Raw genomic sequence first — 51,661 nt, forward strand, 5'->3', positions numbered from 1 at the left:
GGGGGGGGGGGCGGCCCCCCCCCCCGGGGGGGGGGGGGGGGGGCCCCCCCCCCCCCCCCCGGGGGGGGGGGGGGTTCCGGGGGGCCGGGGGGCCCCCCCCCCCGCCCAACGCGGCGAAGCCGCGTTACGGGCCCCGGGGCTCGCCCCGGAGGAAACGGTGAAAGGGCGGGACAGGGGCTCCCTCCCTCGGCGGGTCCGGATACCCTGGAGGGCGATTCCCTCCCGCCCCCGACCCCGAGGACCGACGAGCGCCGTGTTCGACACCCTTTCCGATCGCCTCGCAGCGACCTTCAAGAACCTCCGAGGCAAGGGGCGCCTCAGCGAGGCGGACATCGACGCCACCGCTCGCGAGATCCGCATCGCCCTGCTGGAAGCGGACGTGGCCCTGCCGGTCGTCCGCGCCTTCATCAAGCAGGTGAAGGAGAGGGCCACGGGCGAAGAGGTCTCGCGCGCCCTCAACCCGGCGCAGCAGGTCGTCAAGATCGTCAACGACGAGCTCGTCGGCATCCTCGGCGGCGAGACCCGCCGCCTCCGCTTCGCCAAGACCGCCCCGACCGTCATCATGCTCGCCGGTCTCCAGGGTGCCGGTAAGACGACCCTCGCCGGAAAGCTCGGTCTCTGGCTGAAGAAGCAGGGGCACAGCCCGCTGCTCGTCGCCTGTGACCTCCAGCGCCCCAACGCCGTCAACCAGCTGAGCGTCGTCGCCGAGCGCGCCGGCGTCGCGGTCTACGCGCCGCAGCCGGGCAACGGCGTCGGCGACCCGGTCCAGGTCGCCAAGGACTCGATCGAGTACGCCAAGTCCAAGGTCCACGACATCGTCATCGTGGACACCGCCGGCCGCCTCGGCATCGACACCGAGATGATGCAGCAGGCCGCGGACATCAAGGCCGTCGTCACCCCGGACGAGACGCTGTTCGTCGTCGACGCCATGATCGGCCAGGACGCCGTCAACACCGCCGAGGCGTTCCGCGACGGCGTCGGCTTCGACGGCGTCGTGCTCTCGAAGCTCGACGGCGACGCCCGCGGCGGTGCCGCGCTCTCCATCGCGCACGTCACCGGCAAGCAGGTCATGTTCGCCTCCAACGGCGAGAAGCTGGACGACTTCGACGCGTTCCACCCGGACCGCATGGCGTCCCGCATCCTCGACATGGGCGACATGCTCACCCTGATCGAGAAGGCCGAGCAGACCTTCAGCCAGGCCGAGGCCGAGAAGATGGCGGCCAAACTGGCGAAGGGCCCCAAGGAGTTCACGCTCGACGACTTCCTGGCGCAGATGGAGCAGGTCCGGAAGATGGGCAGCATCTCCAAGCTGCTCGGCATGCTGCCCGGCATGGGGCAGATCAAGGACCAGATCAACAACCTCGACGAGCGCGACGTCGACCGCACCGCCGCGATCATCAAGTCGATGACCCCGGCCGAGCGCCAGGACCCGACGATCATCAACGGCTCGCGCCGGGCCCGCATCGCCAAGGGTTCGGGCGTGGACGTCAGCGTCGTCAAGCAGTTGGTCGAGCGGTTCTTCGACGCCCGCAAGATGATGTCGCGCATGGCCCAGGGCGGCGGCATGCCGGGAATGCCGGGCCTGCCCGGCATGGGCGGCGGCGCGGGCAAGAAGAAGAAGCAGCAGAAGCAGGGCAAGGGCAAGCGGCAGAGCGGCAACCCGATGAAGCGCAAGGCCGAGGAGGCGGCGGCCGCCGCCCGCCGCGAGGAGGCCGCGGCCAACCCGCTGGGCCTGCCCTCGGGTGATGACGCGAAGAAGTTCGAACTCCCCGACGAATTCAAGAAGTTCATGGGCTGAGACCCGTGGAAGGAAAGCCCCCGGCCCGCGGTCGGGGGCTTTTCGCTGTCCGACGCTACGTCACCCGGGCGACGAGATAGCGGAACACATTCGGCATCCACACCGTTCCGTCCCCGCGCAGATAGGGGTGGACGGCCTCGGTGAGTTCCTTGGACACCTGCTCCTGGTCGGTGGTGCGCGCCGCCGCGTCGAACGCCCCCGTGGACAGCAGGCCGCGGACCGCGCTGGCCAGATCGGCGTAGCCGTACGGGCAGGCCACCCGCCCCGAGCCGTCCGGCCGCAGGCCCGCCAGCCGGGCCAGGTCCTCCAGGTCGTCCCGCCCGTTGGGGCGCCAGTGGGCGGCGGTGGACATGGGATCGGCGAGCCGCGCCGCGACCCGCAGGGCGCCGGAGGCCGCGCAGCGCTCCGGCGGCCCCCAGCCGGCCAGGACGACGGGCGCTCCGCGCCGGGCCCGGGCGGCGGCCCGGGCGAGGGCGGCCGCCATGTCGCGCGTGGTGCCGTCCGCGCAGTAGAGCGGGTCGAAGGCGGTGACCAGGGTGAACGGCCGGTCGTCGGGGTCCGCGACGTCGTCGGGGCCGGTGCCGAGGCGGGCCGTCGCGGCGGCCGGGTGCGCCGCCAGCCGCTCCCGGGCGAGGTCGAGCCGGCGCTCGTCGGTGTCGACCCCGCTGACGCGGGCGCCGCGGGCGGCCGCCATCAGCAGGGCGAGGCCGGAGCCACAGCCCAGGCTCAGCAGCCGGGTGCCGGCGTCGACTTCGAGCCGCTCGTAGACCGCTTCGTAGAGCGGAACGAGCATGCGTTCCTGGATTTCCGCCCAGTCGCGGGCCCGCGACCGGGGCGGCGACGGGGACGGCCGCTGCCGTCGCACGAGCGTAGGTGTCATCGCATGCGCCCCAATCCGCCGAAATTCGGTGTCCTGGCCGAAGTGCCGCCCCCCACGTGCTGTCGTGCGCGCTGCCGAAACATCCCCCGGAGCCAGGGAACCCCGCATCCGCCCACGAGTCCAGGGGCCAGGCGCAGATACGTTCCCGTCCGCCCGCGATGGCATGTGCCGCCGCACACCGCATGAGATGGATACCCAGCCGCAAACCCTGAACGGGCCGGGAAGGCGGGGTTGCGCCAAGGACGATTCACACTCGGCGGGGCGGGGCCCGTACCATTCGCACCATGGCAAAGGCTCCCATTCTCACTCCGCAGGCGGAAGACTTCCCGCGCTGGTACCAGGACCTGATCAACAAGGCCGAACTGGCCGACAACGGCCCGGTGCGCGGCACCATGGTCATCCGCCCGTACGGGTACGGGCTGTGGGAGCGCATGCAGCAGGAGATGGACGCCCGGATCAAGGACGCGGGCGCCTCCAACGCGTACTTCCCGCTCTTCATCCCGCAGTCGTACCTGACGCGGGAGGCGGAGCACGTCGAGGGCTTCGCCCCCGAGCTCGCGGTCGTCACCCACGGTGGTGGCAAGGAGCTGGAGGAGCCGGTCGTCGTCCGGCCGACCTCCGAGACCATCATCAACGAGTACTTCTCCAAGTGGGTGCAGAGCTACCGCGACCTGCCCCTGCTGATCAACCAGTGGGCCAACGTGGTGCGTTGGGAGATGCGTCCGCGCGTCTTCCTGCGGACCAGCGAGTTCCTCTGGCAGGAGGGCCACACGGCGCACGCCACCTACGAGGACGCGCGCGACTACGCCGCGCGCATCCACCGCGACGTGTACTACGACTTCATGGTCAACGTCCTGGGCATCGACGTGGTGCTCGGCCGCAAGACGCCCAAGGAGCGCTTCGCGGGCGCGATCAACACCCTCACCCTCGAGGGCATGATGGGCGACGGCAAGGCGCTGCAGCTGGGCACCAGCCACGAGCTGGGCCAGAACTTCGCCAAGGCGTTCAACACCTCCTACCTGTCGAAGGACGGCAAGCAGGAGCTGGTCTGGCAGACCTCCTGGGGCGTCTCGACCCGCATGGTCGGCGGCCTGATCATGTCGCACGGCGACGACAAGGGCCTGCGCGTCCCGCCGCGCCTCGCGCCGGTCCAGGCCGTCGTCCTGGCGATCAAGGGCGACGAGGCCGTGCTCGCCAAGGTCCGGGAGATCGGCGACGTGCTCAAGGCCGCGGGCGTCCGCGTCCAGGTCGACGACCGCACCGACACCCCGTTCGGCCGCCGCGCGGTGGACTGGGAGCTCAAGGGCGTTCCGGTGCGCATCGAGATCGGCCCGCGCGACCTGGAGAACGGCACCGCGATGCTCGCCCGCCGCATCCCCGGCGGCAAGGAGCCGGTGCGCATCGACGAGCTGGCCGCGCTGCTCCCCAAGGTCCTGGAGGAGGACCAGGAGCTGCTGCTGCGCCAGACCCGCGAGCGCCGCGAGTCCCGCACCTCGGACGTGACCACGCCGGCGCAGGCCGCCGAGGCCGCGCTCGCCGGCGGCTGGGCGCGCATCCCGTGGGCGACGCTGGGCGCCGAGGGCGAGGCGAAGCTGGCCGAGCAGGCGGTGACGGTGCGCTGCCTGGTCACCGAGGACGGCGGAGTGCCGGACGCGGACGACGAGCCGGGCGCGATCGCGATCGTCGGCCGCTCGTACTGAGGCGGGACGGGCCCGGGGGTGCCCCGGGCCCGTTGCTGACCCATGAGTCAGGTTCGCCCCGGGTTGCCGGCGGCTGCTCGCATAGCGAGGGATACTGACTGGTACGTGCAAAATATTTGGGATGGCCCGGTATCGGAACACCGGGCCGTCCCCACTCGTTGTCACGACGTGAGCACGACACCACCTGTTCTCGCCGCAGAGCTGGCGCAGGCGTGGGCCGACATTCAGCGGTTCCACCCCGAGCTGCCGGATCTCGCCGCGCCCGAATCGTTGATCGGGGAGTCGTCGTCCGCGTGCGGCGCCGAGCTCTCCTTCGAAAGGCTGCTGCACGAGGCAGTGCACGGCATCGCGGCCGCCCGCGGTGTCCGGGACACCTCACGCGCCGGCCGCTACCACAATCGCCGGTTCCTGGCGATCGCCGAGGAACTGGGGCTCGACCACAGCGACGAGCCGCATCCCAGCAGCGGCTTCTCCCTGGTCGTGCTCACCCCGGAGGCGCGCAAGCGCTACCGTCCGACGATCGACAGACTCCAGCGCGCGCTCAAGGCGCACACGGTGGCCACCGCGGCCGACACCTCGCGCTCCTTCCGCGGCCCGGCCGCGCGGCACGGGTCCTCGGGCGGCGGGGTGCGGGTGAAGGCCGTGTGCGAGTGCGGGCGCAACGTCCGCGTCGTGCCGTCCGTGCTCGCCCAGGCGCCGATCATGTGCGGCGGCTGCGGCCAGCCGTTCCGCATCCCCGAGGCGATGTCCGTGGGGTGATCGAACCCGGGTCGGCGCGGTCCGGAGCGTGTGGCACAATAGGGGGCTGTACTCGACAGTCGCACAGGACCCCTCTCTCCTCCGGCTGACGCGTCCATCGGGCACCCCGAGTACCGCAACCCCACGTGGCATCCCGTTGTGCCCCACCACGTCAAGACCAGGAGACACCACTCCAGTGGCAGTCAAGATCAAGCTGAAGCGTCTGGGCAAGATCCGTTCGCCTCACTACCGCATCGTCGTCGCCGACTCCCGCACCCGCCGTGACGGCCGGGCCATCGAGGAGATCGGTCTGTACCACCCGGTGCAGAACCCCTCGCGCATCGAGGTCAACTCCGAGCGCGCGCAGTACTGGCTGAGCGTCGGCGCCCAGCCGACCGAGCCCGTCATGGCCATCCTGAAGGTCACCGGCGACTGGCAGAAGTTCAAGGGCCTGCCCGCCCCGGCCCCGATGCTCGTGGCCGAGCCGAAGGACAAGCGCGCCGCGTTCGAGGCGTTCACCAAGGCCCTCGAGGCCAACGAGGCGAAGGGTGAGGCCATCACCCCGAAGGCCAAGAAGTCGGAGAAGAAGGACGAGGCCGCCGAGGCTGCCGGGTCCGCCGAGTCGACCGAGGCCTGAGCATGCTTGAGGAGGCCCTTGAGCACTTGGTCAAGGGCATCGTCGACAACCCCGACGAGGTGCAGGTTGCCTCGCGCAACCTGCGCCGCGGGCGCGTGCTGGAAGTCCGGGTCCACCCGGACGACCTCGGCAAGGTGATCGGCCGCAACGGCCGCACCGCCCGCGCGCTGCGCACCGTCGTGGGCGCCATCGGCGGCCGTGGCATCCGGGTCGACCTCGTCGACGTGGACCAGGTCCGCTGACGAGCGGCAGAGCACCGGCACGGGCCGGGAAGGGTTCTCCTTCCCGGCCCGTTGTCGTCTGTACAGAGACAGTGAGAAGGAACGAATCGTGCAGCTCGTAGTGGGCAGGATCGGCCGGGCCCATGGCATCAAGGGTGAGGTCACCGTTGAGGTGCGGACGGACGAGCCCGAGCTGAGGCTGGGGCCCGGGGCCGTGCTGATGACGGATCCCGCGGGCCGGGGACCGCTGACCGTCGAGAGCGGCCGGGTGCACAGCGGGCGCCTGCTGCTGCGGTTCACCGGCGTCGCCGACCGCAACGCGGCCGAGGCGCTGCGCAACACCGTCCTGATCGCCGACGTGGACCCGGACGAGACGCCCGAGGACCCCGAGGAGTTCTACGACCACCAGCTGGTCGACCTGGACGTCGTCACCCTCGACGGCAAGTCCGTCGGACGGATCTCCGAGATCGCCCACCTGCCGTCCCAGGACCTGTTCATCGTGGAGCGGCCCGACGGCGGCGAGGTGATGATCCCCTTCGTCGAGGAGATCGTCACGGAGATCGACCTGGACGCACAGCGCGCGGTGATCGACCCGCCGCCCGGACTGCTCGACGCCGAGCGGGCCGAGGTCGCCGGGAGCCGCGACGAACAGGGCGGCAACTGATGCGCCTCGACGTCGTCACCATCTTCCCCGAGTACCTCGAACCGCTGAACGTCTCGCTCGTCGGCAAGGCCCGCGCCCGCGGGCAGCTCGACGTGCGCGTCCACGACCTGCGGAACTGGACGCACGACAAGCACAACACCGTCGACGACACCCCCTACGGCGGCGGCCCCGGCATGGTCATGAAGCCCGGCCCCTGGGGCGAGGCGCTCGATACGGTCATCGCCTCGGGCGAGGGCGAGCCCGTGATCGTCGTGCCGACCCCGAGCGGCAAGCCGTTCACCCAGGAGCTGGCCGTCGAGCTGTCCGCCAAGCCGTGGCTGGTCTTCACCCCGGCCCGCTACGAGGGCATCGACCGCCGGGTCATCGAGGAGTATGGCGAGCGGCTCGACGTCCGCGAGGTCTCGATCGGCGACTACGTGCTCGCCGGCGGCGAGGCGCCCGTCCTCGTCATGGTCGAGGCCATCGCCCGGCTGCTGCCCGGCGTGCTGGGCAACGCCGAGTCGCACCGCGACGACTCCTTCGCGCCGGGCGCCATGGCCGACCTGCTGGAGGGGCCCGTCTACACCAAGCCGCCCGAGTGGCGCGGCCGGGGCATCCCGGACGTGCTGCTCAGCGGCCACCACGGCAAGATCGCCCGGTGGCGCAGGGACCAGGCCTTCGAGCGCACGGACCGGAACCGGCCCGACCTGATCGAGCGCGCCGACCCGTCCTCCTTCGACAAGAAGGACCGCGAAATGCTCTCGATCCTGGGCTGGGCCCCGGGGCCGGACGGCCGATTTGGGCGTACCGGTCCGGCCGTGGAAGAATGAGCCGTTGTCCTGCGCCCGGCGCGCGCCCCTGCCACAGGGGGACCGACGTCCGCCGGGGGTGATGGGACATCCACCGATTTCCGTACGATTTCCGTCGATGACCTGTGGCATCGGCGAGGAAGGGACTCCCATGTCCTCTCTGCTCGACAACGTCAACGCCGCGTCGCTGCGCACCGACCTCCCGGCCTTCCGCCCGGGTGACACCGTCAACGTTCACGTCCGCGTGATCGAGGGCAACCGCTCCCGCATCCAGCAGTTCAAGGGTGTCGTCATCCGCCGCCAGGGCGCGGGCGTCAGCGAGACCTTCACGGTCCGCAAGGTCTCGTTCTCCGTCGGCGTCGAGCGCACCTTCCCGGTCCACAGCCCGATCTTCGAGAAGATCGAGCTCGTGACCCGCGGTGACGTCCGTCGCGCCAAGCTGTACTACCTCCGTGACCTGCGCGGCAAGGCCGCGAAGATCAAGGAGAAGCGCGACAACTGAAGTTCCGTCCGGCGTTCCGGCCGGGCCGGATAGGCTCTCGGCCCGATGGACACCGACGTACAGCTTCCGGAGCGCGACCGCTCGCCCGACCCCGTACCGGGGGAGGAGCGAGGGTCGCGCTCCTCGCGTTTTCCGCGTCTTCTGGGTTTCCCGCACCGGGCGTGGCGCTGGATCCGCGGCGGGGGACCGCTGCGCCGGGCGGGGACGCTGCTGGCCGCCTGGCTGGTCTGCGTGCTGCTGGTCAGCAGCTATGTGGTGCAGCCCTTTGTGATCCCGTCCGGCTCGATGGAGAACACGCTCCGGATCGGGGACCGGGTGCTGGTCAACAAGCTCGCCTACGGCTCCGGGGAGCAGCCGCGCCGCGGCGACGTGATCGTCTTCGACGGCACCGGCTCGTTCGTCCAGGACCCGCCGGCCGAGAACGCGGGGACCGCGCTGGTGCGCAAACTCGCCTCGTCCGTCGGCCTGATGGAGCCGGGGCCCACCCACTACGTCAAGCGCGTGGTGGGGGTCGGCGGTGACCGGGTGGTCTGCTGCGACCGCCGGGGGCGGCTCGCGGTCAACGGGCGGACCGTGACGGAGGATTACCTCTTCCCCGGGGACGCGGCGTCGCGGGTGCCCTTCGTCGCCGTGGTGCCCGAGGGGCGGCTGTGGGTGATGGGCGACCACCGCGGCGCGTCCAGCGACTCCCGCGACCACCTGGGGGAGCCCGGCGGCGGCATGGTCCCGGTGGACCGGGTCGTCGGCCGGGTGGACTGGATCGCCTGGCCGGTCGGCCGCTGGACCTCGCTGAAGCGGCCGGACGCCTTCGCGGACGTACCGGAGCCGCGGCCGGACGCCGCGCACGGCGGGGGGCCGAGTGGGGCACCGTAGCCGGGGCCGGCGGCGGGCGGGTTCCTCCGGCGGCGGGCCGGGCGTACCGCCGCCCGCCGGGCCGGGGGGACGGGCGGCCCGGCGGCGGGCCGACCGGCGGATCCGGCGGCGCCGGCGCCGGTCGGTGCTGAAGGAGGCGCCGGTGCTGCTGGGCGTGGCGCTGCTGATCGCCCTGGTGCTCAAGACCTTCCTCGTCCAGGCGTTCGTCATCCCGTCGGGATCGATGGAGCGGACGATCCGGGTGGGGGACCGGGTGCTGGTCGACAAGCTCACCCCGTGGTTCGGGGCCCGGCCGCACCGCGGTGACGTGGTGGTCTTCAAGGACCCGGGGAACTGGCTCGCGGACGAGGGGCCGGAGGCCGGGACGGAGCCGGCGGCGGTCCGGGAGGGCCGCCGGGCGCTGGCCTTCGTCGGTCTGCTGCCGTCCGCGGACGAACGCGACCTGATCAAGCGGGTGGCCGGGGTCGGCGGGGACCGGGTCGCGTGCTGCGACCGGGGCGGCAGGGTCACGGTCAACGGACGGCCGCTCGACGAGCCGTACGTCCATCCCGGGAATCCGCCCTCCGAGCTGCCGTTCGACGTCCGGGTGCCCGCCGGGCGGCTCTTCGTCCTGGGCGACCACCGCTCCGACTCGGCGGACTCGCGCTACCACCTGACCGACCCGGGGCACGGGACCGTCCCGGAGGAGCTGGTCGTCGGGCGGGCGATGGTGATCGCCTGGCCGGTGGGGCACTGGCGGGGGCTGACGGAGCCGGCCGCGTACGCGGCGGCCGGTGACGGACGATCCGGGGCAAAGCGGGGCACTCGTGGAGCAGGAGGAAGGATCCCGACCCCTGAGGAACTCCCGGTCGTTATGGAAGTGGCGGGCCTGCGCGGACGAGCGACAGGCGACAGCGCGGAGTGAGGAGTGGATGTGGGGGATGTGGCGGTCGGCGCCCGGTCCGGCCACGGAGAACCCGAGAAGCGCCCGGAGGGGGCCGGCGAGCCGGCCGCGGGCGGAGCGCCGGACGGACCCGTCTCTCCCGCGCCCCAGGAGTCCCCGGGCGGGACGCCGCCGGCCCCCGGCCCGGACCCGGCCCGTGCCGGAGCGCGGACCAGGAAGGCCGAGGAGCCCAAGAAGCAACGATCCTTCTGGAAGGAGCTGCCGATCCTCGTCGGCGTGGCCCTCGTCCTCGCCCTGGTCATCAAGACCTTCCTCGTCCAGGCGTTCTCCATCCCCTCCGAGTCCATGCAGGACACCCTGCAGAAGGGCGACCGGGTGCTGGTGGACAAGCTCACCCCGTGGTTCGGCTCCGAGCCCGAGCGCGGCGAGGTGGTCGTCTTCCACGACCCGGGCGACTGGCTGAAGGGGGCCCCGGCCGAGGAGTCCGGGCCGGTGTCGGGCGGCGTCCAGAAGGTGCTCAGCTTCATCGGCCTGATGCCCTCCGCCGAGGAGAAGGACCTGATCAAGCGGGTCATCGCGGTCGGCGGGGACACCGTGGAGTGCAAGGGCGGCACCAGCCCCGTCGTCGTCAACGGCAAGGCGCTCGACGAGCCGTACATCTTCCCCGGCGACACCCCGTGCAGCGACAAGCCCTTCGGCCCGGTCAAGATCCCCAAGGGGCGGCTGTGGGTGATGGGCGACCACCGGCAGAACTCGCTGGACTCGCGCTGGCACCAGGACGTCGACCAGGGCACGGTCGCCGTGGACGACGTCGTCGGCCGCGCGATCGTCGTCGCCTGGCCGGTGAACCGCTGGGCCACCCTGCCGGTGCCCGGCACCTTCGACCAGCCCGGGATCAACGCCGCGGCCGCCGCGGCCCCGCCGGTGCTGGGCCTGGCGGGCGCGGTCCCGCTCGTGCTGTGGCGCCGCCGCCGGCTGCTCGCGGCGCAGGCGTCCGCGGTGGGCCGGGGACGGGCCTCCGTACAGGGCTGACGCGGGTCAGTACCCCCGGGTAGGGTGCGACCGGGGTGTCCCGCGGCACCCGGACCGATCGGCTACGCGGTGGGGGACGGGCATGGGCGGAGCGCGACGCCGGGACGGCGGCCGCACGGGCAGGGTGCTGTCCGGGGCGGCTGTGGCCGTCGGCCTTGTGCTTTTCCTCGGCGGATTCCTGTGGGCGGCGCTCGCCTACCGGCCCTACACCGTGCCCACCGACTCGATGACGCCCACCATCGCCCGGGGCGCCCGGGTGCTCGCCGAGCGCGTCGACGGCGCCGAGGTGCACCGTGGTGACGTGGTCGTCTTCCGGAACGAGGTCTGGGGCGATGTCCCGATGATCAAGCGGGTGGTGGGCGTCGGCGGGGACACCGTCGCCTGCTGCGACCGGCGAGGACGGATCACGGTCAACGGCCGCCCGGTCGAGGAACCGTATCTTCAGGGCGCCGGCCCGGCCTCGCCCACCGGCTTCTCCGCCACCGTGCCGGGGGACCGGCTTTTTCTCCTCGGCGACCACCGCGCCGGCTCCGCGGACTCCCGCTCCCACCTCACCGAGGACCAGGGCGCGGTGCCGCGCGGCGCGGTGAGCGCCCGGGTGGAGGCCGTGGCCTGGCCCGCGAACGCCTGGGGCATGCTCGGCCGCCCGGGCTCCTTCGACGCCCTGCCCGGCGGCACCTCGCGGCCCGGCCCGCTCAAGTGGCTGGTGGCCTCCGTCGTCGCGGGCGCGGCGCTCGTCCTGGGCGGTGCGGCGTACGGGCCGCTGGCCCGGCTGCTGACACGGCGACAGGGGCGACAGGGCGGGGCGGTGGTCCCGCATGGCTGAGACGGGCGAGGTGAACCCGCTGCGCAGGGCGGCCCGGGTGGTCCTGCTCGACGACCGCGACCGCGTCCTGCTCCTGCACGGCTACGAGCCCGACGACCCGTCCTACACCTGGTGGTTCACCCCGGGCGGGGGACTGGAGGGCGATGAGGACTGGGAGGAGGCGGCACGCCGGGAACTCGCCGAGGAGACCGGTATCACACAGATCGAACTGGGTCCGCTGCTGTGGCGGCGCACCTGCTCCTTCCCCTTCGACGGACGCCAGTGGGACCAGGAGGAGTACTACTTCCTGGCCCGCACCCGCCAGACCGGCGTCTGGACCGGCGGGGAGACGGAGCTGGAGCGGCGCAGTGTCACAGGGCTGAGGTGGTGGAGCTGCGGGGAACTCCTGGCCACCCATGAGACGGTGTATCCGACCAGGCTCGCCGAGCTGCTGCGCACGCTGCTCGACGAGGGTCCCCCGCCAGTGCCGGTCCGCCTGGAGACGGAACGCGCCTGACGCACAATGGGGGGACGCACGGCTGAAGGGGAACATGCCATGAGCGCCGAGGACCTCGAGAAGTACGAGACCGAGATGGAGCTCAAGCTCTACCGGGAGTACCGCGACGTCGTCGGACTGTTCACATATGTGATCGAGACCGAGCGGCGGTTCTACCTCACCAACGACTACGAGATGCAGGTGCACTCGGTGCAGGGGGAGGTCTTCTTCGAGGTCTCGATGGCCGATGCCTGGGTCTGGGACATGTACCGGCCGGCGCGGTTCGTCAAGCAGGTCCGGGTGCTGACGTTCAAGGACGTCAACATCGAGGAGCTGAACAAGACCGATCTCGACCTTCCGGGTGGCTGAGTTCTCCACAACCGGCGAGTAGTCCACAGATCCGGGCCAAGATCCAAAACTTTCCCCGGGACGCGTCACAGTCGGTGCCGGAGGTGGTGCCGGATGAACGCGCGACGGGCGCTCGGGCGCTATGGGGAGGACCTGGCGGTACGCCGGCTGGCCGAGGCCGGGATGACGGTGCTGGCCCGCAACTGGCGGTGTCGCGAGGGCGAGATCGACGTCGTGGCGCTGGACGGCGACGCGCTGGTGGTCTGCGAGGTGAAGGCCCGCAGGGCCGGGCCGGGCGGACAGCCGGGGCCGTACGAGCATCCGATGGCCGCCGTCACGCCCGGCAAGGCCGAACGGCTGCGCCGGCTCGCCGCCCGCTGGCTGGAGCGGCACGGCGGGCCGCCCCCGGGCGGGGTCCGCATCGACGTGGTGGGCGTGCTCCTGCCCGGCCGGGGCGCGCCCGAGGTCCAGCACGTCAGGGGGGTGGCGTGATGGGCTTCGCCCGCACCTGCTCGGTGGCCCTGGTGGGGGTCGAGGGCGTGGTCGTCGAGGTCCAGGCCGATCTGGAGCCGGGCGTCGCCGCATTCACGCTGGTGGGTCTGCCGGACAAGAGCTTGTCGGAAAGCCGGGACCGGGTCCGTGCCGCGATCGTCAACTCCGGTGCGGAATGGCCCCAGAAGAAGCTCACCGTGGGGCTGAGCCCGGCCTCCGTCCCCAAGGGCGGCAGCGGCTTCGACCTCGCCGTCGCCTGTGCGGTCCTCAGCGCCGCGGAGCGCGTCGACCCGCGTGCGATCGCCGATCTGATGATGGTCGGGGAGCTGGGGCTGGACGGCCGGGTCCGCCCGGTCCGCGGCATCCTGCCCGCCGTGCTCGCGGCGGCCGACGCGGGATACCGGCAGGTCGTGGTTCCGGAGTGCAGCGCGGCGGAGGCGAAGCTCGTCCCCGGCGTCTCGGTGCTCGGCGTCCGCAGCCTGCGCCAGCTGATCGCGGTCCTCACGGACGAGCCCGTGCCGGAGGAGGAGCCGGTGGAGGCGGGCCGGCCCGATCCGCTGCTGGCCGGGCTGACCGTGCCCGGCGTCGGGGCGGGGCTTTCGTACGACGGCCATGCGCCGGATCTCGCCGAGGTCGCCGGCCAGCGCCGGGCCCGCCGGGCGCTGGAGGTCGCCGCCGCGGGACGGCACCACGTCTTCCTGCTCGGCCCGCCCGGGGCCGGCAAGACGCTGCTCGCCGAGCGGCTCCCCGGGCTGCTGCCGTCGCTCACCTCCGAGGAGTCCTTGGAGGTCACGGCCGTGCACTCGGTCGCCGGGACGCTGCCCGCCGGGCAGCCGCTGATCGACCGGCCGCCCTACTGCGCGCCCCACCACTCGGCCTCCATGGCCGCACTCATCGGCGGCGGTTCGGGCCTCCCGAGGCCGGGGGCCGTCTCGTTGGCCCATCGTGGAGTGCTTTTTCTGGATGAAGCACCGGAGTGTTCGCCGCGCGTTCTGGACGCCCTGCGCCAGCCCCTGGAGTCGGGGCAGGTGGTCGTGGCCCGCACCGGCGGGGTGATGCGGCTGCCCGCCAGGTTCCTGCTGGCGCTGGCCGCGAACCCCTGCCCGTGCGGCCGGCACGGCATCGGCGGCGACGGCTGCGAGTGCCCGCCGAGCACGGTGCGGCGCTACCAGGCCCGGCTCTCCGGCCCGTTGCTGGACCGGGTGGACCTGAGGGTGACCGTCGAGCCCGTGGCCCGGACCGAGCTGACCGCGGCCACCGGGCCCGCGGAGTCCACCGCGGAGGTCGCCGTCCGGGTCCGGGCCGCCCGCGAGCGGGCCGCCGCCCGTCTCGCGGACACCCCCTGGCGCACCAACAGCGACGTCCCCGGCCACGAACTGCGCACCCGCTGGCGCCCGGAGCCCGAGGCCCTCGCCGAGGCCGAACGCGACATGGAACGCGGCCTGCTGACGGCCCGCGGCCTTGACCGCGTCCTCCGCGTCGCCTGGACCCTGGCCGACCTTTCCGGCCGGGCCCGGCCGGGCGCCGAGGAGGTGCGCCACGCACTGGAGTTGCGCACGGGGGTGCGCAGGGGAGCTGTTGTGGCGGGGGCGTTGCTGTGAGGGGGGCGGGGGAGAGGCGGGCCCGGTGCGGTGCCCGGGCGGTGGGGGTGACGGGCGGGGCATGGGCGCGGCGGTCCGGCTCGGGGCCGGGGCGCGGGGGCGCGCGGGGCGGCATGGTTCCGGCCGGGTCCGATGCCTGGGGGGCGTCATGAGCGGGTGCGGGCCGGTGCCGGAGGAGGAGCGGCTGGCCCGGGCGGCCCTCACGCGGCTGACCGAGCCGGGGGACGAGCGGGTGGGGCGCTGGGTACGGGAGTTGGGGGCTGCCCGGCTCGTGCGCGGGCTCACGGGGGCGGGGCCGCCGCCCAAGGGGGCCCGTGCCGAGCGGCTCGCCGGGTGCAGGGCCCGGGCCGCGTCCCTGGACCCGGAGCGCGACCTCGCCACCGCCGCCCGGCTCGGCGCCCGGTTCGTCTGCCCCGGCGAGCCCGAGTGGCCGGGCCAGCTCGACGACCTGGGCGACGCCCGGCCGGTGGGGCTGTGGGTGCGCGGCCCGGCGGACCTGCGGCTGTGGGCGCTGCGGTCCGTCGCCGTGGTGGGCGCCCGGGCCTGTACGGACTACGGCTCGCACGTCGCGGCCATCCTCGGCGCCGGGCTCGCCGAGCGCGGCTGGGTCGTCGTCTCCGGCGCGGCGTTCGGAGTTGACGGCGCGGCCCACCGGGGGGCGCTGGCCGCCGGCGGGGCGACGATGGCGGTCCTGGCCTGCGGGGTGGACGTGCCCTACCCGCGCGGGCACGCGGAGTTGATCGCGCGGATCGCCGAACAGGGGGTTGTGCTGGCCGAGTTGCCGCCGGGCGGGCACCCGACGCGGAGCCGGTTCGTCCTGCGGAACCGCGTCATCGCCGCCCTGACGCGCGGCACGGTGGTCGTGGAGGCCGAGTACCGCAGCGGTTCGCTCGTCACGGCCCGCCGGGCGCGGGCCCTCGGCCGGCACACCATGGGCGTCCCCGGGCCGGTCACCTCGGGCCTCTCGGCGGGCGTGCACGAACTCCTGCGCGAGGGCGCCTGTCTGGTGACCGACGCCGACGAGGTCGCCGAACTGGTGGGCGAGATGGGCGAGCTGGCGCCCGAGCGCCGCGGGCCGGCCGTGCCCCGGGACCTGCTCGCGCCGGAGGCGGCCGCCGTGCTGGAAGCCGTCCCCGGCCCGGGCGGCGACATCGGGCGCATCGCCCTCAACGCCGGTCTGAGCAGGGACAGAACGCTCGGCAGGCTCTACGAACTGCACGGCCTCGGCTTCGTCGCGCGCCGGGGCGACCACTGGCGCCCTCTCGCCCCGGCGTCAACATCCGTCACCCCCAAGCCCCTCGGACGGCGCCCCACCGTGCGGCGAGGCGGTGCTTGACCTGGGGCGATCGGGTGAAAGGGTTAAGGCCATGACCGCGGAGGCCACCGGGCCCCGCGCGGGGGCGCCCCCATCGCCGGGCCCTGTACGGTCCCAGGACCCGGCAGCCGTCCGAGAGCACGAGCCGGCGGATCACGGCCGTGCGGACCGTAGGAATCCCGTCGCACACCGCGGTGCACCCGTCTCGCTACGCTACGGGATTCCGGCCCGCGGAGTGATCCTGTCGCACCTGATCCACGTCACAGCAGAACGGCTCAAGACGACGAATGCCCCAGCAACCCTCCGGATCGGACCGCGCGCCGGTACCCCCCGCGGCGCGCGGCGCATCCCGTCCGCCCGCGCCCGCGACGCTCGACGAACTGTGGCGCTCGTACAAGGCGTCGGGTGACGAAAGGCTGCGGGAGCAGCTGATCCTCCACTACTCGCCGTTGGTGAAGTACGTGGCGGGCCGGGTCAGTGTGGGGCTGCCGCCCAACGTCGAGCAGGCGGACTTCGTCTCCTCCGGGATCTTCGGACTGATCGACGCCATCGAGAAGTTCGACCCCGGGCGCTCCATCAAGTTCGAGACCTACGCGATCACCCGCATCCGCGGCGCGATGATCGACGAACTGCGGGCGCTGGACTGGATCCCGCGGTCCGTCCGGCAGAAGGCGCGGGCCGTCGAACGGGCCTACGCGTCGCTGGAGGCCACACTGCACCGCACGCCCTCCGAGGCGGAGGTGGCGGCCGAGATGGACATCGGGCTCGACGAACTCCACGCCGTCTTCAGCCAGTTGTCGCTGGCCAACGTGGTGGCCCTGGAAGAGCTGCTGCACGTCGGCGGCGAGGGCGGCGACCGGCTGAGCCTGATGGACACGCTGGAGGACACCGCGGCGGACGACCCGGTGGAGGTGGCCGAGGACCACGAACTGCGCCGGCTGCTCGCCCGGGCCATCAACACCCTCCCGGAGCGGGAGAAGACCGTCGTGACCCTCTACTACTACGAGGGCCTCACCCTCGCCGAGATCGGACAGGTGCTCGGCGTCACCGAGAGCCGCGTCAGCCAGATCCACACCAAGTCGGTGCTTCAGTTGCGGGCGAAACTGGCGGACGTGGGGCGCTGAGCAGCACCGGCCGGGTCGCTGAATCGTCCCTCCAGCGTCGTCCCGCCCCGCGCGGGTCCGTAAAGTGGGAGCGTGCCCAGGATTCGAGCGGCCTCAGTGGCCGAGCACCGGACGATGCAGCGCGGCGCCTTGCTGGACGCCGCCCGCTCCCTGCTGTCCGAGGGCGGGACGGAGGCGCTGACCTTCCCCGCCCTCGCCGAGCGCACCGGCCTGGCGCGGTCCTCCGTCTACGAGTACTTCCGTTCGCGCGCGGCCGTCGTCGAGGAACTGTGCGCGGTCGACTTCCCGGTCTGGGCGGCGGAGGTCGAGGACGCCATGAACCGGGCGGAGACGCCCGAGGCGAAGATCGAGGCGTACGTGCGACGGCAGCTGGCGCTCGTCGGCGACCGCCGGCACCGGGCCGTCGTCGCGATCTCGGCCGGCGAGCTCGACACGGGCGCCCGCGAGAAGATCCGGGCCGCGCACGGGGGGCTGGTCGCCCTGCTGGGCGAGGCGCTGGTGGCCCTCGGCCACGAGGAGCCGCGGCTGGTCGCGATGATGCTCCAGGGTGTCGTGGACGCGGCGGTGCGGCGGATCGAGCTGGGTGTGGAGGAGCCGGAGCGGGTCGCGGAGGCGGCGGTGGGGATGGCTTTGGGGGGCGTGCGGGGGTGAGGGGGTGGGGGTGTTTTTGCCCCCGGCCCGCCCTTTCACCGTTTCTTCCGGGGCAAGCCCCGGGCCCGGCACCGCGCTTCGCGCGGTGAGCGGGGGCTCCCGCCCCCTGCACCCCTTTTCGCGGCTGCGCCCTGGGCCCCCGACGCGGCTGCGCCCCGGACCCGCAACGCGGCTGCGCCCCGGGCCCGCGAAACGCGGCTCCGCCCGGGGCCCTGTGACGCGGCTGCAGCCCGGCCCTCCAAAATGCTGCAGCCTGACCTCCAAAAGCTGCGGCCTGACCTCCAAAACACGGCTCGCCCCGGCCGCCCAACGCGGCTGCGACTTGGACGCTCAATGCGGCCCGCTCGGCCCTCCAACGCGGCTGTGACCTGGACTTCCAATACGGCTCGCCCCCCGGCCCGCTACGTGGCTCCGCCCTGGCCCTGCGACGTGCTCCGCCCTGGCCCTGCGGCGCGGCTGCGATTTGGCCTCCCAAGCGGCTTGCCCAGCTCCCCATCGCGGCTCCGCCGCGTTCGTCCTCAAGTGCCGTGCGGGCTGGATTTCGCGCCCGGGCGCATGACTCAGCCCGTCCGGCGCTTGAGGACCTCCGCCCGGAGGGCGGACAGGGGTCCGGGGTCTCCCCCGGGAAACGGTGAAAGGGCGGGCCGGGGGAGGACCCACCAGCGGCAGCAGCCGGGACGGCCGGTGTCGGAGCAGGCGCAGCGGGTCCAGGTACTCCCGTCCCCGCAGCAGGCCCCAGTGCAGGCATCCCTCCGGGCAGTGGTGCGGCCCCGGCTCCAGCTCGCCCAGCAACGCACCCGCCGCCACCGTCTCGCCCCGGCGCACGCCGGCCCGTACCGGCTCGTACGTCGTGCGCAGCGGCGGATCCCCCGTCCCCGTGAGCTCCACGGTCACCACCCCGCGCCCCGCGATCGTCCCCACGAAGGAGACCGTGCCCGGCGCGGCCGCCCGGACCGGCGCCCCTGGCCCCGCGGCCAGGTCGACGCCGCGATGGCCCCGGGCCCACCGCACCGGTGGCGGCTCCCAGCCCCGCACCACCCGCGGCCGGCCGCCGTCCGTCCCCGTGACCGGCCAGGTCCGGCCGGGCGCGGGTGCCGGGCCCGCCGCCGCCGGCCACCCGCACCACAGGGCCAGCACGGCGCACACCACGATCACCACTCGTCGTCGCATGACGACCACCGTGGCCGACTCCCGCGTCCCGTGCGGATCTTGGTCCCGATCTGTGGATTACTCGCCGGTTGTGGACAAGGCCGTCACCCGGCCCTTCCCCGGTCCCGTACACTTCTCTTGGCGACCCGGGTGACCGGGTCGACTTCGCACGCCCCGCCACCGGCGCGTCAGACCCTTCCCGGGCAGCGCGGTGGCCGTGTCTCTCGGTCCGTGAGCGGCTCCTTCACCGGGGCGGTCCGCGGCGGACGCGCCGGGGCGTCAGGAGCGGCGGCCGCCCGGTCGCCGTGGAACCGAGTATCACAAGGAGCGCGGCCATGGCCGTCGTCACGATGCGGGAGCTGCTGGAGAGCGGCGTCCACTTCGGTCACCAGACCCGTCGTTGGAACCCGAAGATGAAGCGTTTCATCTTCACCGAGCGCAACGGCATCTACATCATCGACCTGCTCCAGTCGCTGTCGTACATCGACCGCGCCTACGAGTTCGTCAAGGAGACCGTCGCGCACGGCGGCTCCATCATGTTCGTCGGTACGAAGAAGCAGGCCCAGGAGGCCATCGCCGAGCAGGCGACCCGTGTCGGCATGCCCTACGTCAACCAGCGCTGGCTGGGCGGCATGCTCACCAACTTCTCGACCGTCTACAAGCGCCTGCAGCGCCTGAAGGAGCTCGAGCTCATCGACTTCGAGGATGTGGCCGCCTCCGGCCTCACCAAGAAGGAGCTCCTGGTCCTCTCCCGCGAGAAGGCCAAGCTGGAGAAGACCCTCGGCGGCATCCGCGAGATGCAGAAGGTCCCCAGCGCCGTCTGGATCGTGGACACCAAGAAGGAGCACATCGCCGTCGGTGAGGCGCGCAAGCTCCGCATCCCGGTCGTCGCGATCCTCGACACCAACTGCGACCCGGACGAGGTCGACTACAAGATCCCGGGCAACGACGACGCGATCCGCTCCGTCACCCTGCTCACCCGCGTCATCGCCGACGCCGTCGCCGAGGGCCTGATGTCCCGCTCCGGCGTGGCCGAGGCCGGCAAGGGCGACAAGGCCGCCGGCGAGCCGCTGGCCGAGTGGGAGCGCGACCTCCTCGAGGGCGAGAAGAAGGCGGACGAGGCTGCTCCGGCCGCCCCCGCCGCCGAGGCCGAGAAGCCGGCCGCCGAGGCCGAGAAGCCGGCCGCTGACGCCGAGCAGGCCTGATCCCAGGCCGTACCGACGGCGGGGTCGGGAGATCCTGATCCCGCCGTCGCCCGGTGGATCCACGGCCGGGTCCCGTCCGCTGGACGGGAGCCGGCCGTCGTGGTGACCTCAAGACGGACCAGCCCTGCCGGGTGCCGAGCGGCACGGCAGGGCGTAGTGCACAAGAAGGATTTCAACGATGGCGAACTTCACCGCCGCTGACGTCAAGGCTCTCCGTGAGAAGACCGGCGCCGGCATGATGGACTGCAAGAAGGCGCTCGACGAGGCCAATGGTGACCTCGAGAAGGCCATCGAGATCGTCCGCGTCAAGGGCCTCAAGGGCGTCGCCAAGCGCGAGAGCCGCACCACCGAGAACGGTGCCGTCGCCTCCGTCATCGCCGGCGACAACACCTCCGGTGTCATCGTCGAGCTGAAGTGCGAGACCGACTTCGTCGCCAAGGGCGAGAAGTTCGTGGCCGTCGCCGACGCCCTGGCCGCCCACATCGCCAAGTCCGCCCCGGCGGACCTGGAGGCCCTGCTCGCCTCCGAGATCGAGGCCGGCAAGACCGTCCAGGCGTTCATCGACGAGGCCAACGCCACCCTGGGCGAGAAGATCGTCGTGGACCGCTTCGCGTACTTCGCCGGCGGCTTCGTCTCCGTGTACATGCACCGCACCGCCGCGGACCTGCCCCCGCAGGTCGGCGTCCTGGTCGAGCTGGACAAGGAGAACGCCGAGGTCGCCAAGGACGTCGCGCAGCACATCGCCGCGTTCGCGCCGAAGTTCCTCTCCCGCGACGAGATCCCGGCCGAGGTCGTCGAGAACGAGCGCCGCATCGCCGAGGAGACCGCCCGAGCCGAGGGCAAGCCCGAGGCCGCGCTGCCGAAGATCGTCGAGGGCCGCGTCACCGGCTTCTTCAAGGAGTCGGTCCTGCTGGACCAGGCGTTCGCCAAGGACAACAAGAAGTCCGTCCAGAAGGTCCTGGACGAGGCCGGTGTCACGCTGAAGCGCTTCTCGCGCATCCGCGTCGGCGCCTGAGCCGCCCGGCAGGGCAGCGAACGACCGGCGACCCGCTAGGGTCGTACGCAGCCGACCGTCCACCGGCCGGCCGCTGATGTGACGAGGAGGCCATTGCCGCAGAGGGAACCGAAAGGACCCAACCGGCAGTGGCCTTCTTCGTATGTGCACGAGGAGAATTCCAATGAATCAGGGTGCGGACGCGCGCGAGGCCGCCGACGACACGAGCGCCGACCACGGGAAAACCCGCCGGTTCCTGCTGAAACTGTCAGGTGAGGCCTTCGCCGGTGGCGGAGGACTCGGTGTCGACCCCGATGTCGTGCACGCCATCGCCCGCGAGATCGCGGCCGTGGTCCGCGAGGGCTACGAGATCGCCGTGGTCATCGGCGGCGGCAACTTCTTCCGCGGCGCCGAGCTCCAGCAGCGCGGCATGGACCGGGCCCGCTCGGACTACATGGGCATGCTCGGCACCGTGATGAACTCCCTCGCCCTCCAGGACTTCCTGGTCAAGGAAGGCGTGGAGACCCGGGTCCAGACCGGCATCACCATGGGCCAGGTCGCCGAGCCGTTCATCCCGCTGCGCGCCGTGCGCCACCTGGAGAAGGGCCGCGTCGTGATCTTCGGCGCGGGTATGGGCATGCCCTACTTCTCCACCGACACCACCGCCGCCCAGCGCGCCCTGGAGATCCACGCCGAGGCGATCCTCATGGGCAAGAACGGCGTGGACGGGGTCTACGACTCGGACCCGAAGAAGAACCCGAACGCGGTCAAGTTCGACGCGCTCGAGTACGGCGAGGTGCTCTCCCGCGGCCTCAAGGTCGCCGACGCCACCGCCATCAGCCTGTGCATGGACAACAAGCTGCCGATCCTGGTGTTCGAGCTGCTCGCCGAGGGCAACATCGCCCGCGCCGTCAAGGGTGAGAAGATCGGCACGCTCGTGAGCGACCAGGGCACGCGGGACTGACACGCCCCGCAACCGTCCGCCGTGCCCCCGGGACCGTCCGCAGTCCCGGAACCGCCGGCGGACGGCAACTCCGGGCCGTGGGAAGACCTCGGCACGGGGATGGACAACCGCCTGCCGGTCGGACACCGTGCAGGAGAAGACGCGCGCAGGGGCGAGGCTCTGCTTACTGATAACACCAGGAGCAAGTGGTGATCGAAGAGATCCTCCTCGAAGCCGAGGAGAAGATGGAGAAGGCCGTTGTGGTCGCCAAGGAGGACTTCGCGGCGATCCGCACCGGGCGTGCGCACCCGGCGATGTTCAACAAGATCGTGGCGGACTACTACGGTGCGCTGACGCCCATCAACCAGCTGGCGTCGTTCTCGGTCCCCGAGCCGCGCATGGCCGTGGTGACCCCCTTCGACAAGAGCGCGCTGCGCAACATCGAGCAGGCCATCCGCGACTCGGACCTGGGTGTCAACCCGAGCAACGACGGCAACATCATCCGGGTGACCTTCCCCGAGCTCACCGAGGAGCGCCGCCGGGAGTTCATCAAGGTCGCCAAGGGCAAGGGCGAGGACGCGAAGGTGTCCATCCGCTCCATCCGCCGCAAGGCCAAGGACGCGCTGGACAAGCTCGTCAAGGACAAGGAGTCCGGCGAGGACGACGTGCGCCGCGCGGAGAAGGAGCTCGACGACACCACCGCGAAGTACGTGGCGCAGGTGGACGAGCTGCTCAAGCACAAGGAAGCCGAGCTGCTCGAGGTCTGATGAACGACGCATCCTGGGGAGCTCCGTCGCGCGCCGGGCAGTGGGGGGCCGCCGACGGGGTACCCCCGTTCCCGGCGGGTCCCGTGGGCGAAGCGGCCGTGGCGGCGCAGACTCGCCCCATGCCGATCGTGCCCGACGCGGGCGGAGACCAGGACGACCGTGACCAGGGGGCCACGCACCTCGGTGGCCCCCTGTTCCGCGACGAACGCGACCGAGGGGAGCCCGACATCCGGCCGCAGGAGCCCGCCGCCCCCCAGGCGCCCAAGGCGGGCAAGAAGAGCGCGGGACGCGACCTGCGTGCCGCGATAGGGGTGGGACTGGGCCTCGGCGCGGTCATCATCGCCTCGCTGTTCATCTACAAGCCCGTCTTCCTCGGCGTGATCGTGATCGCCGTGGTCGTCGGGCTGTGGGAGCTGACCTCGCGGCTCGCCGAGCGCAAGGGGATCAGGGCGCCCCTGGTGCCGCTGGCCATCGGCGGCGCGGCGATGACCGTCGCGGGGTACGTCAACGGCTCCGAGGGCGCGTTCGTCGCCATGGCCTTCACGGCGCTCGCCGTGCTGGTGTGGCGGATGACCGAGCCGCCGGACGACTACCTCAAGGACGTCACGGCGGGCATCTTCGCCGCGTTCTACGTGCCGTTCCTGGCCACCTTCGTGGCCCTGATGCTGGCCGCGGACGACGGTGCCTGGCGGGTGCTGACCTTCCTGATCCTCACGGTGGTCAGCGACACCGGGGCCTACGCGGTGGGCTGGCGCTTCGGCAGGCGCAAGCTCGCGCCGCGCATCAGCCCCGGCAAGACCCGCGAGGGCCTGGTCGGCGCGGTGCTGTTCGCCATGGTGGCGGGCGCGCTGTGCATGCGGTACCTGATCGACGGCGGGCAGTGGTGGCAGGGCCTGCTGCTGGGCCTGGCGGTCGCGGTCAGCGCCACGCTGGGCGACCTCGGCGAGTCGATGATCAAGCGCGACCTGGGCATCAAGGACATGGGCCGGCTGCTGCCGGGCCATGGCGGGATCATGGACCGGCTGGATTCGCTGCTGCCGACGGCTCCGGTGGTGTGGTTGTTGCTGGTGGCGTTCGTGGGCTCGGGCTGACGCGGGCGGGGCCGGGTCACGGCGCCACGCGGCCGTAGCCGCATATCGGGCGCGGTATGGACCCGCCGGCTTCGCTGCGGTGCCGACCACCCCGGTGGTCCGGCTGCCGCTGGTGGCCTTCGTAGGCGCCTGAGCTGCGTTTTTTCCCGAGCGGGGTCCGTCGTCCACAGGACGGCGGACCCCCTCCGCGCATCTGCGACACTGGATGCATCATGCCTAAGCCCGGAGAACTGACTTTCGTCGCCCCCCGCGGAGCCAAGAAGCCCCCGCGGCACCTCGCCGACCTCTCGCCCGCCGAGCGCAAGGAGGCCGTCGCCGCCATCGGCGAGAAGCCTTTCCGGGCGAAGCAGCTGTCCCAGCACTACTTCGCGCGGTACGCCCACGACCCGGCCCAGTGGACCGACATCCCGGCCGCGGCGCGCGAGAAGCTCGCCGGCGAGCTGCTGCCGGAGCTGATGACCGAGCTGCGCACCATCTCGTGCGACGACGACACCACCCGCAAGACCCTGTGGCGGCTGCACGACGGCAAGCTCGTGGAGTCCGTGCTGATGCGCTACCCGGACCGGGTCACCATGTGCATCAGCTCCCAGGCCGGCTGCGGCATGAACTGCCCGTTCTGCGCCACCGGCCAGGCCGGACTGGACCGCAACCTGTCCACCGCCGAGATCGTCCACCAGATCGTGGACGGCATGCGCGTCCTGCGCGACGGCGAGGTGCCCGGCGGCCCGGCGCGGCTGTCCAACATCGTCTTCATGGGCATGGGCGAGCCGCTGGCGAACTACAAGCGCGTCGTCGGCGCCATCCGCCGGCTGACCGACCCCGAGCCGGACGGCCTGGGCCTGTCGCAGCGCGGCATCACCGTCTCCACCGTCGGCCTGGTCCCGGCGATGCACCGCTTCGCCGACGAGGGCTTCAAGTGCCGCCTCGCGGTCTCGCTGCACGCCCCCGACGACGAGCTGCGCGACACCCTCGTCCCGGTCAACACCCGCTGGAAGGTCCGCGAGGTCCTGGACGCGGCCTGGGAGTACGCCGAGAAGTCCGGCCGCCGGATCTCCATCGAGTACGCGCTGATCCGCGACATCAACGACCAGGCGTGGCGCGGCGACCTGCTCGGCCGGCTCCTCAAGGGCCGCCGGGTGCACGTCAACCTCATCCCGCTCAACCCCACGCCGGGGTCGAAGTGGACGGCCTCGCGGCCGGAGGACGAGCGGGCGTTCGTCGAGGCGATCGCCGCGCACGGGGTGCCGGTGACCGTGCGGGACACGCGGGGCCAGGAGATCGACGGCGCGTGCGGCCAGCTGGCGGCGACCGAGCGCTGAGCGCCCGTTTTCCGCGCACTGATACGGTGCATTCGAATAAATGAACATTCCGACAGGGGAGCGCCTCGGCGCTGAGAGTGCGGCACGGCCCGCAGACCCTCGGACCTGATCCGGTTAGTACCGGCGTAGGGAGTCAGCACCACCATGAACACCACCCTCCGGCGTGCCCTGGGCGCGGCCGCCGTGGCCGCGCTCGCCCTCCCGGCGCTCGCCGCCTGCGGCGGCTCCGGCGGCTCGGACCGGGCCGACGGCGGCAAGACGGTCACCCTCGTCTCGCACGACTCGTTCCTCCCCTCGAAGCAGGTGCTCCAGGAGTTCACCAAGGAGACCGGCTACAAGGTCGAGGTGCTCAAGAGCGGGGACGCCGGGCGGGCGGTCAACCAGGCGATCCTGTCCAAGAGCCACCCGCAGGGCGACGTGTTCTTCGGCGTGGACAACACGCTGCTCTCCCGGGCGCTCGACAACGGGATCTTCGCCCCGTACGCGGCCAAGGGCCTGGACCGGGTGCCCGAGGATCTCCAACTCGACGCCTCCGGGCACCGGGTGACGCCCATGGACACCGGTGACGTCTGCGTCAACTACGACCGCGCCTACTTCGCGGACCACCAGCTGGCTCCGCCGAAGACCCTCGACGACCTGGTGAAGCCGGAGTACAAGGGCCTGCTGGTCACCGAGAACGCCGCGACCTCCTCGCCGGGGCTCGCCTTCCAGCTGGCGACCGTCGCCAAGTACGGCGACGACGGCTGGCAGGACTACTGGAAGAAGCTCAAGGACAACGGCGTCGAGGTCGTCGACGGCTGGGAGCAGGCCTACAACAACCGCTTCTCCGGCTCCGCCGCCGGCCGGAAGGCCAAGGGCGACCGGCCGCTCGTGGTCTCGTACGCCTCCAGCCCGCCCGCCGAGGTGCTGGGCCTGAAGGACAAGCCCAGGGAGGGCCCGACCGGCGTCGCGGCCGGCACCTGCTTCCGGCAGACCGAGTTCGCCGGGCTGCTCAAGGGCGCGAAGGACACCGAGGGCGGCAAGGCGCTGATCGACTTCATGCTGGGCAGGAAGTTCCAGGAGGACATGCCGCTCAGCATGTTCGTCCGGCCGGTGAACCGGGACGCGGCGCTGCCCGAGCTGTTCACCAAGTACGGCGCCACCGTCGACGCGCCGTACACACTCGCCCCCGAGAAGATCGCGAAGAACCGCGACCAGTGGGTCAAGGCATGGTCCTCGCTCGTCCTGAAGTAGCCGTCGAAGCAGCCGCGCCCAAGGCCCGTGGAGCCCGGCGGACGGCGGTCCGGCTGGGGCTGATGGCTCTGCCGCTCGCCTTCTTCGGGGTCTTCTTCGCCTATCCGGTCGCCGCGATCGTCTCGCGGGGCCTGACGGCGGACGGCCGCTGGCAGTTCGGCCGGATCGGCGAGGTGGTCACCGACCCGGCGACCGCGCACGTCCTGTGGTTCACCACCTGGCAGGCGGCCGCCTCCACGGCGCTCACGCTGGCGCTCGCGCTCCCCGGCGCGTACGTCTTCGCGCGCTTCGACTTCCCCGGCAAGGGGCTGCTGCGGGCGGTGGTCACCGTTCCGTTCGTCCTGCCGACCGTCGTGGCCGGCTCCGCGTTCCTGGCCCTTCTCGGGCGCGGCGGGCTGCTCGACGAACTGTGGGGCGTCCGCCTGGACACCACGGTCTGGGCGATCCTGCTCGCCCACGTCTTCTTCAACTACGCCGTCGTCGTACGGACCGTCGGCGGACTCTGGGGGCAGCTCGACCCCCGGCAGGAGGAGGCCGCGCGGGTGCTGGGCGCCGGGCGGTTCGCCGCCTGGCGCAGGGTGACGCTGCCCGCGCTCGCCCCGGCCGTGGCCGCAGCGGCGCTCATGGTCTTCCTGTTCACCTTCACCTCCTTCGGCACCGTGCAGATCCTCGGCGGACCGCGCTACGCCACGCTGGAGGTGGAGATCTACCAGCAGACCGCGGAGCTGCTCGACCTGCCGACGGCCGCGGTGCTCACCCTGGTGCAGTTCGCCGCCGTCGCCCTGCTGCTGCTGGTGCACGCCCGGACCGTGCGCCGGCGCGAGGCCACCCTGCGGCTGGTGGACGCGCGCCGCACGGCACGCCGGCCGCGCGGGGCGGCCCAATGGACGCTGCTGGCCGCCGTCCTGGCCGTCGTCGCGCTGCTGATCCTGCTGCCGCTCGTGGTGCTGGTGCTGCGCTCCTTCGACGGGCCCGACGGCTACGGCACCGTCTTCTACCGCGCGCTCGCCTCGGCCGGGGACAACGGCGGCACCTTCGTCGTCCCCCCGCTGGAGGCCATCGGCAACTCGGTCTCCTACGGCCTGGCCGCGACGGCCATCGCGGTCGTCGTCGGGGGACTGGCCGCGGCCGCCCTCACCCGGCGCAAGGGTTTCCTGGTCCGCGGCTTCGACGCGCTGCTGATGCTGCCGCTGGGCACCTCGGCGGTGACCGTGGGCTTCGGCTTCCTCATCGCCCTCGACGAGCCGCCGCTGGACCTGCGGACCTCCTGGATCCTGGTGCCGCTCGCCCAGGCGCTGGTGGGCGTGCCGTTCGTCGTCCGCACCATGCTGCCCGTGCTGCGCGCGGTCGATCCGCGGCTGCGGGAGGCCGCGGCGGTGCTCGGCGCGTCCCCGCTGCGCGCCTGGCGGGAGGTGGACCTGCCGATGGTCGGACGGGCGCTGGCCGTCTCCGCGGGGTTCGCCTTCGCGGTCTCGCTGGGCGAGTTCGGGGCGACCGTCTTCATCGCCCGTCCCGACAGTCCCACGCTGCCCGTCGCCGTCGCCCGGCTGCTGGGCCGGCCCGGGGAGCTCAACTACGGGCAGGCGATGGCCCTCAGCACCGTCCTGATGCTGGTGTGCGCGGCGGCGCTGCTGGTTCTGGAGCGTGTGCGCACCGACCGTACGGGAGAGTTCTGATGTTGCGCCTGCGGGACGTCACCGTCCGCTTCGGCGACCGGGCGGCGCTGGACGCGGTGGACCTCGATGTCGCCGAGCACGAGACCGTGTGCGTGCTCGGCCCGAGCGGCAGCGGCAAGTCCACGCTGCTGCGGGTCGTCGCGGGGCTCCAGCCGGCGGACGGCGGGCGGGTGTTGCTGGCCGGCGAGGACCAGCGCGGGGTGCCGGTGCACCGGCGCGGCGTGGGGCTGATGTTCCAGGACCACCAGCTCTTCCCGCAGCGAGACGTGGCCGGGAACGTCGCCTTCGGGCTGCGCGCCCGGGGCGTCGGACGGGCGGAGGCCGAACGCACGGTGGCCGGACTGCTCGACCTCGTCGGCCTGCCGGGCGCCCAGCGGCGGGCCGTCGCGGCCCTGTCCGGCGGCGAGCAGCAGCGCGTGGCGCTGGCGCGGGCGCTGGCCCCGAGCCCGCGGCTGCTGATGCTGGACGAGCCGCTGGGGCAGCTCGACCGGAGCCTGCGCGAGCGGCTCGTCGTCGAACTCCGCTCGCTCTTCGGCCGGTTGGGCACCACGGTGCTGGCGGTGACCCATGACCAGGGGGAGGCCTTCGCGCTCGCCGACCGCGTCGTGATCATGCGGGACGGGAGGATCGCGCAGACGGGGACGCCGCTGGAGGTCTGGCGGCGGCCGGCGTCGGAATTCGTGGCCCGGTTCCTCGGGTTCGAGAACGTGGTCCGGGGGACGGTCGTCGGCGGGGTGGCCGACACGGTGTGGGGCAAGGTGCCGGTGCCGGCGGGAACGCCGGCGGGGGAGCGCTGGTTGTTGGTACGGCCCGGCGGGGTGCGGATCGTCCCAGAAGGGCTGCCGTGCGTCGTGGACGCCCGGACGTTCCGGGGCGACCATGTGGCGGTGTCGCTGCGGCCGGAGAACGGACCGGCGCTGGAGGCGACGTGTGCGCTGAGGGAGGCGCCGGAAGCGGGGGAGCGGGTGGAGGCCGTGTTCGCGGCGGAGGAAGTGGTGGTGCTGGGCGAGTGAGTTCTCCCCGCCCCGCCCTTTCACCGTTTCCCGGGGCTGCGCCCCGGCCCCCGCACCTGTTCGTCCTCAAACGCCGGACGGGCTGAATCAGCCCGTCCGGCACTCGGGTCAGGACGTCGGCGTCGGTGCCGGTTCCCGCTTCTCCTCCGTCGCCGTCGGCGTCACCCCGTGGCTGTCCGGCTCGCCGAACCACGCCACCGCGACCGCTCCCGCCACCGCCAGGACGAAGCCGAGCACCGCCATCCACGCGAAGCCCGCCCGCGACGCGTCGCCGAGCAGCAGTACGCCGATGATGCCGGGCAGGATCGTCTCGCCGACGACGAGCGCGGCGGTCGCGCCGTTGACCGAGCCGATCTGCAGGGCGACCGTGTGCAGGTACATGCCGACGACACCGGAGATGAGGATCGCGTAGAGCGCCGGGTCGGCCAGCAGGGCCGGCACGTCGAACGGGTCGATGCCGTCGAGGATGCGGACGCCGACGCCGATGGCGCCGAAGCCGAGGCCGGAGAGCAGACCGGCCAGGATGGCCGCCTTGGAGCCCATCACGCGGACGGCGATCGTGCCGCCGCCCATCAGCACGACGGAGATGATCAGCAGCCACCAGTGCGTGGAGCGCGCGGTCTCGCCGCCGCCCTCGTGACCGGCGGCCGTGGCCAGCAGGACGAGGGCGAAGCAGACGACGGCGATGGAACTCCACTCGGTCCGCTTGAGCCGGATGCCCAGCATCTTGACGCTGAGCAGCGCGGTGACGATGAGGTTGGCGCTGATGACCGTCTGGGAGAGGAAGAGCGGCAGCATGCGCGCGGCGAGCGCGCCGAGGCCGAAGCCCAGGAAGTCCAGGACCGTACCGACCATGAACTCCCAGGTGACGGCCGCCTTGGCGGTCGACGACAGGCTCGGGCCGCCGTGCTGCGTCACCCCGCCGGTGCTCGCCTTCGCGGCCTCCTGGAGGGCCGATTTGCGGGATCCCACGGCCTGCAGGACGGATCCTGTGCCGTAACACGCCGAGGCCGCGACAGCCGTGAGAAGGCCGATGATCACCAATAGCTCCGTTCGCCTGATTGAGCGCTGCTCCTGATCCAGACGTAGGAAGCGGCCCCGAAGTTGCCTCGGGTCAAGAAGTGGTCAAGGAATTGACGAAGAAAAGGGCGCGCGGTGCGTTCCGCGCGCCCCTGATGCCCCCTCAGCCGCCGCCGGTGCCCCCTCGGCCGTCACCGCAGCAGCGGCAGCGCCGTCAGCTCGGCGATCACCCAGGTGAGCGGCGCCAGCACGGAGACCAGCACCGTGGCCCGCACGGCCGCCGCCCCGCGCAGCAGCGAGGCGGGGATGCCCAGCCGCAGCAGCGCCGTCGTGGTCTCGGACCGGACCTGCCGGGCGTCCAGCGCGGCCGTGATCGCGGTGGCCGTCACACAGGCCATGACCACGGCCGCCCCCAGCCCGGTGAGCGGACCGAACGGCTGGGGGCCCGAGGGCTCCCAGGCCGCGCCGTAGAGCTCGGCGGCGGCGAGCGCCCCGGAGGCGACCGCGCACAGCACGCCCAGCGGGCGCCCGATGCGCGTGGCGGTGTCCTGGAGCATCCGCCCGGCCAGCAGCCGCATCGGCCCCGGCCGCCCGGCGGCCACGGCCACCCCGCACCAGTAGGTCAGCCCCGGCCCGGACAGCACCAGGCCCAGGGAGGCCAGCAGCCACCCGCCCAGCAGCCCGGGGGAGGCGGCGCCGTCCCGGCCCGGCAGCGCGAGCAGGCGGTCCGGCTCGGGGGCGGGCGCGTGCCCGACGTACGCCTCCAGGGCCAGGCCCGTCGCGATGATCGCCACGCCCCAGGGCAGGCCGGCGTACGAGGGCCGGGCGGGGACCGGCAGGGCCGGGGCGGGGGTGTCGTCCTTGGAGTGCGCGCCGCGCCGGCGCGCCTCGCGCGGACGCAGGACGAGGGCGCAGGTGGCGGCGCCCACGGCGGGCAGCAGCCCGAGGAGCGTCAGCGTCCCGGCCCACGGCAGCGCGTGGCCGCCGTCCAGCAGCTTCCTCGCGGCACCGCTCAGCGGCGTCCCGCCGAGGTCGCCGCGCAGCTCCAGGTAGACCAGGAGCGCGGCGCCGCTGCCCACGGCGCACGTCAGGGCCGTCGAGCCGGCCGCGAGCAGCGAGAGCCGCACCGGCCCCAGCCCCAGCGCGTCCAGCCCGTCGCGGGGCCGGGTGGCCGGGTCGGTGCGGGCCACGGCCAGGGCGAACTGCACGGCCGCCGCGAACGGCACCGCGCACCACAGCAGCCGGACGACCGACTCCTGGGGCCGCGCCGGGTGCGTCACCGCGTACCCGAGCGAGCACAGCAGCAGGAAGCCGACCCCCGCCGCGGCGGCCGTGACCAGCACGCGCCGCAGCAGGACGAGCGGGTGCGCGCCGCGGGCTAGGCGGAGACTGAGCACGCGGCCCTGCCCTCCCCGCCGGGCGCGTCCGGTGCGGGGATGGCGCCGCCCCGGCGGCCGTCGGCGAGGCCGACCGCGCGGTCGGCGAGGGCGGCGCTCTCGTCGTCCAGCGTCGCCAGGACGACGGTGATCTGGTGCGACCGGGCCGCCGTCGTGAGGGTCCGCAGCACCTGCGCCCGGTCGGCGCTGTGCAGCGGCGCGGCCGGGTCGTCCGCGAAGACCACGGTGGGCTCGCAGGCCAGGGCGCGGGCGATGGCGATGCGCTGGCACTGCGCCCGGGAGAGCGCGTCCGGCCGCTTGCGGGCGCAGTCGCCGACGTCCAGGCGCTCCAGCCACTCCGCCGCGGCCTGCTTGGCCGCGCGGTGGCCGGTGCCGCGCACCAGCAACGGCAGGGCCGCGTTCTCCCAGCCCGTCAGCTCCGGGACGAGGTGCGGCGTGCTGTCGATCCAGCCGAACCGCTCGCGGCGCAGCCGTTCGCGCGCCGGACGGGAGAGGGTGTGCACGGGCGCGCTGTTGAACCAGACCTCGCCCGCCTCCGGCACGAGCTGGCCGGAGAGGCACTTCAGGAGCGTGGTCTTCCCCGCCCCGCGCGGCCCGGTGACCGCGAGGACCTCGCCTTCGGGGACACCGATGGAGACGCCTGCGAGGGCGGGGGAACCGTTGTAGGAATAGTGCAGGCCGCGTGCCCAGAGCACGTCGTTGTCCGGCGGGGCCACCATTTCGAGCACACCTCTGGTCGCTGGAGGGTCCGTTCCCCTGTCCGGGTGAACGAACCGGGGGCCGTTGGGTCACTGGCACCGTACGGAACGGGGATCATGGCCCCGCCCCAGGCTCGGCGCGCAAGTGCCCCACTTTCCTCCCATCGGGCTCATCGCGCGAGGGTGCGAAGAGGGTGCGAAGGGGCGGGAAGCTGCCGATGGGTGGGGGCGGACATCCGGAGCACGGCCGGGAGCACCACCACGGACGGGCCCCGCGCGCCCAGCGCGTCCGCCGGATCCGCGCCCAGCCGCTCCGGCGAACTGCGCACGGCCGGGACGCCGAACGACTCGGCGAGGGCGACGAAGTCCGGCCGGGCCGGCTCGGTGCGGGACGCCTCGCCGAAGGCGTCGGTCATGTACTCCCGCAGGATGCCGTAGCCGCCGTCGTCGACGATCAGCCAGGTGACCGGCAGCCCGTACTGCCGGGCGGTGGCCGGTTCGGCGATCGAGTACATCGCCCCGCCGTCGCCGGAGACCGCCAGGACCGGACGGGCCCGGTCGGCCGCGGCGGCGCCGAGGGCGGCCGGGAAGGCGTAGCCGGGCCCGCCGGCGTCCTGGGCGGAGTGGAAGGGGCCGGAGCGCGGGTCGAAGGCGGACCAGGCCCAGTAGCCGAGGATCGTCATGTCCCAGAAGCTCGGGGCGTCGTCGGGGAGGGCGGCCCGGACGGCGGCCGGCACCTCCTGTTCCACGTCCAGGCCCTGCGCGGCGATGCGGGCGCCGACGCGTTCCAGCAGCGCGCGGGCGCGGTCCGCGCCGTCGCCCGGGGTGCGCGCCGTGACGGCCGCCGCCGGCGCCTCCCGGGCGGGGCGCGCGTCGGCGTGGAGGGCGAGGGCGGGGTGGTCGGCCTCCAGTTCGCCGAGGCCGGCCTCGACCTGGACGAGCCGGCCGCGCGGGGCGAACGTGTGGTAGTCGGAGGAGAGTTCGCCGAGTCCTGAGCCGGCGACCAGCAGCACGCCGACGTCCTCCGGGAACGCCGTGGTGTGCCGGTCCTCCAGCCACGACCGCAGGGACAGAGGGTGTTCCCAGGGGGAGGCGCCCTTGCCGCCGAAGGTGGTGGCCACCGGGGCGTCCAGCTTCTCGGCGAGCGCCCGGAGCGCGTCCCGGGCGCACGACGCCGTCGGCCAGGACCGCCGGCCGCCGGGCCGCGTCCAGCAGCGCCGCGGCCTCCCGGGTCAGCTCCGGCCGGGACCGCCGCGTCCGTCGGCCGGGTCGCCGCGCCGGTCGCGGCATGGGCGGCGAGCGACGCCGAAAGCCCGTACAGGATCGGTTCGTTGGCCAGGATGCCGTACGTGGCCAACGGCGCCACGACCGTCACCCCGCCCGCCGCGACGGTGCCGGCGCTCCCGCCCCGGTGCCGCGCCGCCACACGCCACAGGAGCCCTCCGAGGGCCGGTGCCGGCCGAGGGGCGAACTGGCCTGCCGGGCACGCCTGTTGCGCAGGGTGTGCCGAATGCGCGCCAGGACCCCGCGCACCGCCGACGAGGCGCGCGGGGCCCTGGCCCGAGGGGGCGTCAGATCTTGGTCCAGGCCTCCGTCAGGACGCCGCGGACGATCTGCTCGATCTCGTCGAAGGTGTCCTGGCCGGAGATCAGCGGCGGCGCGAGCTGGATGACCGGGTCGCCGCGGTCGTCGGCCCGGCAGTACAGCCCGTTCTCGAAGAGCTCCTTGGACACGAAGCCGTAGAGCAGCCGCTCGCACTCCTCCGGTGTGAACGACTCCTTGGTGGCCTTGTCCTTGACCAGCTCGATGCCGTAGAAGAACCCGTTGCCGCGGACGTCGCCGACGATGGGCAGGTCGTGCAGCCGGCGCAGGGTGTCCAGGAACGCCGACTCGTTGTCCAGGACGTGCTGGTTGAGGCCCTCGCGCTCGAAGATGTCGAGGTTGGCGAGCGCGACCGCGGCCGAGACCGGGTGGCCGCCGAAGGTGTAGCCGTGCAGGAAGGTGTTCTTCCCCTTGAAGAACGGCTCGGCGATCCGGTCGGAGACGACGGCGGCGCCGATCGGGGAGTAGCCCGAGGTCATGCCCTTGGCGCAGGTGATGATGTCCGGGACGTAGCCGAACTTGTCGCAGGCGAACATCGTGCCGAGCCGGCCGAAGGCGCAGATGACCTCGTCCGAGACCAGCAGCACGTCGTAGGTGTCGCAGATCTCGCGGACCCGCTGGAAGTAGCCGGGCGGCGGCGGGAAGCAGCCGCCCGCGTTCTGCACGGGCTCCAGGAAGACGGCGGCGACGGTGTCCGGACCCTCGAAGAGGATCTGCTGCTCGATCTGGTCGGCGGCCCAGCGGCCGAACGCCTCCGGGTCGTCCCCGTGGATCGGCGCGCGGTAGAAGTTGGTGTTGGGCACCTTGTACGCGCCGGGGACCAGGGGCTCGAACGGGGCCTTGAGCGCGGGGAGTCCGGTGATGGCCAGGGCGCCCTGCGGGGTGCCGTGGTAGGCGACGGCCCGCGATATCACCTTGTACTTGGCGGGGTTGCCGGTGAGCTTGTGGTACTGCTTGGCCAGCTTCCAGGCGGTCTCGACGGCCTCGCCGCCGCCCGTGGTGAAGAAGACCTTGTTGAGGTCGCCGGGCGCGTGGTGGGCCAGCCGCTCGGCGAGTTCGATCGCCTTGGGGTGGGCGTAGCTCCACACCGGGAAGAAGGCCAGCTCCTGCGCCTGCTTGTGGGCGGCCTCCGCCAGCTCGGCGCGGCCGTGGCCGGCCTGGACCACGAACAGCCCGGCGAGGCCGTCGAGGTAGCGCTTGCCCTTGTCGTCGTAGATGTAGGTGCCCTCGCCGCGCACGATGGTCGGCACGGGCGCGTTCTCGTACGACGACATGCGGGTGAAGTGCATCCACAGGTGGTCGTACGCGGTCCGGGAATGGTCCTGGCTCACGGCTATCGGGTTCCCCATGTATAGGTCTGTTTGCGGAGCTTGAGGTAGACGAAGCTCTCGGTGGAGCGCACGCCGGGCAGGGTGCGGATCCGCTTGTTGATCACGTCCAGGAGGTGCTCGTCGTCCTCGCAGACGATCTCGATGAGGAGATCGAACGAGCCGGCGGTCACCACCACGTACTCCACCTCGTCCATCGCTGTCAGGGCGTCGGCGACCGGGTCGAGGTCCCCGTCGACATTGATGCCGACCATCGCCTGCCGCCGGAAGCCCACGGTGAGCGGGTCGGTGACGGCGACGATCTGCATCACTCCCTGGTCCAGCAGCTTCTGCACGCGCTGCCGGACGGCCGCCTCGGAGAGGCCCACGGCCTTGCCGATCGCCGCGTAGGGGCGGCGGCCGTCCTCCTGGAGCTGCTCGATGATCGCCAGGGAGACGGCGTCGAGGGGCGGCGCGCCGCTGGCGCCCTTCGGTTCTGCGCTACGAGTGGCCACGCCCCCACCATGCATGAGGAGTTCGGTGTAAGGCAACCCCTCGACCCATGTAATTCGTTGTGAGATGGCTCTTTGAAAACTGATTCCGTCGTCCGGGGTGGTTGGGTATATCGAAAGCGTGGCTCTCCTGACTAGGCTGGGCGGTCTCACCAGCCGGACATCTCACAGGAGAGGTGCACACCGTGACCACCGAGCCGCGCCGTCTGCGCAACTACATCAACGGGGAGTTCCGGAACGCCGTGGACGGGCGGACCACGGATGTGGTCAACCCGGCCACGGGCGAGGTGTACGCCACCGCCCCGCTGTCCGGCGCCGCGGACGTGGACGCCGCGATGACCGCCGCCGAGGCCGCCTTCCCCGCCTGGCGCGATCTGGTGCCGGCCGAGCGCCAGAAGGCCCTGCTCAAGATCGCGGACGCGATCGAGGCGCGGGCCGAGGAGCTCATCGCCACCGAGTCGGAGAACACCGGCAAGCCGCTCGCGCTCACCCGCAGCGAGGAGGTGCCGCCGATGGTGGACCAGATCCGCTTCTTCGCGGGCGCCGCCCGGCTGCTGGAGGGCCGCGCCGCCGGTGAGTACATGGAGGGGATGACCTCCATCATCCGGCGCGAGCCGGTGGGCGTCTGCGCGCAGGTCGCGCCGTGGAACTACCCGATGATGATGGCCGTGTGGAAGTTCGCCCCGGCGCTGGCCGCGGGCAACACCGTCGTCCTCAAGCCGTCCGACACCACGCCGGCCTCCACGGTCCTGCTCGCCGAGATCATCGGCGGGGTGCTGGAGGAGCTGGGCCACCCCAAGGGCGTCTTCAACGTCGTCTGCGGCGACCGCGACACCGGCCGGCTGATGGTCGAGCACCCCGTGCCCGCCATGGCCTCCATCACCGGCTCCGTGCGCGCCGGCATGCAGGTCGCCGAGACCGCCTCGCGCGACCTCAAGCGCGTGCACCTGGAGCTCGGCGGCAAGGCGCCGGTCGTCGTCTTCGAGGACGCCGACCTCGCCAAGGCCGTCGAGGACATCGCGGTCGCGGGCTACTTCAACGCCGGCCAGGACTGTACGGCCGCGACCCGCGTGCTCGTCCACGCCTCCGTCCACGACGAGTTCGTCACCGCGCTCGCCAAGGCCGCGGCGGACACGAAGACCGGCCTGCCGGACGACGAGGACGTGCTTTACGGGCCGCTCAACAACGCCGACCAGCTCGCCCAGGTCAAGGGCTTCATCGAGCGGCTGCCCGCGCACGCGAAGGTCGAGACCGGCGGCCACCGGGTCGGCGAGAAGGGCTACTTCTTCGCCCCCACCGTCGTCACCGGCCTCCGGCAGGACGACGAGGCGATCCAGAAGGAGATCTTCGGCCCGGTGATCACCGTCCAGTCCTTCACGGAGGAGGACGAGGCCGTCGAGCTCGCCAACGGCGTGGAGTACGCGCTCGCCTCGTCGGTGTGGACGAAGGACCACGCGCGGGCCATGCGCATGTCCAAGCGGCTGGACTTCGGCTGCGTGTGGATCAACACCCACATCCCGCTGGTCGCGGAGATGCCGCACGGCGGCTTCAAGAAGTCCGGCTACGGGAAGGACCTGTCGGCGTACGGGTTCGAGGACTACACGCGGATCAAGCATGTGATGACGTCGCTGGGCTGAGCGCGGGAGCGGGTGGGTCCCGGGGCAGGCCGTGTCCCGGGGCTCGTCTTATCGTTAAAACGTGCGGCTGCGCGCGTAGGCGCGCGCGGGTGGGGAGGAGCGGCACAGTGACCGTCGTACTGGACAGGATCGAGATGGCCGACAGCGACGAGCTCAGCCCGGAGGACACGTTCTTGGACGACATGTTCGACCGGCTGGAGCGACTGCCAGTCCCCGAGGGCTACAAGGTCGAGATCGTCGAGGGGACCGTCTACATGTCGCCGCAGCGTCGCACGCATTGGAGGATCATCTTTAGTGTTGCCCGCCAGCTCGATTCTCATTTCGGTGAGGCTGCCGAGATCGACTCGGATGTGCGTATCGATCTCCCGGGCTACCGCAACGGTTTCTGTCCGGATGTCGCCAAGGCCGTCGATGGAGCGAAGCCCGACGCCAAGGGCAGGTTCGATCCCAAGGACCTGGAGTTCATCGCCGAGGTCATCTCCAAGGACACCAAGGGGAACGACTACGGGCCCAAGAAGCAGGCGTACGCCGAGGCCGGGGTACCCGTGCTCCTGATCGTGGATCCGTACGAGGCCAAGTGTCACGTCCACACGTCGCCGAAGGACGGGGCCTACCACTCGGAGTTGATCACCGACTTCGGTGAGCCCATCGATCTCACTTGCACGCCCCTCGGTCTGACGATCTCCACCGACAAGTTCCCCCGCGACTGACCTCGCCGGTATCATCGGCGGCCGCTCCAGACCCATACGTCCCCGCCGCCGCCGATCGGCCGATTGCGAGAAGCCTGTGAAGCCCTTGTCCCGCCGCTCCCTGCTGCGCGCGCTGGGCGCGGGCGCGGGGGCCGCCGCGCTCGCCGGGTGCGGGGTTCCCGCCGCGTATATCGAGCCCGGGGACCGGGCCGCGCAGGATCGTTCCGCCGGTGATCGGCGGCTGGTCTTCGCCAACTGGCCGATGTATATCGACACCGATGAGGATCGGCCCGGGCGGCGGCCGACGCTGGACGAGTTCCAGTGGCGCAGCGGAATCTCGGTGAAGTACACCGAGGAGATCAACGACAACGACGAGTTCTTCGGGAAGATCAGCCCCGCCCTGATGAACCATCAGGACACCGGGCGCGACCTGATCGTCGTCAGCGACTGGATGTGCGCGCGCTACGTGCGCCTGGGCTGGGTCCAGGAGATGGACCGGGCCGCCCAGCCGAACGTCGCCCGTCACCTCGACCCGTTGCTGCGCAAGCCCTCGTTCGACCCGGAGCGGCTGCACTCCGTCCCCTGGCAGTCCGGCATCACCGGCATCGCCTATCACCGCAAGAAGCTCGGGCGCGAGATCCGCCGCACGGCGGATCTGTGGAGGGACGACCTGCGGGGGCGGGTCACCCTCCTCGCCGGGATGGACGAGGCGTTCTCGCTGCTCATGCAGGGGAACGGGGCGGACGTCACGCGCTGGACCGCGGACGACTTCCATCGGATGACCGATCAGCTGCGCCGGCTGGTGAGCCGGCGGCACATCCGCCGCTTCACCGGCAACGACTACATCAAGGAGCTGTCGTCCGGGGACGTGCTCGCCTGCCAGGCGTACTCCGGGGACATCATCCAGCTCCAGGCGGACAACCCGGACATCGAGTTCGTGGTGCCGGAGGAGGGGGCGGAGCTCTGGGCGGAGAGCCTGATGATCCCGGACCTGGCCCGGCACAAGGCGAACGCGGAGCGGCTGATCGACTTCTACTACCGGCCGGAGGTGGCGGCGAAGCTGGCCGCCTCGGTCAACTACGTGTGCCCGGTGCCGGCGGCGCGCGAGGTGCTCGCGTCCGCCAAGGACCGGGAGACCGCGGAGCTGGCGGAGAATGCGCTGGTGTTCCCGACGGATGAGATGCGGGGGCGGCTGGCTACGGCGCGGGATATGACGGCTAAGGAGCGGCCGGGCTTTTTGGAGGAGTGGAACGGGATCGTGGGTCTGTAGGGGAGTTTTGCCCCTGGCCCGCCCTTTCACCGTTTCTTCCGGGGCTCCGCCCCCTCGGCCCGGCACCGCGCTCCGCGCGGTGTGTGCGAGGGCTTCGCCCCCTGCACCCCGCTCCGCCCCGGGCCCGGCGCGGGGCTAGGCCGCGCGAGGAGCGGGGGCTTTGCCCCCTGCACCCCGACCGGGGCTGCACCCCGGGCCCCCTTGCGGGACTCAGCCCCTGCACTCCGCCGGGGGCTGCGCTCCCTGGCCCCCGCTCCGGGGCTCCGCCCCGGGCCCTGCAACCGCGCTCCGCGCGGTTGTCCTCAAACGCCGGACGGGCTGGATCGCGGCTTCGCGCGGTCCCAGGGGTCCGGGGGCAAAGCCCCCGCTCACACCGCGCGGAGCGCGGTGCCGGGCCGAGGGGGCGGAGCCCCCGGAAGAGACGGTGAGAGGGCGGGGCCGGGGCACAATCCCTACCCGCCCACCAACCCCCGCAGCACCCGCACCCGATTCGTCGTGATCGAATCCACCCCCGCCCGCACCAGCCGCCGCATCGTCCACGCCGTGTCCGCCGTCCACGCGGAGACCAGGAAACCCTCCGCGTGGTCGCGTGCCACCCGCTCCGGGGTCACCAGGCCGAAGCGGTAGTTGAGCCACCGGGGGGTCACCGCCGCGAGGAGGGCCGGCCGGGGCGGCGTGAGGGTCGTCCACGTCAGGGCGATCTCCGCCTCGGGGTCCGCCCGCCGGACCTCCCGCAGGGAGGCGGTCGCACCGCACCAGGAGACCCGCCCGCCGGCCCCCGCGGCACGCACCGCCGCCACCGCGGCGCCCGCCGCCGCCGGGTCGGGCAGGTCGAGGAACAGCTGCCCGGACCCGTCCGACGACGCGAGCGCCTCGGCCAGGGTCGGCACTCCGCCGCCGGTCAGGGAGCGCAGCTCCTCGGCCGTGACCGAGGAGAGGGCCCTGTGGTGGCCCCACAGCCGCTCCAGCGTCGCGTCGTGCAGCAGCACCGGCACCCCGTCGCGGGTGAGCCGGATGTCGATCTCCACCGTCGACGCCCCCGCCCGCCACGCGGAGCGGATCGAGGGCAGGGTGTTCTCGCGGTGGACGTAGGGGTCGCCGCGGTGGGCGACGGCGCGGATCGCCATGGCGCTAGCCCCGCCAGCTCGCCGTGTACGCGTCGATCTCCGCCGTGAGCGCCGCCTTGCCGGGGGCGTCCAGGAACGACGCCTCGACGGCGTTCTTGGCGAGGTCCGCGACGCCCCGGGCGTCGAGGTCCAGCAGGCGGGCGGCGACCGTGTACTCGTTGTTGAGGTCGGTGCCGAACATGGGCGGGTCGTCGCTGTTGATCGTCACCAGGACGCCCGCGGCGACCATCTCCCTGACCGGGTGCCGGTCGATGTCCTCGACGGCCCGGGTGGCGAGGTTGGAGGTCGGGCAGACCTCCAGCGGGATGCGGTGCTCGGCGAGGTGCTCCAGCAGGCGCGGGTCCCGGGTGGCGCTGGTGCCGTGGCCGACGCGCTCGGCGCGCAGCTCGGTCAGGGCGTCCCAGATCGTCTGCGGCCCGGTCGTCTCCCCGGCGTGCGGCACGCTGTGCAGCCCGGCGGCGATGGCGCGGTCGAAGTAGGGCTTGAACTGCGGGCGGGGGACGCCGATCTCCGGCCCGCCGAGGCCGAACGAGACCAGGCCCTCGGGCCGCAGGTCGCAGGCGATCCGGGCGGTCTCCTCCGCCGCGGCCAGGCCCGCCTCGCCGGGGATGTCGAAGCACCAGCGCAGCACGACGCCCAGCTCGGCCTCGGCCGCCTTGCGGGCGTCCTCGATGGCCTCGACGAAGGCGGTGTCGGGGATGCCGCGCCGCACCGAGCTGAAGGGGGTGACGGTCAGCTCGGCGTAGCGGATGTTCTGCCGGACCATGTCGCGGGCGACCTCGTAGGTCAGCAGCCGCACGTCCTCCGCGTCGCGGATGAGGTCGACGACCGACAGGTAGACCTCGATGAAGTGCGCGAAGTCGCGGAAGGTGAAGAAGTCGGCCAGCGCCTCGGGGTCCGTGGGCACGGGGGAGTCGGGGTGGCGGGCGGCCAGCGCGGCGACGATGCGCGGGGACGCGGAACCGACATGGTGCACGTGCAGCTCGGCTTTGGGCAGTCCGGCGATGAACGGGGCGAGTACGGACATGCGGGCCTCCAGGGCCGGTTCGTTCGGCGGGCGTGGATCATCGTATGTGCGGCGTCCGTACCGCCGTACGGAGGCCGTAGCATGACAGGACAGCTTCTGGGAGGGTCATGTCCGAGACGGGCAGTGCGCAGCCGGGGCCGAGGGAGGACCGCGACCCCTGGGCCCCGCCGGAGCGGCGGGTGCCGCTCGGCAAGGGCGGGGACGGTGACCGTCCGGCCGCCCCCGCGGCGCCGCCGGCCGCCCCCGCGGCCGTGCCGCCGCCCCGTCCGGAGGGCGGCGTGCCGCCCGTGCCCCCGGCGCCGACGGGCCCGGGCACCCCGAGCGCGTACCGCCCGCCTGCCTACGGGGCCTACCCCGGCCCGCCGCCCGGCCCTCCGCAGGGCTCGCCGTACCCGGGCTACGGACCCATACCCCCGTACGGCCCGAGCGGCTACCCGGGATCGCCCTACGGGCAGCTGTGGGCGGCTCCGCCCCAGGTGCCCAACAACGGCTTCGGCACCGCGGCGCTGGTGCTGGGCATCGTGGGCGTGGTGCTCTCGTTCACCATGATCTTCGGCATCGTCCTCGGGGTGCTGGCCGTCGTCTTCGGCGCCATCGGGCGGGCCAAGGTCACCAAGGGCGAGGCGGCCAACCGCGGTTCGGCCACGGCCGGGCTGATCCTCGGCTCCCTCGCGCTCCTGCTGTCGGTCCTGATGATCGTGCTGGTGGCCATCGCCCCCGACCCCGACCGGCACCGGACCCACGACGACTACGACGACGATCCGGGCGGCACCTACCGCACCTCCGTCTCGGCGCCGCTCGCCCCGGCCCCGGCCAGCCGCTGACGCGTCTCCATCAGCGCGAAGCCCAGCAGGTTCAGGCCCTGCCACCGCGCGGGGTCACCGGCCCCCTCGTCGGTGGCGGCCAGGCCTATGCCCCAGACCCGGTCCAGCGGGCTGGCCTCCACCAGGACACGCTTCCCGGTGCCCAGCAGGTACTCCGTCAGCTCCGGATGCGCGGCGAACTTGTGCGCGCTGCCCTCGACGACGAGGGCGAAGCGGTGCCGCCGCCACACCTCCTCGTCGAAGCCGCGCACCGTGCGGCCGGCGTCCTTGGCCTGCTTGGGGTGGCCCGCCGCCAGCACCTGGGCCTCGGCCTCCGCGTCGCGGAAGAGCCGGGCCTTGCCGGCCATCATCCAGTGCTCCGCCGTTGGATAGACCACCCCCGTCCACCGTGAACGGCGAGGGCCACCACTGGCTGAAGCAGCCGGGCCCCACGCTGCCGTCCCGCCGCGGCCGGTGACCCCAGAAGTGCGCGTACTTCGGCCGCTCGCCGCGCTCCAGCGCGGCCGTCAGCTCCTCGACGGACCGCGCCAGATGCGCGGTGCCCCGCGCGGACGCCATGGATGTCTCCCCCGTGTGTGTCATGGCGGCCATTCTGGCAGCGGGCACTGACAACGGAGAGTGATTATCCGGAGCGCCGTACCCGGTCCGTGGTCATGGTCATAACATTGCCCGGCGTCCATCCAACGAGGGGATCCACAACTTTGTCCGGCTACGGTCAGAATCCTTACGGCCCGCCTTCGCAGCAGCCGCAGCAGCCTCCGCAGCAGCCCGGCTACGGCTACCCGGCCGCCAACAGCGCTCCCTACCAAGGGGGTTACCCGGCCGCCCCGCCGGTCCAGCCGTACGGCGCGGCTCCGTACCCGCCGGCGCAGCCCAGCAACGGCATGGGCACCGCCGGTCTGGTCACCGGCCTCATCGGCGCGATCTGCAGCGCGATCGTGTTCCTGTGGTTCTTCGGGATCATCCTGGGAATCCTGGGCATCGTCTTCGGCGGGGTCGGCCGTTCCAAGGTCAGCAAGGGAGAGGCGACCAACCGTGGCGCCGCTACCGCGGGCATCGTCCTGGGCATCCTGGGCCTGATCCTGCCGCTGGTCTATCTGGCCATCGCGGCCGCCATCGGGTCGAGCGTGCTCTGACCCGGCCCGTCCGCCAACCCGCGCAAGCGCTGATTCCGTCGCAGAGTCAAATCCCTGCGACGGAATCTCTTGTTGTGGGGCCCCTCCTCTGCCAGGATCAGCGATCACATCCGGCAGGAGCAACGCCTGTCCCCGGGCCCGCGCGGCCGGCGGAGGAGGTGAGCGATGCGGCACCCGCACGACCCGGACGCGACCTCCCGCGTCCGTATGTCACTGTTATGTGCTCTACGCCCCCACACCTCTGGATCCACACCCATGACAGCAACCGCCCCGAGCGGCAGCGGCACCGACGTGTGCCTCGCCGGGATCAGCAAGCAGTACGGCTCGTTCACCGCCGTGCACCCGCTGGACCTCACGGTCCCCGCGGGATCCTTCTTCGCCCTGCTCGGGGCCTCCGGCTGTGGCAAGACCACCACCCTGCGCATGATCGCCGGCCTGGAGACGCCCTCCACCGGCTCCGTCGTGCTCGGCGGCACGGACGTGACCGCCCTCCCGCCGTACAAGCGGCCGGTCAACACCGTCTTCCAGAGCTACGCGCTCTTCCCCCACCTCGACATCTTCGAGAACGTCGCCTTCGGCCTGCGCCGCCGGGGCGTCAAGTCCGTGAAGAAGCAGGTCGGCGAGATGCTCGACCTCGTCCAGCTGGGCGAGCTGGCCAGGCGCCGGCCGCACGAGCTCTCCGGCGGCCAGCAGCAGCGCGTCGCCGTCGCCCGCGCGCTCATCAACCACCCCCGCGTCCTGCTCCTCGACGAGCCGCTGGGCGCCCTGGACCTCAAGCTCCGCCGCCAGATGCAGCTGGAGCTCAAGCGCATCCAGACCGAGGTCGGCATCACCTTCGTGCACGTCACCCATGACCAGGAGGAGGCCATGACGATGGCCGACACCGTCGCCGTCATGAACGCCGGCCGCGTGGAACAACTCGGCGCCCCCGCCGACCTCTACGAGACCCCGCGCACCACCTTCGTCGCCAACTTCCTGGGCACCTCCAACCTCATCACCGCCGAGGTCCTCGACGCCGCGGGCGACGACATCGTGCTGCGCGCCGCCGACACCAGGCTCGCGCTGCCCGCCGACCGCTGCCAGGTCGCCGCCCGCGCCGGCGACAAGCTGCTCGTCGGCATACGGCCGGAGAAGATCACCCTCACCCACGCCGACGACGCCGGCACCGTCCCCGCCGGGCGCAACCGCGTCCGCGGCCGCATCGCCACGTCGAGCTTCATCGGTGTCTCCACCCAGTACGTCGTCGACAGCCCGGTCGCCTCCGGCCTGTCCGTCTACGAGCAGAACATCGAGCGCGACCCCCGCCTCGTCCCCGGCGCCGAGGTGCTCCTGCACTGGAACCCGGGCCACGGCTTCGGGCTCGACGCCGCCCAGCGCATCGAGGCCGGCACGGACGTCGACCTGGGGGAGGGGCCCTCGTGACGACGACCGCTCCCGCCCCCGTCCCCACCGCGGCACCCGCCCGCCGCGGCCGCCTCACCCCCTACTGGCTGCTGCTCCCCGGCATCCTCTGGCTGCTCCTCTTCTTCGTCGCGCCGCTCGTCTACCAGGCCTCGACCTCCGTGCAGACCGGATCGCTGGAGGACGGCTACCGGGTCACCTGGCACTTCGCCACCTACTGGGACGCCCTGGCCCAGTACTACCCGCAGTTCCTGCGATCCGTCGGCTACGCGACCGCCGCGACCGTCCTGTGCCTGGTCCTCGGCTATCCGCTCGCCTACCTCATCGCCTTCAAGGCGGGACGCTGGCGGAACCTGCTCATGGTGCTGGTCGTCGCGCCGTTCTTCACCAGCTTCCTGATCCGCACCCTGGCCTGGAAGACGATCCTGTCCGACGGCGGCCCCGTCGTCTCCGCGCTGGACGCGCTGCACGTCCTCGGCCTGACCGACGCCCTCGGCGTCACCGAGGGGCACCGGCTGCTGGCCACCCCGCTCGCCGTCGTCTGCGGCCTCACCTACAACTTCCTGCCGTTCATGATCCTGCCGCTCTACACCTCCCTGGAGCGCATCGACGGCCGGCTCCACGAAGCCGCCGGCGACCTCTACGCCCGGCCCCTGACCACCTTCCGCCACGTGACCTTCCCGCTGTCCATGCCCGGGGTCGTCGCCGGCACGCTGCTCACCTTCATCCCGGCCAGCGGTGACTACATCAACGCCGAGCTGCTCGGCTCCCCGGACCAGAAGATGATCGGCAACGTCGTCCAGTCCCAGTTCCTGCGCGTCCTGGACTACCCGACCGCCGCCGCCCTGTCCTTCATCCTCATGGCCGCGATCCTGGCCATGGTGACGGTCTACCTGCGCCGCGCCGGAACGGAGGACGTCGTCTGATGACCGCCCTCGCCCGCCCGCTGCGCTGGCTGCGCCGCAACCTCGTCGTCCTCGCCGGCCTCGCGACCCTCGCCTACCTGCTGCTGCCCAACGTCATCGTCACGGTCTTCTCGTTCAACAAGCCCAACGGCCGCTTCAACTACGAGTGGCAGCGCTTCTCCACGGACGCCTGGACCCACCCCTGCGACGTCGACGGGCTGTGCGGCTCGCTCTCGCTCAGCCTCTGGATCGCCCTGTGGGCCACCCTCGGCGCCACCGTCCTCGGCACCGCCGCCGCCTTCGCGCTGGCCCGGTACCGCTTCCGGGCCCGCTCCTCGGTGAGCAGCCTGGTCTTCCTGCCGATGGCGATGCCCGAGGTCGTCATGGCGGCCTCGCTCGCCACGCTCTTCCTCAACACGGGCGTCAGCTTCGGCTTCTGGACGATCCTCATCGCCCACATCACCTTCTGCCTCAGCTTCGTCGTCACCGCCGTCAAGGCCCGGGTGACCAGCATGGACCCGCGCCTGGAGCAGGCCGCCCAGGACCTCTACGCCACCCCGCTGCAGACGTTCCTGCGCGTCACGCTGCCGATCGCCGCGCCCGGCATCGCGGCGGGAGCGCTGCTGTCCTTCGCGCTCTCCTTCGACGACTTCGTCATCACCAACTTCAACGCCGGCTCCACTGTGACCTTCCCCATGTTCGTCTGGGGAGCGGCACAACGGGGCACACCCGTTCAGATCAATGTCATCGGGACCGCGGTGTTCGTCATCGCCGTGTTGTGCGTTCTTGCTGGTCAGCTGGCCGGAAGCCGCCGAAAATATCGCAGAAGGAGCTGAGACCATGGCCGCCGGTGCCATGAACCCTGCCCAAGCACTCTCCGACACCACCCTGCGCCCCTACTGGCTCGACGACCCCGGGCGGCCCGAGCCCCGCCCCGCCCTCGTCGGCGACGAGCACTGCGACCTGCTCGTCGTCGGCGGCGGCTACTCCGGGCTGTGGACCGCCCTCAACGCCAAGGAACGCGACCCCGCCCGCGACGTCGTCCTCATCGAGGCCCAGGAGAGCGGCTGGGCCGCCTCCGGCCGCAACGGAGGCTTCTGCGCCGCCTCCGTCACCCATGGCACCGGCAACGGCCTCGCCCGCTGGCCCGACGAGATCGGCCTCCTGGAGGACCTCGGCCGCCGCAACCTGGACGGCATCGAGGCCGCCCTCGGCCGCCACGGCATCGACTGCGACTTCGAGCGCACCGGCGAGATCGAGATCGCCACCGCCCCGCACCAGGTGGACGAACTCCGCGAGACCGCCGAGGAGTTCGCCTCCCTCGGCCTCACCGGCCACACCTACCTCGACCGTGACGCGATGCGCGCCGAGGTCGACTCCCCGACCTTCCTCGCCGGCCTCTGGGACCGCGACGGAGTCGCCATGCTCCACCCGGCGAAGCTCGCCTGGGGTCTCAGGCGGGCCTGCCTGGAGGCCGGGGTCCGGCTCTACGAGCACACGCCCGGCAGCGAGCTGTCCTCGCGCGGCGCCGGCGTCGCCGTCCGCACCCCGTACGGGCGGGTCTTCGCCCGGCAGTCCGCACTGGCCACCAACGCCTTCCCCTCCCTGGTCAAGCGCCTGCGCCCGTACATCGCGCCCGTCTACGACTACGCGCTGGTCACCGAGCCGCTGACCGAGGAGCAGCTCGCGGCCGTCGGCTGGCGGCGGCGGCAGGGGCTGAGCGACTACGCCAACCACTTCCACTACTTCCGGCTGACCGCCGACCGGCGCGTCCTGTGGGGCGGTTACGACGTCGTCTACCACTACGGCGGCGAGATCCGGGCGGAGTACGACCACAACCCGGAGACGTACCGGCGCCTCGCCGAGCACTTCTTCCACTGCTTCCCGCAGCTGGAGGGCGTCCGCTTCTCCCACGCCTGGGGCGGCGTCATCGACACCTGCTCCCGCTTCTCGGCCTTCTTCGGCACCGCGCACGGCGGGCGCGTCGCCTACGCGCTGGGCTACACCGGCCTCGGCGTCGGGGCCACCCGCTTCGGTGCGGACGTCATGCTCGACCTGCTCGCCGGGGAGCGGACGGAGCGCACGGAGCTGGAGATGGTCCGCACCAAGCCGCTGCCGTTCCCGCCGGAGCCGGTGCGGTCCATGGGCATCGGCCTCACCCAGTGGTCCATGACGCGTGCCGACGAGAACGGCGGGCGGCGGAACCTCTGGCTGAAGGCGATGGACAAGGTCGGCCTCGGCTTCGACAGCTGACGTAAGTATCCGGAGTATCCGGCGTAGTCGCGTCATGACGGGCCGCCCGCCGCCTCTCACCTGTGTACGCACACGGTGAGGCGATGTGGAGGCGGGACGGATGAGCGGCGTCGTGGGGAACGGGCGGAGCGCGGTGGAGTGGCTGGCCTCGGCCGCGCCCGACCCCGGGGCCTGCCGGCGGGAGTGGGAGCGGAACCCCTTCGGGATCGCGCTGCTGCCGGCCGGACGGCTCTGGGACGTGCTGGTGGTCCCCGCCGCCCTCGGCCGCCCCGCGGCGGAACTGCTGTCGCGGCGGACGCGCCGGCCCGGCCCGGTCCTCTGCGACGAACGGGCCGGCCGGGTCGGCTTCCTCGTCGCGCCCGGGACGGCGGGGCGGTGGGTGGGCACGGGGGTGCGGGGGGTGGGGGACGGCGCGTGGGTCGTGGTCCCGCATCCACTGCGGGGCGTCGCGCTGATCCGCTGGCTCGTGCCGCCGGACGGGTCGGGGGCGCTGACGGATGTGGCGGGGCTGGAGGGGGTGCTGCACGAGGTGGTGGCGGGGTGAGGGTTTTCCCCCACCCTGCCCCCGTCCCGAAACCGGGGGGCTGAGCCCCCGGACCCCGACCGCGTCCCGCGGGGGGTGTGTGCGGGGCTTCGCCCCTGCGCCCCACCGGGGGCTCCGCCCCTCGGCCGGTGGGGCGGGGGCTGCGCCCCCTGCAACCCGCTTCGGGGCTCCGCCCCGGACCCCTGCGGGGCCGTGCTCCCCACGGGGGCTGAGCCTCTGGCCCCGCTGAGGGGCTTTGCCCGCTGGGTGCCGCAATAGCGCTTCGCGCGGTTGTCCTCAAACTCCCCCGGAGGGTGTGCCCCCGGACGGGCTGAATGCGTGCCCCGGGCGCGCTCTTCAGCCCGTCCGGCGTTTGAGGACGAGCGGCGGAGCCGCGATAGGGGTCCGGGGCGAAGCCCCGAAAGGGGGCCAGGGGCGGAGCCCCGGCAGGGGTGTAGGGGGCGGAGCCCCCGCCCGCCCGCGCCGAACGCGGGCCCCGGGGCGCAGCCCCGCTCACCGCGCGGAGTGCGGTGCCGGGCCGAGGGGCGGGGCCCCGGGAGAAACGGTGAAATGGGGGCGCCCCCTCTGGGGGAGGGACCGGGGCGAGAACCACAACAACACACCCGCCACGCACCACGCCCCCAGCACGTCCAACGGCCAGTGATAGCCGCACCGGACCAGCCCGATCCCGACGCCCACGTTGAGCAGGGCGTACGCGAGCCACGCCCACCGCCTGCCGCGCGCGACCAGCAGCACCACCACCCCGTACGCCACAGCCGCCGTCGCCGCGTGTCCCGACGGGAAGAAGCCGTCGTGCGGGCCGGAGCCCATCGCCGGTGGTCCCGGCCGGGCGATCCACAGCTTCAGGGGGACGATCAAGGCCGGTACCGCCGCCATGCGGAGGGATGTGGCCAGGGCCCGCCGCCACGTGTGCGACCCCCGCCACACCGCCCACCCGCCGGCCGCGAGCATCACCGGCACGGCGACGGACGCGTTGCCGAGATCGGCGAGGAAGCCCGCGAGGGAGCGCGGGACGGCGGAGGAGGCCACCGCGGTGCCCAGCCGCTCGTCGAGCGCGCGCAGCGGGCCGTGCGCGGCGATCTGCCAGGTGATCAGGGCGAAGGTGACCAGGGCGACCAGGACGGGCAGCAGCGGGAGGAGAGCCGGCGGCCCCGGAACAGGGGGGAGCGTTCCGGAGCCGCCGTCCCGGCCGGTGCACCGCGCGCCCCGGGGGGTGTGGGGCGGGCGGTCGTCCGATCGGTGAGGACTCCCGGGGCGCGTGGCCCCGGTGGTGTGCGCGACGGCACAGCCGCACCGGTGCCGGGGAAGCACCGGCGGGGCGGCGTCCGCGGTGGTGTCCTGCGGACGGGATGTCTCACTCATCCGCAGAAACCGTACGGCAGCGGGAGCGGTGGACGGTAGCCGCGTCACCCGTCCACCACCCGCCCCGCACATGTTCTTCACGCACGGATGTGCACAGGGCCGTACAGCGAGTACGGCGCCTCACAGCCCCGCGAAGGCCGCCTCGATGATGTCCAGGCCCTCGTTGAGCAGGTCCTCGCCGATGACCAGCGGCGGCAGGAAGCGCAGCACGTTGCCGTAGGTGCCGCAGGTCAGGACCAGCAGGCCCTCCGCGTGGCAGGCCTTGGCCAGCGCGGCGGCCGACGCGGCGTCCGGCTCCTTCGTCGCCGGGTCCTTGACCAGCTCGATCGCGATCATCGCGCCGCGGCCCCGGATGTCCCCGATGACCGGGAACTTCTCCTGCATGGCGGTGAGGCGGCCCTTCATGACCTCCTCGATGCGCTTCGCCTTCGCGTTGAGGTCCAGCTCGCGCATGGTCTCGATCGCGCCGAGCGCCGCCGCGCAGGCCACCGGGTTGCCGCCGTAGGTGCCGCCGAGGCCGCCCGGGTGCGCCGCGTCCATGATCTCGGCGCGGCCGGTGACCGCCGCGAGCGGCAGACCGCCCGCGATGCCCTTGGCCGTGGTGATCAGGTCCGGGACGACGCCCTCGTCCTCGCAGGCGAACCACTGGCCCGTGCGGCAGAAGCCGGACTGGATCTCGTCCGCGACGAAGACGATGCCGTTGTCCTTGGCGAACTGCGCGATGCGCGGCAGGAAGCCCTTGGCCGGCTCGATGAAGCCGCCCTCGCCGAGCACCGGCTCGATGACGATCGCGGCGACGTTGTCGGCCCCGACCTGCTTGGTGATCTGGTCGATGGCCTGGGCCGCGGCCTCCGGGCCGCAGTTCTCCGGGCCGGTGGGCCAGCGGTAGCCGTAGGCCACCGGCACCCGGTAGACCTCGGGGGCGAACGGACCGAAGCCGTGCTTGTACGGCATGTTCTTGGCGGTGAGCGCCATCGTCAGGTTGGTGCGGCCGTGGTAGCCGTGGTCGAAGACGACGACCGCCTGACGCTTGGTGTGCGCGCGGGCGATCTTCACCGCGTTCTCGACGGCCTCGGCGCCCGAGTTGAACAGCGCGGACTTCTTGGCGTGGTCACCGGGGGTGAGCTCGGCGAGCTGCTCGCAGACCGCCACGTAGCCCTCGTAGGGGGTGACCATGAAACAGGTGTGGGTGAAGTCGGCGAGCTGCGCGGTCGCCCGGCGCACCACGGCCTCGGCGCTGTTGCCGACCGAGGTCACGGCGATGCCGGAACCGAAGTCGATCAGCGAGTTGCCGTCCACGTCCTCGATGACGCCGCCGCCCGCGCGGGTGGTGAACACCGGGAGCGTCGAGCCGACGCCGGCGGCCACGACGGCGGTACGGCGGGCCTGGAGCTCCAGCGACTTGGGGCCGGGGATCGCGGTGACGACTCGGCGCTCCTGGGGGAGGGACGGGCCTCCGGTCAGTTCGGTCATGAGGGGCTCCCGGGGGAAGAACGCGGACTTTTGGTCGCAGGCTAGGGCGACCCCCCGGACCTCGGCATGTTCCGTTAGGGAGAAGTCGCCCGTTCCCCTTGTCCGTACCGGACATGGCACACGGCGCGCGCCCCCCGTGCGCCGATCACGCCCGGCCCTGCCGGAGACGCTGAACTCCCCGCGTCCGGCCACTAGATTGACCCGGGGACACTTCGGACGCGCGCGTGTCAGAGGGCGGGCGAGGGGGCGAGGGGCAGAGATGGACATCGAGCGCACGCACGACGCGACCGCGACCGGTGGCGGCCGGCTGCCGCGCCAGGCCGTACCGCCGCGCCCGGCGGCGGCCCCGCCGCCGTCCGCGCCGCCGGCCGTGGGGACCCAGGGGGAGGGCGCCCCCGCCCCGGACGGACCGCCCGGGGCCCCCTTCCTCGCCTGGCTGCGCACCCCGCGCCCGCAGGCGGCGCCGGGCGTGGGGGGCGTCGCCCCCCCGCCCCCGCCCCCCCCGGGGCCGGGCCGGGCGCCCCCCCCCCCGCCCCCGC

Annotated in this window: 49 protein-coding genes, 3 pseudogenes and 1 riboswitch; of the genes and pseudogenes, 39 read left to right on the top strand and 13 right to left on the bottom strand. The window is 72.7% G+C overall.

What is annotated here, in order from left to right:
• Window positions 1-253: 253 nt before the first annotated feature.
• Window positions 254-1,798, top strand: coding sequence for a signal recognition particle protein (ffh, locus tag I5Q34_RS06720; protein WP_199891218.1), 1,545 nt, complete (start codon window positions 254-256; stop codon window positions 1,796-1,798).
• A gap of 55 nt (window positions 1,799-1,853) precedes the next feature.
• On the opposite strand, the gene I5Q34_RS06725 is transcribed toward ffh, so the two are convergent.
• The gene (locus I5Q34_RS06725) at window positions 1,854-2,678 is read right to left on the bottom strand and encodes a class I SAM-dependent methyltransferase (RefSeq protein ID WP_199891219.1); all 825 of its coding nucleotides are present in this window, start codon (window positions 2,676-2,678) and stop codon (window positions 1,854-1,856) included.
• A gap of 284 nt (window positions 2,679-2,962) precedes the next feature.
• On the opposite strand from I5Q34_RS06725, the gene proS reads away from it, so the two are divergent.
• The 18 genes from proS to I5Q34_RS06815 all read left to right on the top strand — a co-directional run bounded on the left by proS (window position 2,963) and on the right by I5Q34_RS06815 (window position 17,548).
• Window positions 2,963-4,378, top strand: coding sequence for a proline--tRNA ligase (proS, locus tag I5Q34_RS06730; RefSeq protein WP_199891220.1), 1,416 nt, complete (start codon window positions 2,963-2,965; stop codon window positions 4,376-4,378).
• A gap of 168 nt (window positions 4,379-4,546) precedes the next feature.
• Window positions 4,547-5,137 (top strand): hypothetical protein, encoded by a 591-nt coding sequence (locus I5Q34_RS06735; RefSeq protein ID WP_049717391.1) that lies wholly within the window; start codon window positions 4,547-4,549, stop codon window positions 5,135-5,137.
• A 175-nt stretch (window positions 5,138-5,312) separates the two neighbouring features.
• The gene (rpsP, locus tag I5Q34_RS06740) at window positions 5,313-5,753 is read left to right on the top strand and encodes a 30S ribosomal protein S16 (RefSeq protein WP_199891221.1); all 441 of its coding nucleotides are present in this window, start codon (window positions 5,313-5,315) and stop codon (window positions 5,751-5,753) included.
• Window positions 5,754-5,755: 2 nt separating this feature from the next.
• Window positions 5,756-5,995 carry an RNA-binding protein gene (locus tag I5Q34_RS06745; RefSeq protein ID WP_020868149.1) on the top strand — a complete coding sequence of 80 codons (240 nt, stop codon included), beginning with the start codon at window positions 5,756-5,758 and terminating at the stop codon, window positions 5,993-5,995.
• Between the two features lie 88 nt (window positions 5,996-6,083).
• The gene (gene rimM, locus I5Q34_RS06750) at window positions 6,084-6,638 is read left to right on the top strand and encodes a ribosome maturation factor RimM (protein WP_199891222.1); all 555 of its coding nucleotides are present in this window, start codon (window positions 6,084-6,086) and stop codon (window positions 6,636-6,638) included.
• Complete coding sequence (gene trmD, locus I5Q34_RS06755) at window positions 6,638-7,447, top strand: tRNA (guanosine(37)-N1)-methyltransferase TrmD (RefSeq protein WP_199891223.1); 810 nt, start codon at window positions 6,638-6,640, stop codon at window positions 7,445-7,447. The genes rimM and trmD overlap by 1 nt, the downstream gene beginning before the upstream one ends.
• Before the next feature lie 130 nt (window positions 7,448-7,577).
• Entirely contained in the window at window positions 7,578-7,928 is a 351-nt protein-coding gene (rplS, locus tag I5Q34_RS06760) for a 50S ribosomal protein L19 (RefSeq protein WP_199891224.1), read from the top strand.
• A gap of 45 nt (window positions 7,929-7,973) precedes the next feature.
• The gene (gene lepB / locus I5Q34_RS06765) at window positions 7,974-8,801 is read left to right on the top strand and encodes a signal peptidase I (protein ID WP_199891225.1); all 828 of its coding nucleotides are present in this window, start codon (window positions 7,974-7,976) and stop codon (window positions 8,799-8,801) included.
• A 142-nt stretch (window positions 8,802-8,943) separates the two neighbouring features.
• Window positions 8,944-9,705, top strand: a complete 762-nt coding sequence (gene lepB, locus I5Q34_RS06770) for a signal peptidase I (protein ID WP_307811647.1) — start codon at window positions 8,944-8,946, stop codon at window positions 9,703-9,705.
• A gap of 18 nt (window positions 9,706-9,723) precedes the next feature.
• Window positions 9,724-10,716 (top strand): signal peptidase I, encoded by a 993-nt coding sequence (lepB, locus tag I5Q34_RS06775; protein WP_199891340.1) that lies wholly within the window; start codon window positions 9,724-9,726, stop codon window positions 10,714-10,716.
• Window positions 10,717-10,798: 82 nt separating this feature from the next.
• Window positions 10,799-11,542: a signal peptidase I gene (gene lepB, locus I5Q34_RS06780; protein ID WP_199891226.1), complete on the top strand. Its 744-nt coding sequence runs from the start codon at window positions 10,799-10,801 to the stop codon at window positions 11,540-11,542.
• Window positions 11,535-12,038: an NUDIX hydrolase gene (locus tag I5Q34_RS06785; RefSeq protein ID WP_199891227.1), complete on the top strand. Its 504-nt coding sequence runs from the start codon at window positions 11,535-11,537 to the stop codon at window positions 12,036-12,038. Before lepB (I5Q34_RS06780) ends, I5Q34_RS06785 begins: the two co-directional genes overlap by 8 nt.
• Window positions 12,039-12,077: 39 nt before the next feature.
• Complete coding sequence (locus tag I5Q34_RS06790; protein WP_199891228.1) at window positions 12,078-12,386, top strand: DUF2469 domain-containing protein; 309 nt, start codon at window positions 12,078-12,080, stop codon at window positions 12,384-12,386.
• 93 nt (window positions 12,387-12,479) lie between these two features.
• Entirely contained in the window at window positions 12,480-12,857 is a 378-nt protein-coding gene (locus I5Q34_RS06795) for a YraN family protein (RefSeq protein WP_199891229.1), read from the top strand.
• Entirely contained in the window at window positions 12,857-14,458 is a 1,602-nt protein-coding gene (locus tag I5Q34_RS06800; protein ID WP_199891341.1) for a YifB family Mg chelatase-like AAA ATPase, read from the top strand. Before I5Q34_RS06795 ends, I5Q34_RS06800 begins: the two co-directional genes overlap by 1 nt.
• A 148-nt stretch (window positions 14,459-14,606) precedes the next feature.
• Entirely contained in the window at window positions 14,607-15,794 is a 1,188-nt protein-coding gene (gene dprA, locus I5Q34_RS06805) for a DNA-processing protein DprA (protein ID WP_199891230.1), read from the top strand.
• Window positions 15,795-16,060: 266 nt separating this feature from the next.
• Complete coding sequence (gene whiG, locus I5Q34_RS06810; RefSeq protein WP_199891231.1) at window positions 16,061-16,897, top strand: RNA polymerase sigma factor WhiG; 837 nt, start codon at window positions 16,061-16,063, stop codon at window positions 16,895-16,897.
• Window positions 16,898-17,011: 114 nt separating this feature from the next.
• The gene (locus I5Q34_RS06815; RefSeq protein ID WP_199891342.1) at window positions 17,012-17,548 is read left to right on the top strand and encodes a TetR/AcrR family transcriptional regulator; all 537 of its coding nucleotides are present in this window, start codon (window positions 17,012-17,014) and stop codon (window positions 17,546-17,548) included.
• A 330-nt stretch (window positions 17,549-17,878) separates the two neighbouring features.
• Here I5Q34_RS06815 and I5Q34_RS35970 read toward each other — a convergent pair whose 3' ends face one another.
• Window positions 17,879-18,718 (bottom strand): M23 family metallopeptidase, encoded by an 840-nt coding sequence (locus I5Q34_RS35970; protein WP_199891232.1) that lies wholly within the window; start codon window positions 18,716-18,718, stop codon window positions 17,879-17,881.
• 314 nt (window positions 18,719-19,032) lie between these two features.
• Between I5Q34_RS35970 and rpsB the strand changes: the two genes are divergently transcribed.
• The 9 genes from rpsB to I5Q34_RS06865 all read left to right on the top strand — a co-directional run bounded on the left by rpsB (window position 19,033) and on the right by I5Q34_RS06865 (window position 28,938).
• Complete coding sequence (gene rpsB, locus I5Q34_RS06825) at window positions 19,033-19,902, top strand: 30S ribosomal protein S2 (RefSeq protein WP_199891233.1); 870 nt, start codon at window positions 19,033-19,035, stop codon at window positions 19,900-19,902.
• Window positions 19,903-20,080: 178 nt separating this feature from the next.
• The gene (tsf, locus tag I5Q34_RS06830; RefSeq protein WP_199891234.1) at window positions 20,081-20,917 is read left to right on the top strand and encodes a translation elongation factor Ts; all 837 of its coding nucleotides are present in this window, start codon (window positions 20,081-20,083) and stop codon (window positions 20,915-20,917) included.
• Window positions 20,918-21,080: 163 nt separating this feature from the next.
• Entirely contained in the window at window positions 21,081-21,860 is a 780-nt protein-coding gene (gene pyrH / locus I5Q34_RS06835; RefSeq protein WP_199891235.1) for a UMP kinase, read from the top strand.
• A gap of 188 nt (window positions 21,861-22,048) precedes the next feature.
• On the top strand, window positions 22,049-22,606 hold the full coding sequence (frr, locus tag I5Q34_RS06840) for a ribosome recycling factor (RefSeq protein WP_199891236.1): 558 nt from the start codon (window positions 22,049-22,051) through the stop codon (window positions 22,604-22,606).
• Entirely contained in the window at window positions 22,606-23,697 is a 1,092-nt protein-coding gene (locus I5Q34_RS06845) for a phosphatidate cytidylyltransferase (protein ID WP_199891237.1), read from the top strand. Before frr ends, I5Q34_RS06845 begins: the two co-directional genes overlap by 1 nt.
• Before the next feature lie 212 nt (window positions 23,698-23,909).
• Window positions 23,910-25,016: a 23S rRNA (adenine(2503)-C(2))-methyltransferase RlmN gene (gene rlmN / locus I5Q34_RS06850; protein WP_199891238.1), complete on the top strand. Its 1,107-nt coding sequence runs from the start codon at window positions 23,910-23,912 to the stop codon at window positions 25,014-25,016.
• A 44-nt stretch (window positions 25,017-25,060) separates the two neighbouring features.
• Window positions 25,061-25,165, top strand: a riboswitch (TPP riboswitch).
• A complete protein-coding gene (locus tag I5Q34_RS06855) occupies window positions 25,161-26,249 on the top strand; it encodes a thiamine ABC transporter substrate binding subunit (protein WP_199891239.1) in 1,089 nt (362 codons plus the stop codon). It overlaps the preceding riboswitch by 5 nt.
• Window positions 26,225-27,925, top strand: a complete 1,701-nt coding sequence (locus tag I5Q34_RS06860; RefSeq protein WP_374192984.1) for an ABC transporter permease — start codon at window positions 26,225-26,227, stop codon at window positions 27,923-27,925. The genes I5Q34_RS06855 and I5Q34_RS06860 overlap by 25 nt, the downstream gene beginning before the upstream one ends.
• Window positions 27,925-28,938, top strand: coding sequence for an ABC transporter ATP-binding protein (locus I5Q34_RS06865; protein WP_199891240.1), 1,014 nt, complete (start codon window positions 27,925-27,927; stop codon window positions 28,936-28,938). Before I5Q34_RS06860 ends, I5Q34_RS06865 begins: the two co-directional genes overlap by 1 nt.
• Before the next feature lie 108 nt (window positions 28,939-29,046).
• Here I5Q34_RS06865 and I5Q34_RS06870 read toward each other — a convergent pair whose 3' ends face one another.
• From I5Q34_RS06870 to I5Q34_RS06895, 6 genes and pseudogenes are all read right to left on the bottom strand, one after another.
• On the bottom strand, window positions 29,047-29,979 hold the full coding sequence (locus I5Q34_RS06870; protein ID WP_199891241.1) for a hypothetical protein: 933 nt from the start codon (window positions 29,977-29,979) through the stop codon (window positions 29,047-29,049).
• 170 nt (window positions 29,980-30,149) lie between these two features.
• Complete coding sequence (locus I5Q34_RS06875; protein WP_199891242.1) at window positions 30,150-31,355, bottom strand: hypothetical protein; 1,206 nt, start codon at window positions 31,353-31,355, stop codon at window positions 30,150-30,152.
• Window positions 31,337-32,074, bottom strand: a complete 738-nt coding sequence (locus tag I5Q34_RS06880) for an ABC transporter ATP-binding protein (RefSeq protein ID WP_199891243.1) — start codon at window positions 32,072-32,074, stop codon at window positions 31,337-31,339. Before I5Q34_RS06880 ends, I5Q34_RS06875 begins: the two co-directional genes overlap by 19 nt.
• Before the next feature lie 149 nt (window positions 32,075-32,223).
• Window positions 32,224-33,298 (bottom strand): annotated as a pseudogene (locus tag I5Q34_RS06885) (thiamine pyrophosphate-dependent enzyme); the annotation flags it as partial.
• Between the two features lie 326 nt (window positions 33,299-33,624).
• Window positions 33,625-35,004 (bottom strand): aspartate aminotransferase family protein, encoded by a 1,380-nt coding sequence (locus tag I5Q34_RS06890; protein WP_199891244.1) that lies wholly within the window; start codon window positions 35,002-35,004, stop codon window positions 33,625-33,627.
• Window positions 34,989-35,477 (bottom strand): Lrp/AsnC family transcriptional regulator, encoded by a 489-nt coding sequence (locus tag I5Q34_RS06895; protein ID WP_199891245.1) that lies wholly within the window; start codon window positions 35,475-35,477, stop codon window positions 34,989-34,991. Before I5Q34_RS06895 ends, I5Q34_RS06890 begins: the two co-directional genes overlap by 16 nt.
• 182 nt (window positions 35,478-35,659) lie before the next feature.
• On the opposite strand from I5Q34_RS06895, the gene I5Q34_RS06900 reads away from it, so the two are divergent.
• The 3 genes from I5Q34_RS06900 (at window position 35,660) to I5Q34_RS06910 (ending at window position 39,070) form a co-directional block, all read left to right on the top strand.
• A complete protein-coding gene (locus tag I5Q34_RS06900; protein ID WP_199891246.1) occupies window positions 35,660-37,111 on the top strand; it encodes a gamma-aminobutyraldehyde dehydrogenase in 1,452 nt (483 codons plus the stop codon).
• Between the two features lie 107 nt (window positions 37,112-37,218).
• Window positions 37,219-37,821, top strand: a complete 603-nt coding sequence (locus I5Q34_RS06905) for a Uma2 family endonuclease (protein ID WP_199891247.1) — start codon at window positions 37,219-37,221, stop codon at window positions 37,819-37,821.
• An 85-nt stretch (window positions 37,822-37,906) separates the two neighbouring features.
• Window positions 37,907-39,070 (top strand): spermidine/putrescine ABC transporter substrate-binding protein, encoded by a 1,164-nt coding sequence (locus I5Q34_RS06910; RefSeq protein ID WP_199891345.1) that lies wholly within the window; start codon window positions 37,907-37,909, stop codon window positions 39,068-39,070.
• A 452-nt stretch (window positions 39,071-39,522) separates the two neighbouring features.
• Here the strand turns inward: I5Q34_RS06910 and I5Q34_RS06915 are convergent, their stop codons facing one another.
• Both I5Q34_RS06915 and I5Q34_RS06920 read right to left on the bottom strand, forming a co-directional pair.
• Window positions 39,523-40,197, bottom strand: a complete 675-nt coding sequence (locus I5Q34_RS06915) for a glycerophosphodiester phosphodiesterase (RefSeq protein WP_199891248.1) — start codon at window positions 40,195-40,197, stop codon at window positions 39,523-39,525.
• A 4-nt stretch (window positions 40,198-40,201) separates the two neighbouring features.
• Window positions 40,202-41,224, bottom strand: a complete 1,023-nt coding sequence (locus I5Q34_RS06920) for an adenosine deaminase (protein ID WP_199891249.1) — start codon at window positions 41,222-41,224, stop codon at window positions 40,202-40,204.
• A 107-nt stretch (window positions 41,225-41,331) separates the two neighbouring features.
• Here I5Q34_RS06920 and I5Q34_RS35455 point away from each other — a divergent pair, with 107 nt between their 5' ends.
• Window positions 41,332-42,048 (top strand): DUF4190 domain-containing protein, encoded by a 717-nt coding sequence (locus I5Q34_RS35455; RefSeq protein ID WP_199891250.1) that lies wholly within the window; start codon window positions 41,332-41,334, stop codon window positions 42,046-42,048.
• On the opposite strand, the pseudogene I5Q34_RS06930 reads toward I5Q34_RS35455, so the two are convergent.
• Window positions 41,997-42,630: pseudogene (locus I5Q34_RS06930) on the bottom strand (NADAR family protein). The gene I5Q34_RS35455 and the pseudogene I5Q34_RS06930 sit on opposite strands and share 52 nt — an antisense overlap.
• A 119-nt stretch (window positions 42,631-42,749) precedes the next feature.
• On the opposite strand from I5Q34_RS06930, the gene I5Q34_RS06935 reads away from it, so the two are divergent.
• From I5Q34_RS06935 to I5Q34_RS06960, 6 genes are all read left to right on the top strand, one after another.
• On the top strand, window positions 42,750-43,184 hold the full coding sequence (locus I5Q34_RS06935; protein ID WP_199891251.1) for a DUF4190 domain-containing protein: 435 nt from the start codon (window positions 42,750-42,752) through the stop codon (window positions 43,182-43,184).
• Between the two features lie 255 nt (window positions 43,185-43,439).
• Window positions 43,440-44,606 carry an ABC transporter ATP-binding protein gene (locus tag I5Q34_RS06940; protein WP_199891252.1) on the top strand — a complete coding sequence of 389 codons (1,167 nt, stop codon included), beginning with the start codon at window positions 43,440-43,442 and terminating at the stop codon, window positions 44,604-44,606.
• On the top strand, window positions 44,603-45,511 hold the full coding sequence (locus I5Q34_RS06945) for an ABC transporter permease (RefSeq protein WP_199891253.1): 909 nt from the start codon (window positions 44,603-44,605) through the stop codon (window positions 45,509-45,511). Before I5Q34_RS06940 ends, I5Q34_RS06945 begins: the two co-directional genes overlap by 4 nt.
• Complete coding sequence (locus tag I5Q34_RS06950) at window positions 45,511-46,326, top strand: ABC transporter permease (protein ID WP_199891254.1); 816 nt, start codon at window positions 45,511-45,513, stop codon at window positions 46,324-46,326. The genes I5Q34_RS06945 and I5Q34_RS06950 overlap by 1 nt, the downstream gene beginning before the upstream one ends.
• Before the next feature lie 4 nt (window positions 46,327-46,330).
• The gene (locus I5Q34_RS06955) at window positions 46,331-47,743 is read left to right on the top strand and encodes an FAD-binding oxidoreductase (protein ID WP_234428459.1); all 1,413 of its coding nucleotides are present in this window, start codon (window positions 46,331-46,333) and stop codon (window positions 47,741-47,743) included.
• 100 nt (window positions 47,744-47,843) lie between these two features.
• Complete coding sequence (locus I5Q34_RS06960; RefSeq protein WP_199891255.1) at window positions 47,844-48,287, top strand: hypothetical protein; 444 nt, start codon at window positions 47,844-47,846, stop codon at window positions 48,285-48,287.
• Window positions 48,288-48,779: 492 nt separating this feature from the next.
• Here I5Q34_RS06960 and I5Q34_RS06965 read toward each other — a convergent pair whose 3' ends face one another.
• Window positions 48,780-49,649 (bottom strand): phosphatase PAP2 family protein, encoded by an 870-nt coding sequence (locus I5Q34_RS06965; RefSeq protein ID WP_199891256.1) that lies wholly within the window; start codon window positions 49,647-49,649, stop codon window positions 48,780-48,782.
• A 120-nt stretch (window positions 49,650-49,769) separates the two neighbouring features.
• On the bottom strand, window positions 49,770-51,122 hold the full coding sequence (gene gabT / locus I5Q34_RS06970) for a 4-aminobutyrate--2-oxoglutarate transaminase (RefSeq protein WP_199891257.1): 1,353 nt from the start codon (window positions 51,120-51,122) through the stop codon (window positions 49,770-49,772).
• Between the two features lie 259 nt (window positions 51,123-51,381).
• Here gabT and I5Q34_RS34440 point away from each other — a divergent pair.
• Window positions 51,382-51,661, top strand: a pseudogene (locus tag I5Q34_RS34440) (ATP-binding protein); the annotation flags it as partial.

The sequence above is a fragment of the Streptomyces sp. AV19 genome, from assembly GCF_015999245.1.
Classification (GTDB): Bacteria; Actinomycetota; Actinomycetes; order Streptomycetales; family Streptomycetaceae; genus Streptomyces.

What these genes read in the sequence shown, in the direction of transcription:
- I5Q34_RS06965 (WP_199891256.1), bottom strand. Translation starts at nt 49,649, where the DNA reads ATGAGTGAGACATCCCGTCCGCAGGACACCACCGCGGACGCCGCCCCG.
- I5Q34_RS06960 (WP_199891255.1), top strand. Translation starts at nt 47,844, where the DNA reads ATGAGCGGCGTCGTGGGGAACGGGCGGAGCGCGGTGGAGTGGCTGGCC.
- whiG (WP_199891231.1), top strand. Translation starts at nt 16,061, where the DNA reads ATGCCCCAGCAACCCTCCGGATCGGACCGCGCGCCGGTACCCCCCGCG.
- I5Q34_RS06845 (WP_199891237.1), top strand. Translation starts at nt 22,606, where the DNA reads ATGAACGACGCATCCTGGGGAGCTCCGTCGCGCGCCGGGCAGTGGGGG.
- I5Q34_RS06915 (WP_199891248.1), bottom strand. Translation starts at nt 40,197, where the DNA reads ATGGCGATCCGCGCCGTCGCCCACCGCGGCGACCCCTACGTCCACCGC.
- I5Q34_RS06920 (WP_199891249.1), bottom strand. Translation starts at nt 41,224, where the DNA reads ATGTCCGTACTCGCCCCGTTCATCGCCGGACTGCCCAAAGCCGAGCTG.
- I5Q34_RS06745 (WP_020868149.1), top strand. Translation starts at nt 5,756, where the DNA reads ATGCTTGAGGAGGCCCTTGAGCACTTGGTCAAGGGCATCGTCGACAAC.
- I5Q34_RS06890 (WP_199891244.1), bottom strand. Translation starts at nt 35,004, where the DNA reads ATGGGGAACCCGATAGCCGTGAGCCAGGACCATTCCCGGACCGCGTAC.
- I5Q34_RS06860 (WP_374192984.1), top strand. Translation starts at nt 26,225, where the DNA reads ATGGTCCTCGCTCGTCCTGAAGTAGCCGTCGAAGCAGCCGCGCCCAAG.
- I5Q34_RS06785 (WP_199891227.1), top strand. Translation starts at nt 11,535, where the DNA reads ATGGCTGAGACGGGCGAGGTGAACCCGCTGCGCAGGGCGGCCCGGGTG.
- rplS (WP_199891224.1), top strand. Translation starts at nt 7,578, where the DNA reads ATGTCCTCTCTGCTCGACAACGTCAACGCCGCGTCGCTGCGCACCGAC.
- proS (WP_199891220.1), top strand. Translation starts at nt 2,963, where the DNA reads ATGGCAAAGGCTCCCATTCTCACTCCGCAGGCGGAAGACTTCCCGCGC.
- I5Q34_RS35970 (WP_199891232.1), bottom strand. Translation starts at nt 18,718, where the DNA reads ATGCGACGACGAGTGGTGATCGTGGTGTGCGCCGTGCTGGCCCTGTGG.
- I5Q34_RS06815 (WP_199891342.1), top strand. Translation starts at nt 17,012, where the DNA reads ATGCAGCGCGGCGCCTTGCTGGACGCCGCCCGCTCCCTGCTGTCCGAG.
- lepB (WP_199891226.1), top strand. Translation starts at nt 10,799, where the DNA reads ATGGGCGGAGCGCGACGCCGGGACGGCGGCCGCACGGGCAGGGTGCTG.
- tsf (WP_199891234.1), top strand. Translation starts at nt 20,081, where the DNA reads ATGGCGAACTTCACCGCCGCTGACGTCAAGGCTCTCCGTGAGAAGACC.
- I5Q34_RS35455 (WP_199891250.1), top strand. Translation starts at nt 41,332, where the DNA reads ATGTCCGAGACGGGCAGTGCGCAGCCGGGGCCGAGGGAGGACCGCGAC.
- I5Q34_RS06950 (WP_199891254.1), top strand. Translation starts at nt 45,511, where the DNA reads ATGACCGCCCTCGCCCGCCCGCTGCGCTGGCTGCGCCGCAACCTCGTC.
- I5Q34_RS06790 (WP_199891228.1), top strand. Translation starts at nt 12,078, where the DNA reads ATGAGCGCCGAGGACCTCGAGAAGTACGAGACCGAGATGGAGCTCAAG.
- lepB (WP_199891225.1), top strand. Translation starts at nt 7,974, where the DNA reads ATGGACACCGACGTACAGCTTCCGGAGCGCGACCGCTCGCCCGACCCC.
- I5Q34_RS06955 (WP_234428459.1), top strand. Translation starts at nt 46,331, where the DNA reads ATGGCCGCCGGTGCCATGAACCCTGCCCAAGCACTCTCCGACACCACC.
- rlmN (WP_199891238.1), top strand. Translation starts at nt 23,910, where the DNA reads ATGCCTAAGCCCGGAGAACTGACTTTCGTCGCCCCCCGCGGAGCCAAG.
- I5Q34_RS06855 (WP_199891239.1), top strand. Translation starts at nt 25,161, where the DNA reads ATGAACACCACCCTCCGGCGTGCCCTGGGCGCGGCCGCCGTGGCCGCG.
- I5Q34_RS06865 (WP_199891240.1), top strand. Translation starts at nt 27,925, where the DNA reads ATGTTGCGCCTGCGGGACGTCACCGTCCGCTTCGGCGACCGGGCGGCG.
- gabT (WP_199891257.1), bottom strand. Translation starts at nt 51,122, where the DNA reads ATGACCGAACTGACCGGAGGCCCGTCCCTCCCCCAGGAGCGCCGAGTC.
- I5Q34_RS06795 (WP_199891229.1), top strand. Translation starts at nt 12,480, where the DNA reads ATGAACGCGCGACGGGCGCTCGGGCGCTATGGGGAGGACCTGGCGGTA.
- I5Q34_RS06800 (WP_199891341.1), top strand. Translation starts at nt 12,857, where the DNA reads ATGGGCTTCGCCCGCACCTGCTCGGTGGCCCTGGTGGGGGTCGAGGGC.
- dprA (WP_199891230.1), top strand. Translation starts at nt 14,607, where the DNA reads ATGAGCGGGTGCGGGCCGGTGCCGGAGGAGGAGCGGCTGGCCCGGGCG.
- pyrH (WP_199891235.1), top strand. Translation starts at nt 21,081, where the DNA reads ATGAATCAGGGTGCGGACGCGCGCGAGGCCGCCGACGACACGAGCGCC.
- trmD (WP_199891223.1), top strand. Translation starts at nt 6,638, where the DNA reads ATGCGCCTCGACGTCGTCACCATCTTCCCCGAGTACCTCGAACCGCTG.
- rpsB (WP_199891233.1), top strand. Translation starts at nt 19,033, where the DNA reads ATGGCCGTCGTCACGATGCGGGAGCTGCTGGAGAGCGGCGTCCACTTC.
- I5Q34_RS06880 (WP_199891243.1), bottom strand. Translation starts at nt 32,074, where the DNA reads ATGGTGGCCCCGCCGGACAACGACGTGCTCTGGGCACGCGGCCTGCAC.
- I5Q34_RS06940 (WP_199891252.1), top strand. Translation starts at nt 43,440, where the DNA reads ATGACAGCAACCGCCCCGAGCGGCAGCGGCACCGACGTGTGCCTCGCC.
- I5Q34_RS06725 (WP_199891219.1), bottom strand. Translation starts at nt 2,678, where the DNA reads ATGACACCTACGCTCGTGCGACGGCAGCGGCCGTCCCCGTCGCCGCCC.